Here is a 57,553-nt window from a genome sequence, read left to right on the forward strand (position 1 = left end):
CCGCCGGCCAGCGCGATGCCGAGCGGCAGCACCAGCATGCCAAGGCCGATGAAGAACAGCGAGGCGGCAAACTGCAGCGGGATATCAATGCGCCAGCCGCGCTCGCGCAGGTTGCGGAAGCCCAGCGCCAGCAGCGGACCACAGAACACGATCACCAGCGTGTTGATGTTCTGCACCCACTGCGGTGCCACGCGGATGCCCAGCACGTTGAGGTTGATATTGTGTTCGGTAAACAGCATCAGCCCCATCGGGGCCAGCTGGTACAGCGTCCAGAACACCAGCGCCCCCAGCGCCAGCAGCAGATAGGCACTCATGCGGCGCTGCTCGTCACGCGGCCGATGGCGCAGCGTGGTCAGGCACAGCAGCAGGAACACCGCCGCCCCCACCACCAGCACAAAGCCGCCGGTAAAGCCGGCGTGGGTCAGCAGCAGGCGAATCACCGGCACCAGCAGCAGCAGCACCGCCAGCCCGGTCAGCATGCGCCAGCGATACTGGCGCGGCGTGGCCTGCAGCAGCGGCGTGTCGATATCCGCCAGAATTTTCCAGCACAGCAGCGAGATAACGATCGCCACCACGTTGCCGACGGTGGCAAACAGGAACAGCGCTTCATAGTGCTCGCTGAGCTGAAAATAACCGGCGCCGGTAAAGCCGAGGAAAAAGCCGAGGTTCATGCCGGCGTAGTTCCACAGGAAGGCGCTCTCGCGGCGGTGGTCCTGCGGCGCAAAGCGCTGGGTGAGCATCATATTGATGCAGGTAACGTTGAGGCCGCTGCCGGTAAGGAACATCGCCAGCCCCCAGTAGAGCCCTTCGGCGCTCTGACCGGAGAGCGTCCAGCAGCCGGCCACCTGCAGCACCATCCCCAGCACAAACAGATTGCGGTTGCTGAGAAAACGGCCGCCGAGGTAGCCGCCAAACAGGTGCAGGCCGTAGTTAAAGGCGCCGAACACGCCCATCATGGTGTTGGCCTGCCCTTCGCTGAAGCCGAGGCGTTTGGTGGCGTAGAGCACCAGGCTGGAATAGAGCACCGCAAAGCCGAGCGTTGCAAAGATCTGAATAAAGAACAGCGCGCCGGTTCCGCCCGGCGTCTTAGGTTGGTTAACCGCGTGGGTGCGATCCATCTTTAACCTCGGTATTTTCTGCCACAGTAAACCGGCTATTATGCATCTTTTACCCGCCGGCGCAGGCGGAAATGGCGATTTGCGCACCGTCTCACGTGCAGGTTGCTGGATTAAGCACCAGTGTGGGTTAAAACTGACTAAACGATCGAAATAGCGTGGAAAATCAGTTGACCGGCGCAGTCGTTTTCCCTACATTAGCGCCCGTTGCCACCGCAAGGCGGCAACACTCTGGTGAGGTGTCCGAGAGGCTGAAGGAGCACGCCTGGAAAGTGTGTATACGGCAACGTATCGAGGGTTCGAACCCCTCTCTCACCACCATATTTAAAGAGAAAGTCTGAGCGAAAGCTCAGACTTTTTTTTTGCCTGTCGTTGGGTGATCGTGAACCAGAAACGCCTGTCAGCCGGGCACAGTGGTGACGGATAACCAACGAAAGTCGCCGCAACCGTCGGCGGGATCGAAGTGCCCCCAGGCCACCTGTACACAGCTTAAGCGAACGGAATCACGTGATTAAATAGTGCTTGACCCGTTACGGGCGTATCCCTATAGTAGCGCTCCGTTAGCCGGTGAGGCTGGCGGAAAAACTGTGGTGAGGTGTCCGAGTGGCTGAAGGAGCACGCCTGGAAAGTGTGTATACGGCAACGTATCGAGGGTTCGAACCCCTCTCTCACCACCATCATTCTGAAGAAAAGTCTGAACTGCGGTTCAGACTTTTTTTTTGCCCAAAAAATGTGATCTGCCGCACAAACTGACCAGCGCACCCCGCTCCGCTTCCCTTATCTTACCCGCCACTTCCTTTGACAATCGCCGCTGGCGACGCGAGAACACTATGAACGAAACCACCCAACTGCTTAAAAGCCACCGCAGCGATCGCAGCTACCTGTCTAAGCCGATCGATGACGCGGTGCTGGACGACATTGTCGAATCCGCCTGGCTGGCCCCGACCTCGGTGAACTCCCAGCAGGTCTCCCTGGTGGTGGTGCGCGACCCGGCGACCCGCGCGAAGATCGCTGAACTGGCCGGCGGCCAGGCGTGGATTGCCCAGGCACCGGTGTTTATCACCTTTGTACTGGATATGCATAAAAGCCAGCTGGCGATCGAAGCCGAAGGCAAACAGCAGATTGCCCACCAGAGCCTGGAGAGCCTGATTTCCGGTTCTACCGACGTCGGCATTGCGCTGGCGACGGTAATGGCGGCGGCGCGTTCGCACGGCCTCGGCGTGGTGCCGATCGGCGGCATCCGCCGCGATCCGCAGGCGCTGATTGAACTGCTGGAACTGCCGGAGCTGACCTTCCCGGTGGCGGGCGTGGTGCTCGGCTATATCAATACCCCGGCGCTGCAGAAGCCGCGCATGTCGCTGGCCGGTTTCCGCCATGAAGAGCGCTACGACGCGCAGCATCTGCCGGAGGTGATTAAGGCCTATAACCGGGTGCTGGTGCGTCACTGGCAGGAGAGCGGACGCGCAGATGGCGATAACTGGGGGGTCAATACCGCCAGCTACTATCAGCATATCTACTTCCCGCAGGTGCGCGGCGCGGTGCTGCAGCAGGGCTTTGGCATCGATAAGTAAGCGGCGCCTGGCGCTACGGCATAAAGCAGAAAATAAAAAGCCCGGTGCAGATGCACCGGGCCGGGTAGTTCACAATAGGGATTAACTGTAAGCCAGCAGCGTCCGCTGGCACAGTTCCGAACGCACGCAGTCCTGGGTACCGAAGCGGACGATGCCGATCATCTCGTCTTCTTCAAAGCGCGCCAGCGCATCGCTGAGGCCCGATTTGACGTGCGACGGCAGGTCACACTGGGTGATATCGCCGTTAACGATCACCGTGACGTTCTCGCCAAGGCGGGTCAGGAACATTTTCATCTGTGCGGCGGTGACGTTCTGCGCCTCATCAAGGATCACCACGGCATTTTCAAAAGTGCGCCCGCGCATATAGGCGAATGGCGCAATCTCCACCTTGCCGATTTCCGGCCGCAGGCAGTACTGCATAAAGGAAGAGCCAAGACGTTTAACCAGAACGTCGTAAACCGGACGGAAGTACGGGGCAAATTTCTCGGAGATATCGCCAGGCAGGAAACCGAGGTCTTCATCGGCCTGCAGAACGGGACGGGTGACGATAATCCGCTCAACGTCCTTGTGGATCAGGGCTTCGGCCGCTTTAGCGGCGCTGATCCAGGTCTTACCACAGCCGGCTTCACCGGTGGCGAAGATCAGCTGTTTGTGTTCTATGGCGTGGAGATAGTGCGCCTGAGCTTCATTTCTGGCTTCAATCGGCGAATGGTCGCGGGTGTCGCGTGCCATGCCAATCGAGTCCAGCCCGCCCATCTGCACCAGCGAGGTGACCGACTCTTCTTCGCGCTGACGGTGACTGCGTGAATCACTACGAAGCACACGTTTGGCTTCACGACGCGCTTTGATCACTGCTTTCTGTCTTCCCATAGTGGCACCTTACAGTTGGTTTCATTTCCCGCATCAGCAACGGCGATGCGATTACGTGAACGCTTTAGAGGTCTTGGCTTCCTGTTAAGCCGGTTACTGCCATTAATTGACGAGGACGAGGGGCGATTGCCCGTTGCCTGGTGGAAAGCATTGCATCAGATAAAAATCGGAGTGTAAGTAAGTAAAAGAGCGAAGTGAGAGGGAGGCCAGCACAACTACCGGCGTTGTGTTTCAGAGTGTAACCATTATGTCCGTAGAAGGACGTTACCATTCGCGACTCCTGTGTGGGACTTAAACACATTCAGACTACCGCTGTGAATAAAGTGCAACAAAACTGAGTGCGAATGCAACAATAAATTTACCCGGAGAGAATAAAAAACCGCCTGGCAAATAAGCCACGGCGGTTAGTTTTAACACAACACATATAAATCAAAAGGTTAGTTATTTTAACGGCAATATGAACCTTTTAAGACAACGCCGGAAATAGCGCCTGAACCTGCCGGAGTGGCGCAATAATCGCCTATTCATCACGCTTCAAGCAGCGACTGCCCGAGGTAATGCCGGGCGTCCGCCACCCCCGGTAGCACAAAGAAATAGCCGCCGCCAATCGGCCTGATATATTCTTCCAGCGCCTCACCGTTTAATCTCTTTTGCACCGCGAGGAAGCCTTTCTCCAGGTCGTGCTGATAACAGACAAACAGTAATCCCATATCCAGCTGCCCGCTGTTCGACACCCCCAGCGAATAGCTGTAGCCGCGCCGCAGCATCAGGCTGCTTTGCGTTTCCGCCGTGCGCGGGTTGGCCAGCCGGATATGTGCGTCCAGCGGGATCACGTCGCCGTCCGGGTCAGCAACGTAGTCCGGCACGTCGTGTTCTTTTGTCATCCCTAACGGTGCACCGCTGAGCTTTTCGCGGCCAAAGATGGTCTGCTGCTCGCGCAGCGGCGTGCGGTCCCAGAACTCGACGTGGAACTGAATGATGCGCGCCGCCTGATAGCTGCCGCCCACCGCCCAGGCCGGCTCCCCCTGCCCTGCGGTGACCCACAGGATGTTGTTCATCAGCGCGGCGTCCGCCGAATCCGGGTTAGCCGTGCCGTCTTTAAAGCCCAGCAGGTTGATCGGCGTCTCTTTACCCTGGCTGCGCGCGGCGTGATCGGAGATAAACCCCTCGCGCCGCCAGCGCACGCTGAGCAGGTCCGGCGTGTGCTTGATAATATCGCGCAGCGCGTGGATCACCGTGTCATTGGTATTGGCGCAGATCTGCAACAGCAGGTCGCCGTGGCACAGCGCCGCGTCCAGCGCGTCGTTCGGGAAACGGGTCATGCGCTGCAGTTTCAGCGGCCGCAGCCCCTGCAGGCCAAAGCGTTCATCAAACAGCGACGAGCCGACCGACAGGGTAATGGTCAGGTTATCCGGGAAGATATCCTCGCCCAGAATGCCGGAGTCCAGCGGCGGCAGCTGCGGATTGGTCACCGCCGGTGCTTTACCGCCGGTGGTCAGAAAGGCAATGCGCCGGGTCAGCAGCGCCAGCAGGCGCTGCAGGTCGGCTTTGTCGCTGGCCAGCACGTCAAACGCCACCAGCATCATCGCCGCCTGCTGCGGCGTGACGATGCCGGCCTGGTGCGGGCCGTAAAACGGCTGCCGCTGCTGACGCGCCGCCGGCGATAACGCGCCCGGTGAAAACGAATTTTCAGCCGGTGCGGCATGGACCGGGCAGCCGCCGGCCGCGGCGAGGGCACCGCCAAGGATGCCCATGCCCTTCAGTAAACGACGACGCGTGGCCGAAGCCGGCGCGTCCAGTGGTTTTGCCATAATCGGTTAGTCCAGGCCCAGGGTGCCACGCAGCAGCGCCAGATCCTCAGCCAGGCTGGTAACAGGACCTTTTAAGGCGGTGCGGTCGGCATCGGTCAGTTTTTCGTAAGATTCAAAGCCGTCTTTGGTGCGGTACTTAGCCAGAATGGTATCCACCTTCTTAAAGTTACCGTCCACTTTTGCCAGCAGTTCCGGGTTGGCTTTCAGCAGCAGCGGGCGCAGCAGATCGACGATCTTCTTCGCACCGTCAACGTTGGCCTGGAAGTCCCACAGGTCGGTACGGCTGTAGCGATCTTCTTCACCGGAGATCTTGCTTGAAGCGACCTCCTCAATCAGACCGGCTGCGCCACCCACCACTTTGCCCGGCGCGAAGGCCAGCTCGCTGATGCGGGTCTGCAGTTCGAGGGTATCTTTGTACAGCTGGTCGGCGAACGTATCCGCACCTTTTGTGGTGTTATCACCAAACAGGATTTTTTCCAGACGGTGGAAGCCGGTGAACTTCGGATCTTCTGCTTTCTTCTCGAAGTCATCCTCACGGGCGTCGATGCTGCCATCGAGGTCAGAGAACAGCTCGGCAATCGGCTCAATGCGCTCGTAGTGCTGGCGGGCTGGCGCGTACAGCGACTTCGCCTTCTCCAGATCGCCGGCTTTTACCGCGTCGGTAAAGGCTTTGGTGCCGGCTACCAGCTGAACCACTTCCCCGGTAACGTAGGCTTTGTATTCCGCGATCGGGCCGGCCAGCTGCAGCACGTCCTGCTTGCCGTTGCTGACTTTGGCTCCGGTGTCTTTGACGATCAGCCTGCCTTTCGGGTTGCTTAACAGGCCGCAGGTCATCTCATATTCGCCGGGCTGCAGGTTGGCGGTCAGCTTCTGGGTAAAGCCGGGCGCGATGTTCTCGCGCTCTTCCACCACCAGCACCCCTTTCAGGATCTCCCACTCCAGCCCTTTCGAACTGTTGTTTTTGATGATGAACTGCGTTTTACCGGCGTTAACGGTCAGCGACATCGGCTCACACTGCTTGTCGGTCACGCTGACGTTAACCTGCGGAACCGTCGCGGCCAGCGCAGCACCGGAAGAGGTCAGCGCGGCCAGCAGTGCGGCATTCAGAGCCTGACGGCGGAAAGTTTGAGTCATGAGTAAATCCCTGTCTGTTATGTGAGCCCGGCGCGGCGAGCGCCGGAAGAACTTAGCGCGACGTACGCGCCGGGTTAACCGCAGAGCGCGCTGGCAGCATAAACAGCAGCAGCGCCGGAATCAGATAGGCAAGCCACACCGCCACTTCGCTGACGCTCGGCGCTTCCTGATAGCCGAGCATGCCCTCCAGCAACGTGCCGAACACCGAGTGGGTGGAGAGATGGTTGCTGAAATCAAAGGCCACGTCCTGGAAGTGGTTCCACAGGCCCGCCTCGTGGAAGGCGCGAATAGCACCGGCCGCCAGACCGGCGGCCACGAAGATAATAAACAGGCTGGTCCACTTAAAGAACGCGGCCAGGTTAAGGCGCACGCCGCCCCAGTAGATCAGCATGCCCAGCACGATCGCGGTGGCAAGGCCGAGCATTGCCCCCAGCGGCGGCGCGTAGCCGACATCCTGCTGGAAGGCGGCCAGCAGGAAAAACACCGACTCCAGCCCTTCACGCGCTACGGCCAGGAACACCATCATCACCAGCGCCCAGCCGCTGCTGTTGCCCTTATTAAGAGCGCTGTCTACCGCGTCTTCCAGCTGGGCCTTGACGTTGCGGGAGACTTTACGCATCCAGAACACCATCCAGGTGAGGATCACCACCGCCACCACCGCCACACCGCCCTCAAACAGCTCCTGCTCTTTCTGCGGGAACTCACCGGTGGTTTCATTAATAAACCAGCCCAGCGCCAGGCACAGTACGGCCGCCACCACCACGCCGACCCACATTGCGCCGAACCAGCGGCTGCGCTGGGTGCGCTTCAGGTAGCTGGCAATCAGGCTGACGATCAGCGCGGCTTCCAGCCCTTCACGCAGCATAATCAGAAACGGGACAAACATGCGGGTACCCTCAAACTGTGAAATTAAGTCAGGTGCGGTAAAGAAAAGTAAAATCAGAACGATATCGATTATCATTATCGGCCTGCACAATTACAAGATGGCGGTGGGATATTTCGCAGGTCCGTGACGGCAGAATGATTAAGCAATTGTAACGCGGGGCAACTATGCGCTCAGAAACCAGGCGGGATGCCCAGCGCTATCGCTGAAATTTGAGGGCGACCTCTAAAGATATCAGGGAAGAGTTGAGGGGAATGCGTTACTGAGCGTTGAGCGTTGAGCGTTGAGCGTTGAGTGCTGAGTGCTGAGTGCTGAGTGCTGAGTGCTGAGTGCTGAGTGCTGAGTGCTGAGTGCTGAGTGCTGAGTGCTGAGTGCTGAGTGCTGAGTGCAGGTATTACGAGCGGTATTCGGCTTCGGCAGCGTCAAAGCGCTGCTGCGCGGCAGCTGAAGGGGCTTTGCCCAGCAGACTGAACAGCACAATTGCGATGCTGGCGAACAGGAAGCCCGGAATGATTTCATACAGATCCAGCCAACCGTACTGCTTCCAGATCAGCACGGTGGCCGCGCCGATCACCATGCCGGCCAGCGCGCCGTTGCGGGTCATGCGTTTCCACAGCAGCGAGATCAGCACCACCGGTCCGAAGGCGGCACCGAAGCCGGCCCAGGCGTAGCTGACCAGGCCGAGCACGCGGCTGTCCGGGTTAGCGGCCAGTGCGATAGCGATCACCGCCACCAGCAGCACCATCAGCCGTCCGACCCACACCAGCTCTTTCTGGCTGGCGTTTTTACGCAGGAAGTTCTTGTACAGATCTTCGGTCAGCGCGCTGGAGCAGACCAGCAGCTGGCAGCTCAGCGTCGACATTACCGCCGCCAGAATCGCCGACAGCAGGATACCGGCAATCCACGGGTTGAACAGGATATGCGTCAGCTCGATAAAGATCCGCTCGGCGTTGTCGGTCACGCCCGCCGCCTGTGACGGGTTATTCTGGAAGTAGGCGATACCAAAGAAGCCCACCGCCACCGCGCCACCCAGGCACAGGATCATCCACGCCATGCCGATGCGGCGCGCGGTGCGGATGGAACGGTGGGAATCGGCGGCCATAAAGCGCGCCAGGATGTGCGGCTGACCAAAGTAGCCCAGCCCCCAGCCCAGCAGCGAGATAATCGCCACAAAGTTGAGGTTCTTCAGCATATCGATATTTTCGATGCTCTTCGCCTCAATCACCTGCAGCGAGTCGCTGATGCCGCCGACGGCAAAAATTACCATCACCGGGGTCAGAATCAGCGCGAAGATCATCAGGCTGGCCTGCACGGTATCGGTCCAGCTGACCGCGAGGAAGCCGCCGATAAAGGTGTAGGCGATGGTCGCTGCGGCGCCGGCCCACAGGGCGGTTTCGTAGCTCATGCCGAAGGTGCTTTCAAACAGGCGCGCGCCCGCCACCACGCCGGAGGCGCAGTAGATGGTGAAGAACACCAGAATAATCAGCGCTGAAATGACCCGCAGCAGTTTGCTGCTGTCCTCAAAGCGGCTGGAGAAGTAGTCAGGCAGGGTCAGCGCATTGTCATGGTGCTCGGTCTGCACGCGCAGGCGCCCGGCGACGATTTTCCAGTTCAGGTACGCGCCCAGGGTCAGGCCGATGGCGATCCAGCTCTCCGAAATACCGGAGATAAAGATCGCCCCCGGCAGGCCCATCAGCAGCCAGCCGCTCATATCAGAAGCACCGGCGGAGAGCGCGGTGACCACGCTGCCGAGGCTGCGGCCGCCGAGGATGTAGTCGTCAAAGTTTTTCGTTGAGCGGTAGGCGATAAAGCCGATCAACACCATCCCAAGAATATAAACGCAAAATGTCACCATCATTGGCGTACTTACAGTCATTCAGGTTCTCCACTTATTATCAGTATCCCCAGCCTCTGCGCTGCGCGGGCCGGAACGTAGCGGACGCAGCGGGCCGGTGCTGAGGGGGCGGTATCCTGCCGTAAACGGTTACGACGTACAAACGATTTAACACATCGCCGTCGGGCATTCACCAGGAAGTTGTTACTTTATTGTTACAGGTTGCACCCGATCACACTTCTGCTGGTTGCACCTCACCACAACCCTGCTAAACCCCCGTTTAATGCGGCTTAGCAACTGGCAAGGATTTTGCAGCAATAACCGTGCCGTATTGCTAAAACGGCCTGAAATTCGGTTTTTACACGTTGAGATCCGGGTCACACTTAACGAGGTTGCACAAAGTTGCAACATCAGTGATATTGCTGTCAACGAACGGTTATCTCTTTAATGCAGGAGCAGCAGGCATGGGAACGACAACGATGGGCGTCAAGCTGGATGACGCCACGCGCGAACGGATTAAGCAGGCGGCGGCACAGATCGACCGCACCCCGCACTGGCTGATTAAACAGGCTATTTTCAACTACCTGCAGCAGCTGGAGCAGGGAAACAGCCAGCCGGAGCTGGCGGCGCCGGACGCCCCGGCGGAGGGTGACGAACCGCTGCAGGAGCAGCCGCACCAGCCGTTCCTCGACTTTGCGGAGCATATTCTGCCGCAGTCGGTGGCCCGCGCGGCAATTACCTCAGCCTGGCGCCGCCCGGAGCAGGAAGCGGTACCGATGCTGCTTGAGCAGGCGCGCCTCCCTGCCCCACAGGCCGAAGCCACCCACAAGCTGGCTTATCAGCTGGCCGACCGCCTGCGGCACCAGAAAGGTGCAGGCGGACGCGCCGGCGTGGTGCAAAACCTGCTGCAGGAGTTCTCCCTCTCCTCACAGGAGGGCGTGGCGCTGATGTGTCTGGCCGAAGCGCTGCTGCGTATTCCTGATAAACCAACCCGCGATGCGCTGATCCGCGACAAAATCAGCAACGGCAACTGGCAGTCGCATCTTGGCCGCAGCCCGTCGCTGTTTGTTAACGCCGCCACCTGGGGTCTGCTGTTCACCGGCAGGCTGGTTTCGACCCACAATGAGGCCAGCCTATCCACCTCGCTGAACCGCATTATCGGCAAGAGCGGCGAGCCGCTGATCCGCAAAGGCGTCGATATGGCGATGCGGCTGATGGGTGAACAGTTCGTTACCGGCGAAACCATCGCCGAAGCGCTGGCCAACGCCCGCAAGCTGGAGGAGAAAGGCTTCCGCTACTCCTACGATATGCTCGGGGAAGCGGCGCTGACGGAAAAAGACGCTAAAGCCTACCTGCTCTCTTACCAGCAGGCGATTCACGCCATCGGTAAGGCCTCCAACGGCCGCGGCATCTATGAAGGGCCGGGCATTTCGATCAAGCTGTCGGCGCTGCACCCGCGCTACAGCCGCGCGCAGTACGATCGGGTGATGGACGAGCTCTACCCGGTGCTGAAGTCGCTGACCCTGCTGGCGCGCTCGTACGACATCGGCATCAATATCGATGCCGAAGAGGCCGACCGCCTCGAGCTGTCGCTCGATCTGCTGGAAAAACTGTGCTTTGAACCGGAGCTGGAGGGCTGGAACGGCATCGGCTTCGTGATTCAGGCCTATATGAAACGCTGCCCGATGGTGATCGACTACCTGACCGACCTGGCACAGCGCAGCCGCCGCCGCCTGATGATCCGCCTGGTGAAAGGGGCCTACTGGGACAGCGAAATCAAGCGCGCCCAGGTCGACGGGCTGGAGGGTTACCCGGTCTACACCCGCAAGGTGTACACCGATATCTCCTACCTCGCCTGCGCCCGCAAGCTGCTGGCGGTGCCGAACCTGATCTACCCGCAGTTTGCCACCCACAATGCCCATACGCTGGCGGCCATTTATCAGCTGGCGGGCAACAACTACTACCCCGGTCAGTATGAGTTCCAGTGCCTGCACGGCATGGGCGAACCGCTGTACGAGCAGGTGGTGGGCAAAATCGCCGACGGCAAGCTTAACCGCCCGTGCCGCATCTATGCGCCGGTGGGCACCCATGAAACGCTGCTGGCGTACCTGGTGCGCCGCCTGCTGGAGAACGGTGCCAACACCTCCTTTGTTAACCGCATTGCCGACGCCACCCTGCCGCTGGACGAGCTGGTAGCCGACCCGGTTGTCGCCGTAGAAAAACTGGCGGCGACCGAAGGCGCGCTGGGCCTGCCGCATCCGAAGATCCCGCTGCCGCGTGAGCTGTACGGTGAACAGCGGCAGAACTCCGCCGGGCTGGATCTGGCCAACGAGCACCGCCTGGCGTCGCTGTCCAGTGCGCTGCTGAGCAGCGCCAGCCAGCGCTGGCAGGCCGCGCCGCTGATTGACGCGCCGCTGGCAGAGGGAGAAAGTCAGCCGGTGCTCAACCCGGCGGAACCGGCTGATATTGTGGGCTACGTGCGCCATGCCAGCGAAGAGGAGGTTTCCGCCGCGCTGGATGCCGCCGTCAGCGCCGGCCCGATCTGGTTTGCCACCCCGCCGCAGGAGCGCGCCGCCATTCTGCAGCGCGCGGCGGTGATGATGGAGGGCCAGCTGCAGCAGCTGATCGGGCTGCTGGTGCGTGAAGCCGGTAAAACCTTCAGCAACGCCATTGCCGAAGTGCGCGAGGCGGTGGATTTCCTGCACTACTACGCAGGCCAGGTCCGCGATGACTTCGATAATGAGACCCACCGCCCGCTGGGTCCGGTGGTGTGCATCAGCCCGTGGAACTTCCCGCTCGCCATCTTCAGCGGGCAGATTGCCGCCGCGCTGGCCGCCGGCAACAGCGTGCTGGCGAAACCGGCGGAACAGACCCCGCTGATCGCCGCCCAGGCGGTGGCGATCCTGCACGAGGCCGGCGTGCCGAAAGGCGTGCTGCAGCTGCTGCCGGGCAACGGTGAAACCGTCGGCGCGCAGCTGACCGGCGATGCGCGGGTGCGCGGCGTGATGTTTACCGGCTCGACCGCCGTCGCCACCCTGCTGCAGCGCAGCATTGCCGGCCGCCTCGATCCGCAGGGCCGTCCGACGCCGCTGGTCGCCGAAACCGGCGGGATGAATGCGATGATCGTTGACTCCTCGGCGCTGACCGAACAGGTGGTCACCGACATCGTCGCCTCGGCCTTCGACAGCGCCGGGCAGCGCTGTTCCGCCCTGCGTCTGCTCTGTATTCAGGAAGACGTGGCGGAGCATACCCTGCAGATGCTGCGCGGCGCGATGGCCGAATGCCGCATGGGCAACCCGGAACGCCTGTCGACCGATATCGGCCCGGTGATCGACGCCGAGGCCAAAGCCAGTATCGACCAGCATATCCAGGCGATGCGCAGCAAAGGCTTTACCGTGTTCCAGAGCGCGCAGCAGCGGGCAGAAGACAGCCGCGAGTGGCGCAACGGCACCTTTGTGCTGCCAACGCTGATTGAGCTGGACAACGTGGCCGACCTGACCCGCGAAGTGTTCGGCCCGGTGCTGCACGTGGTGCGCTTCAGCCGCGCGACGCTGCCGCAGGTGGTTGAGCAGATCAACGCCGCCGGCTACGGCCTGACGCTGGGCATCCATACCCGCATCGATGAAACCATTCATCAGGTGACGCAGAAAGCTCAGGTAGGCAACCTCTACGTAAACCGTAATATGGTCGGTGCGGTGGTTGGCGTGCAGCCGTTCGGCGGCGAAGGCCTGTCCGGCACCGGTCCGAAGGCCGGTGGTCCGCTGTACCTCTACCGCCTGCTGGCCTCCAGGCCGGACGGCGCGCTGGCGGTCACGCTGGATCGTCAGGATCGCCAGCAGCCGCTGGATGCGCGGCTGCGGCCGGTGCTGCAGGCAGCGCACCAGGCGCTGAGCGAGTGGGCGGCAGGCCGCCCTGAGCTGGCCGCCTGCTGCAGCCGCTTTGCCGAACTGGCGCAGGGCGGCACCGTGCGGCTGCTGCCGGGCCCGACCGGCGAACGCAACACCTTTACGCTGCTGCCGCGCGAGCGGGTGCTGTGCCTGGCGGACAGCGAGCAGGATGCGCTGGTGCAGCTGGCGGCGGTCACCGCCGTCGGCAGCCGTGCGCTGTGGCCGGACGACGAGCTGCACCGTGGCCTGTGGCAGCAGCTGCCTGCCGCCGTGCAGCAGCGGGTGGACGTTTCTGCTCAGCCTGTCAGCGCGGAGTATGACGCGGTGATCTATCACGGCGATGCCGACCAGCTGCGCACCCTGTGTGAAGCGGTGGCGGCGCGCGAAGGCGCGATTGTTTCGGTGCAGGGCTTTGCCCGCGGCGAGACCAATCTGCTGCTGGAGCGCCTGCTGCTGGAGCGTTCGCTGAGCGTCAACACCGCCGCCGCAGGCGGCAACGCCAGCCTGATGACCATCGGCTAACGTCACGCTGTCGGCCGCATTGCAGGTGCCTGCTCCGGTCGGGCCTGCGTTAGCGTGCTCATGAGTGGTGTGCCTGCTGAGTTGAGAGTGACTGAAACTGCCCCCGAGACGGGGGCAGGTGAGCGACCATCAGGCACGGGCACGCTGATGATATGCGCCGGCCGGCGACCGTGGCGCCCCAGCGGATCTCACCGCTCGTCATGAGTACCCGCCTGCTGGATGAGTCAGCCGATATCCGCCTGCTGGAGAGCATGATTTATCAACTCTGTGCCGAACGGGGGATCTCACGACCGGAAAACACCCCCGCTGAAACAGGTAACAAACTGATAAATCATCAATAAAATCACACCCCACTTCAATTATTCACATTTAATGCGGGATATTCCGCTTATTCAGTTGCCTGCATCACACTTTTCGCGGCATTAACACGATACGCCCCAGAATCCCCGGAAATCGGCCAGGCAGCCCCTTGTTGCGGTATTCATCCTCTCCTAATTTAGGCCCGACGATACCAGCACTCAGGAGGAGCAATGATCAATATCTATCTGCCGTCAGCCGAGGATACCGTGGCTGATATTGTGGAAGGTGCCACGGAGATGATCGGTGGCTTCGGCCCGGCCGGCCGTTTACCCTGGCCGCGCGGCTCAAGGCCGGCTGCGTGCGCAAAATGATCTGTCCGTTCCCACGCCAGAGCGATTCATGGGTGTTTGGTGACCCGTACCGGCGCGGCGCGGTGGCGCTGACCTTTGCCCTGCAGGAGCACGCTTATGAATAACGTCTTCGTCTGTGACGCCGTGCGCACGCCGTTCGGCAGAATTAACGGCAGCCTTGCCGGGGTACGCGCCGATGACCTGGCCGCCGCCCCGCTGAAAGCCCTGCTGCAGCGTTATCCCCGCATTGACTGGGCGCGGCTGGATGATGTGATCTACGGCTGCGCCAATCAGGCCGGAGAGGATAACCGCAACGTGGGGAGGATGGCGCTGCTGCTGGCCGGGCTGCCGACCTCCGTCCCCGGCAGCACGATTAACCGGCTGTGCGGCTCCAGCCTCGACGCGGTGGCGATCGCCGCACGCACCATTAAAAGTGGTGAGAGCGGGCTGATGATCGCCGGCGGCGTCGAGCAGATGACCCGCGCGCCCTACGTCGTCGGCAAGGCCGATAAAGCCTTTAGCCGGCAGATGAAGCTGGAAGATACCACCATGGGCTGGCGGCTGATCAACCCGCTGATGAAAAGCCTGTATGGCGTCGAGTCGATGCCGCAAACCGCCGAGAACCTGGCGCAGCGGCTGACCATCAGCCGCGAGGATCAGGACGCCTATGCCCTGCGCAGCCAGCAGCGAACCGCGCGCGCGCAGCAGAGCGGTTTTTATGGCTCTCAGCTGGTGCCGGTATCGCTGCCGCAAAAGAGCGGCGAGCCGCTGCTGTTTGCAACCGACGAACACCCGCGCGCCACCTCGCCGGAGGCGCTGGCTAAGCTGAAACCGGTGGTCACTCCGCAGGGCACGGTGACGGCGGGCAACGCCTCCGGGCTTAACGACGGTGCCTGCGCCCTGCTGCTGGCCGGCGAGCGCGCGATGGCCGATAACGGCCTGCAGCCCGTGGTGCGAATCGTGGCCAGCGCGGTCGCCGGCGTTGAGCCGACCGTTATGGGGCTGGGCCCGGTGCCGGCGGTGCACAAAGTACTGGCGCTGAGCGGGCTGACGCTGGCACAGATGGACGTCTTCGAGCTCAATGAGGCGTTTGCCGCGCAGGTGCTGGCGGTGACCCGCACCCTCGGGCTGGCGGACGATGCCGCTGAGGTTAACCCCAACGGCGGCGCGATTGCGCTCGGCCACCCGCTGGGTGCCTCCGGCGGCAGGCTGGTGATGAACGCCGCCTGGCAGTTGCAGAATACCGGCGGTCGCTACGGGCTGTGCGCCATGTGCATCGGCGTCGGCCAGGGGATCGCGATGATTATAGAGAGGGTATGAGATGACGATTGACTACCGGCTGGAAGGGGCGCACGACGCCCCGCTGCTGGTGTTGTCCAACTCGCTGGGCACCACCTGGGATCTGTGGCAGCCGCAGATCGCCACCCTGATCACCCATTTCCGCGTGCTGCGTTACAACCCGCGCGGCCACGGCCACAGCCCGCTGCCGGGCCAGGTACTGACCCTGGCGCGGCTGGGCCAGGACGTGGTCGACCTGCTGGACGAGCTGGGGGTGGAACAGGCCAGTTTTTGCGGCATTTCAATGGGCGGCCTGACCGGGCTGTGGCTGGCCCGTTACCATCCGCAGCGCTTCCGGCGCATGGTGGTAGCGAATACCGCCGCGCGCATCGGCAGCGCCGAAGGCTGGCAGCAGCGAGCGCACCAGGTGCTCGACGAGGGGCTGGGTCAGGTGGCGGCCGGTGCCGCCGCCCGCTGGTTCACGCCGGACTTCCTCGCCGCCGCCCCGCCGCAGGCCGGCCGGCTGATCAGACAGCTGGCCAACAGTAATGTGGCCGGCTATGCCGCCTGCTGCGGGGCGCTGGCCACCGCCGATCTGCGCAAAGAGGTCAGGCGGATCCTGCTGCCGCTGCTGGTGATCGCCGGCGAACAGGATCCGGTGACCACCGTTGAAGATGCGCGCTGGCTGCAGAGCCAGATCGCCGGTGCCGAGCTGGCCGTGCTGCCGGCCTCGCACCTCTCCAACGTGGCCTGCCCGCAGACCTTCAGCAACGCGGTCTGCCAGTTTCTTACCCGCTGAACGGGTGGTAGGCAAACAGCGCCGGCGCGCCGCCGGTGTGGACAAACGCCAGCGGCCCCTGACGGCGGAAGCGGTTCTGCGCCACGCCGTCAATCAGCCCGGCCATCGCCTTGCCGGTGTAAACCGGGTCCAGGAAAATCCCTTCCAGCCGCGCCAGCAGCTTAATGGCTTCGATTCCCTCTTCGTTCGGTTCGCCGTAACGCGGGCCATAGTACTCATCCCACAGGGTAATCGGCGCGGTGCTGTTCAGCTCAAGCGACTGTGCCAACTGCTGGCGAATGCTCTCGACCTTCGGCAACTGTTCGGCTACCCGGCGTGAGACGGTCACCCCCACCAGCTCGGTCTGCGGCAACAGCTGCTCCAGACCCACCGCCAGCCCGGCGTGGGTACCGGCGCTGCCGGAGGCGACCACCACCGCGGCAAAGTCCACCACGCCTTCGCTCTGGTGAGCGATCTCCTGCGCGCACTCCACGTAACCCAGCGCGCCCAGCGCGTTAGAGCCGCCGACCGGCACGCAGTAGGGGCGAAAGCCCTGCGCTTCCAGCAGGGTGGCCTGCTCTTCCAGCTGGGCGGTGGGATTGTGCAGCGCGTCGACCAGCACGATTTCGCAGTCCATCAGCTCCAGCAGCAGGCGGTTGCCGTTGCCGAGGTAGTTTTCTGCGGTAGTGGCGATCGGATTTTCCAGCAGCGCCACGCACTTCAGCCCCAGTTTCGCCGCCACCGCCGCCGTCTGGCGCACGTGATTCGACTGGATGGCGCCGGCGGTCAGCAGCACGTCGGCCCCGTTGCGTAACGCATCCGCCGCCAGGAACTCCAGCTTGCGCAGCTTATTGCCGCCCAGCGCCACCGGCGTCAGGTCATCACGCTTGATAAAGATATCGCGGCCAAGGTAGTCGGAAAAACGCGGCAGATGCTCAAGCGGCGTGGGCGCGCCCAGCAGTTCAACGCGGGGGAAATTAACCAGATTATGTAAGGACAACGCGGCCTCCGTGAGAGGGGATCAGATGATAGCGTACAGTGTTGCAGAAGATGCGGCGGCGGTCATTATCGAATTGGCATAACTTAGTGCGGCGTTGTGCCGGGGCAGGCTCCCCGGTCACAACGGTCATCGGCTATCAGGCGCGCTGCCAGCCGAGGAACTGGTCATATTTGCGCAGGGCGATGCGGTAGTTGTTATTCCCGGCATCCGGCAGACTGTTTTCCAGGCATTCGTGGCAGCTGCGGCCGCGCAGTCGTTCGGCAGGGAAACCCTGGGCCGACAGCATATCGTCGAGACGACGCAGGCGAACAACATATTCGCGAATGGTGCTGTGGCTCATTTCGGTCTGCTCAAACAGGTACTGTTTAAACGCCATAATATCGAAGTAGGTCGGATGGGTATTACAGTAAATATCGCTGCAGAAGCGGCACAGCGCCGTCAGCTCACTCTGCAGTTTGCACCAGACCTGATCGTCGATCGGCTGGTCCATGCGGGCAATCGCCTCTTTATTAATTATCTGACCACGAAACACCAGTGCCATGCGATCCAGTACCTTATCGCAGTGCGAGCAGTTGCTCTGGCTGTGCTTATAGTCCTTCAGATAGCGACTTAACGGCCTTGTTCTTAATTTCGTTGCCATTACGTATTCCCGGTTAATATTGAAAGTGCAAAACTGACTCCGTCAGCGCGCTCCCGTTAACCGGGCGCGCAGGCGTTTAATCGCCTGACTGTGCAGCTGGCTGACGCGGGACTCGCCCACTTCCAGCACGGCGCCAATCTCTTTCAGGTTCAGCTCTTCCTGGTAATAGAGCGTCAGCACCATCTTCTCGCGTTCGGGCAGGGCCTCGATCGCTTCGATGACGCGTTCACGCAGGTTCCCTTCCAGCAGCTGGTGCAGCGGGTTAGCCTGTTCATGGCCGTCGGTGACCAGTTCCGCGCTGTCGCCGTGCTCCTCACGATATTCGTCATAGGAGAACAGCTGGCTGTTGTTGGTATCCAGCAGGATCTGCCGGTACTCCCCCAGCGGCACGTCCAACTGGGCAGCGACTTCCTGCTCGCTGGCCGGGCGGCCAAGGACCTGTTCAACCTGATGCATCGCCGCCGCCACTTCGCGGGCGTTGCGTCGCACGCTGCGCGGTGCCCAGTCGCGGCTGCGCAGCTCGTCAAGCATCGCCCCGCGAATGCGCTGTACGGCGTAGGTGGTAAAGGCCGTACCCTGCAGCGCGTCGTAGCGCTCAACCGCATTCAGCAGGCCAATGCCGCCGGCCTGCAGCAGGTCATCCAGCTCCACGCTGGCCGGCAACCGCACCTGCAGGCGCAGCGCTTCATGGCGCACCAGCGGAACGTATCGCTGCCACAGCGAATGCTTGTCCATCACCCCATCGGCGGTATAGAGATCGTTCACTCTGACTACCTTGCGTTATGTAAGTTATCGGCAAGATTATCGGTTTCTGTAGGGGAAATTGATTGGTGGAATAGCGGTGCAAAAGAGGGGTTATTCTGTTAGCTGACGAGGACATGTGGTGAGGGAGCCCGCTGTGGGCTCCCGGTGAGGGCTAACGGCTTATGCCGGGATAAATTTAAATTTCTCCAACAGCTTTTCGAGCTTAACGACATCAATCTGTGGCTTCAGGGTAAATACGCCTGCCGTTTCCGCTTTATCCACCACGTTGAGGAACTCCAGCACCACGTGGTAGTCAGGGCGGTCCCAGAAGTCATGAATAAAGATCTGCGTCACGGCATTATTCCTGCGGGTCGCCAGCGTGTGTTTAATCGCATTCAGGGTACAGGCGACGCGGAAACGCCCGTCAACCAGAATCAGATCAAACCACCGCTGATGTTGCAGAATCGCCTCGCTGTAGAGCGGGAATTGCTGCTGATGGCTGGCATCCACCGGATAGCCCCACTCTTTGGTCGGCCCGATATCGACGTAATCGACCTTACACAGCGGACCGGCCTCTTTTGCCAGCGTGTCGACCCAGAATTTGTCACTCTCCACGCCGTAAACGGTGACGTTATTGCGCGTCGCCAGCTTGGTCGAACCGCCGCTGCCAAACTCATAATAGGCGCTGCTCTGAGTAATGCAGCGCTCAAACAGCGCGGTTTCCGCCGCTGACATGCGTGGCATCTCCGGGATGATGTTTACCGGGGCTGGCACAGCGGCAGGCGACGAGGCCGGCGGCGCGCTATCGTGGAAGTCACCCAGATAGGCCTCGGCACGTGCAGTCGAACTGGCCTGCAGCACCTGATACGCCACGTCACGCAGCTGATAGCCGGCGTGCAGGATAAACGCCAGCTTCTCGCGCTGCTCCACGCTCATGGCCGCAATCCGCTCTGCGGTAGGAACAAACAGCAGGCGCGTCGCCACCATCTGCGAAGAGGCCAGCGTACTGCCGTCGGCCAGCGTCAGCGCAGCGCCCTGCTCTGTCGCGGCAACGCTGTGGAAGCGGAAGCCAAAACCGGCCAACGCCGCCTCCAGCTGGCTGAAGGACATCTGGCCGGCGTGGGTTCGGGTAAACGCGTAATGCACGCTGACAAACAGGCATTGGGTTAACAGCCGCGTGCCGTGCTCGAAGACGGGTTGCAGATTCAACGTATTGCTGATTTCAAACCACTCCAGGCGATCGAGTCCGTTAATCTCGTCCAGCTTGCTCGACGGCACCTTCAGCTCGGTAATCACCTTCTGGCCCGCCCAGGCTTCAGCGCCCTGTTCGCCGCCAATGGCGGGCAGATCGCTGCTGTAACGCGAATCAAGGCACAGGTAGAGCGGAGCCTCCTGGCCGTCACCCAGCAGGTGCAGTTTGACATGCTGCAGGGATTTTTTATTCAGCGGCAGGTGCTGCGGTTCGACCACGCCGGCCGGATCCATAATCACCGCGTGCAGGGCATCGGTCGCCACCAGATCGATAAAAGCGTCGGCGCGGCTGAAGTCGCCGCCGTAGTCCATCATCAACACCTTACCGGAGAGCTGGAACTCAAAGGTTTCCGCCTGGCCCGGCTGAGTCAGCTGCTGTGATGCCGTCACCGGCGGATACTGCAGCGTTACCGGCTGCCCGTCGTCGAGGAAGTAAGGCGCGCCCTCTTCCTGCAGCGTCAGCGCGGCCGGCGCCTTGCCCTCACAGTAGCGCTGCCAGATCGCCCGCATGGCGTCTGAGAAGTGTCGGGCAAAGCGCTGCCCGTCGCACACCGGCGAGGAGAGCAGAATATCGCGCAGATGCTGGCGAATCACCGCCAGGCTGGTGAGATCGCGGGTGATGCCGACGGTAATATCGATGTACTGCTGCCAGCTGTCAGCCACCAGCTCCGGCATGCCGGCATTCACCAGGTGAGAAGCGGAGTGACGCCCGGCGAAGGTCGGCCCCGGCAAGGTCACCACCGGCACGCCCATCGCCATCGCCTCACAGGTGGTCAGGCCGCCGGAGTAAGGCCAGGGATCGAGGGCAATATCCACCCGATTGTAGCTGGCCAGCAGCTCACGGTGCGGCGAGGAGCCTTCCAGCAGCACCCGCTCACGCGCCACCCCGTGGCGTTCCAGCGTGCTCAGCACCCGCTCGCACAGCGTTGGGTTTTTAAAGTTGAAGCTTTTCAGGAACAGACGGGAGTCCGGCACGCTGTTGAGTATGAGCGCCCACTGCGCCAGCAGGGTATCGTTAATCTTGGCGGCGTTATTAAAACAGCCAAAGGTGATATAGCCGTTTTCCGTTACCGGGCCGGTGCTCAGCGGCGGCAGGTAGTGCGGCGGATCGTAGCAGATATAGTCACCGGGCAGTCGAATCAGTTTCTCGCTGTAGAGAGCATCGCTACCCTCAGGCGTTTCAATGCCGTCGCTGAGCAGATAGTCCATTCCGTCCAGTCCGGTACTGCTGATCAGCCCACCGACCCACTTAATCTGCAGCGGAGCCGGCTGCTGCTGAAGGGTCAGCATCCGGCTATTCGAGTTATAGCCACAGAGGTCGAAAAGAATATCGATCTCATCGTCACGGATTAATCCGTCCACCGCATTATCCGACAGCCCATCAATCACCTGCCATTTTTTAGCAATGCGCTGAATACGGTAGGTAATATGGTCTTCGATATGGTTGGTGCTGTAAGCATAAAACTCGATCTGCGAATCCGGAATATGTGATAACCCCAGGGTGATCATATTTCCAACCGGGTGCGAGCGAAAGCCTTCAGAAATCATACCAATACGTAACGGTTTATCGGCCACTCGATTCTTCGCTACCGCGCGTTTAATGGCACGTGACGGACGGAACACCTGCTGCCATTGCCGGCACAGGTCAAGAATAGACTCGGGCGTGGCGGCCGGATTATAGTGTGCGCCGACGATGCGGTTAAACCAGGATGAGGGGTTATCAGAAGAGAGCTGGCAGCTTTGCTGATAGGCGGCATCCATTTTTTCAAACTCGGCCAGATCCTGGTAGATCATGCCCAGATTGCTCCAGTTACGCCAGTTGCTCGGGTCCTCCCGGGTCAGCTGGGTATACTCCTCTATCGACTGTTCATACTTTTTCAGCTTCTGCAGGATCGTCGCCCGCAGCGTACGTAACGGCCGTGCTTCTTCACCGTCAACCCACCCGATCGCCTCTGCAAGGAACTGTTCAGCCTCGTCGAAACGTTCACGTTTATACAACAGGTTAGCCTTGGCATACAGCGCTTCATTGTAATGAGGGGTCAGCGTCAGCGCTTTTTCAACCGCCTCTTCAGCATCAAAATATTTGCCCAGTTTTTCCCAGGTGCGTGAGGCAACCACCCAGACCAGACTGTTATGTGCGTTTTTTTTCAGCAGCGGAGTAACAATGGCTAACGACTCCAGTGGTTTCTCACTAAGTAATTCCATTGCACGCCGAAGTTGCGCAGCGACGGCGGGGTCGGTTGCAGGGGGAGTAGAGAGAGCAGAACCAGAGGTGGACTTCTTCATAGGGCCATTTACCTTGATAAGTTTCGCTGTACGTCAGAGGCCGTGCCCCGCCATACCGCCACGATATTACCAGTGTAAATAACGCAAAAAAAAATAACGGGTATAATACCCGCTATTTTTTATGCTAATTAAAGGGATTGCTAAGCGGCAATTACTGCAGCAGAGACAGCACGCCCTGTGGAACCTGGTTAGCCTTGGTCAGTACTGAGGTACCGGCCTGCTGCAGGATCTGCGCGCGGCTCATGTTAGACACTTCAGTCGCGTAATCCGCGTCTTCGATACGGCTCTTAGCAGCAGTGATGTTGGTGATGGTGCTGCTCAGGTTGTTAACGGTAGATTCGAAACGGTTCTGGCTGGCACCCAGGCTGCTACGCAGTGAGTCAACGTCAGAAATCGCTTTATCGATAGCTCCCAGCAGGCTGGTATCTACGGTTGCGATAGTCGCGGTAGTACCGGTCGCAGCAGTGTAAGTTGCCAGGATGCCCACGCCAGATGCAGCACCGGTAGAACCTTCGGTGATGCCGGTGAAGCCCGCTTTGGTGAACAGGGTAGAAGAATCAATTTTCTTCAGGGAGATGCCGATAGTTTCGCTATCCTGCGCGCCAACCTGGATGTTCAGAGTCTGAGCAGTTGCCAGAACTTTGATACCGTTGAAGCTGGTCTGAGCAGAAACACGGTTGATCTCTTTAACGCGGTCAACGATTTCGTTGTTGATTGACACCAGGTCATCACCAGAGTTAGTACCGTTGTTGGCCTGTACGGTCAGTTCACGGATACGCTGTAAGTTGGTGTTGATCTCGTTCAGTGCGCCTTCAGTAGTCTGTGCGATGGAGATACCGTCGTTGGCGTTACGAGAAGCCTGAGTCAGACCTTTAACCTGAGAAGACATACGGTTAGCAATCGCCTGGCCCGCTGCATCGTCTTTTGCGCTGTTGATACGCAGACCAGATGACAGACGCTCAATCGCTGAGCCCAGGGAAGACTGTGACTTGTTCAGGTTGTTCTGAGTAGTCAGTGACAGAATGTTGGTATTGATAACGGCCATAGTGTTTTCCTTAAATCAGTTAGGTTTTGGGCTGAGCCTTACACGCTCACGGCGTCTCTCACCGTCATGAATGTTATCGGTTGAGTTCGTCCTAACTTTAGAAAAAAAGGAAAAATCACCAAAAGCCACTGATAAATAACATTTTTATACTCAGGAGCTTAACAAAGAGCCGCCACAACTTGCAAAATACCCATCGTTTACGCTTATTGATGTTGCGGATGAGCGACCAATTAAGAGTATTCTTATCATACGATTGGCTATCAGGCTAATTACCCCTATATCCCTGCTTTATTCTTCTCATCAGTTTTTCTCCACATTGATTAAACTTCTGCCCACGATGGCCGATATATCTCTGGTACATCTTATAAACTGAGGATTAACGATGGCGAGTATCAGTAGCCTTGGGGTAGGCACCACCCTTCAGTTGGATACCCTCTATACCAACCTGGAAACTGCCGAAAACAGCAAGCTGACAACGATCACCAAGCAGCAGACCAGCTACAATTCGCAGCTTACCGCTTACAGCAAACTGCAGAGTTCACTGACTTCACTGCAGACCGCGACCGCAGCGCTGGCGAAAACCAGCACCTTTAGCGCCTCCAGCGTCACCAGCACCAATACCGCCTTCGCCGCGACCACCGATGCGAATGCTACCGTCGGTGATTACAGCGTTTACGTTGAGCAGGTGGCCAAGGCGCAGTCGCTGATCTCCGGTACCATCGCCAGTAAAACCAGCCAGCTGGGCGACAGCGCCAGCGGCACGCGTACGCTGACCATCACCCAGCCCGGCACCACCAAGCCGCTGGAAATCACGCTGACCAACAGCCAGACCACGCTGACCGGCATTGCCGATGCGATTAACAAAAGCGCCGGTAACGTCAGTGCCACCATTATTACCGCCAGCAACGGCGACCACCGCCTGATGCTGAGCTCCAAGACCACCGGCACCGACGGCGATATCACCCTGAGCGTTACCGGCGACAGTACCCTGCAGGGGGTGATTGGCTATGACGCCACCGCCACCGGCACGCAGAACATGTCGGTACAGACCGCGTCGCAGAACGCCAAACTCAGCGTTAACGGCGTCGCGATGGAGCGCAGCAGCAACACCATCAGCGATGCGCTGACCGGCATCACCTTCAACCTGAAGGCCGCCAGCAGCAGCACCAACGGTGAAACCCTCAGCGTAACGCGTTCGGTAGACAGCACCACCACCGCGGTCAAAGCCTGGGTTACAGCCTATAACAGCCTGCAGTCCACCATCGCCTCGGTCACCAAGTACACGTCGGTCGACGCCGGGGAAGATCAGTCAAGCAGCAACGGCGTACTGCTCGGTGACAGCACGGTGCGCACCATTCAAACCCGCCTGGCCGGGATGCTGAGCAACCTGCAGAGCGGTTCTTACGCGGTACTCTCGCAGTTGGGGATCACCACCAACCCGGCCAAGCAGGCGGACGGTTCCGTCGGTGCGCTGACCGTTGATGACACCAAGTTAACCGCCGCGCTGACTAACAACCCGCAGGCGGTCAGCGAGTTCTTCGTCGGCGACGGCGAGAAGACCGGCTTTGCCACCCAGATGGGCAGCACGCTGACCGATATGCTCAGCACCAGTTCGGGAAAAGAGGGCATTATTAAAAATGCTCAGAACGGCATCAACGCCACGCTGAAAGATCTCGACAAGCGTTACACCGCGATGGAGGCCAGCATTGAAGTGACCATGGCGCGCTATAAATCCCAGTTTACTAACCTCAGTAAAATAGTGAACTCGCTGACCAACACGTCTAACTATCTGACGCAGCAGTTTGAATCTTCCTCCTCTTCAAGCTAAGGCGAAAAGGCATTGATATGTATAAAAATTCGGGCGCGCAGTTATATCAGAAAGTGGAGCTGGAGAGCAGCGTGATGAGCGCCAGCCAGGCCCAGCTGATCAACCTGCTGTTTGACGGGGCGCTCAGTGCGCTGGTGCGCGCCCGTCTGTTTATGCAGGATGGCAATATTGAGGGCAAAGGTAACGCCCTCTCTAAGGCGATCAATATTATCGAAAACGGCCTGAAGCAGGGCCTGGCCGATAATAGCGGTGATGGCCTGGCGGACAACCTGCTGGCGCTGTACGACTACTGCGTGCGGCGTCTGCTGCACGCCAACATTCGTAATGACGTGGCTGCGGTGGAAGAAGTCGAAGGGCTGGTGCGTAATATTGCCGATGCCTGGAAAGAAGTGGGTCATCTTCCGGCCCCGGTTCAGGATGCCGTATCATGAAATTAGCCCCCTCTTTACAGCAGAACTATCAGCATCTGCTGCAGCTGAGTCAGACCATGCTGCGGCTGGCGAATCAGGGCGACTGGGATACGCTGGTGACCGAAGAGGCCGAATATGCCGCCACGGTCAAACGCATTGAAGCGGTCACTGTTGTGACGCCGCTGACCCCGGTCGCGCTGCAACAGCTGCGCCCGCTGCTGCGCCATCTGCTGGATAACGAGATTGAAATTCGTCGTCTGGTGAAACGCCGTCAGGATGAGCTGGGTCAGTTGATGAACAACAACACGCAGCAGAAAAACGTGCTGAAAGCCTATGGCAATATGGCCGGTAACGTACTGATGCACCCCACCGCCAGCCGCTAACTTTCCCGTTATTCCGGGGTGCACAGACAAAATAATTATCTTTGCGCCCCGCTATCTTTTCCTCCCCCCTCTTCCATACTCAATTTTCCCGTCTGATGAAAATGGAGCATGGATATGCGCAATCCCACGCTGTTGCAGTTTTTTCACTGGTACTATCCCGAAGGCGGCCAACTGTGGCCGGAAGTGGCCGATCGCGCCGCCAGCCTGGCCGAAACCGGTATCAGCCTCGTCTGGCTGCCGCCGGCCTATAAAGGGGAGTCCGGCGGGTACTCGGTCGGCTATGACAGCTACGATCTGTTCGACCTCGGCGAGTTTGAGCAGAAAGGATCGCGTGCCACCAAATACGGTGATAAAGAACAGCTGATTGCGGCCATTGAGGCGCTGAAGGCGCACGGCGTCGGCACCCTGCTCGACGTGGTGGTCAACCATAAGATGGGGGCCGATGAGAAGGAGCGGGTGCTGGTGAACCGCGCCAACCCGGATAACCGCGAGGAGATATCGTCTGAGGTAATTGAGGCGGATATCTGGACGCGCTTTACCTTCCCGGCGCGCGGCGGCCAGCACTCAAAATTTGTCTGGGACTACAAGTGCTTTAACGGCGTCGACCATATCGAAAACCCCGATGAGAACGGCGTGTTCAAGATCGTCAACGACTACACCGGCGACGGCTGGAACGAGCAGGTGGACGACGAGCTGGGCAACTTCGACTACCTGATGGGGGCCAATATCGACTTCCGCAACCACGCGGTGACCGAGGAGCTGAAGTACTGGGCGCGCTGGGTGATGAACGAGGTGCACTGCAGCGGCTTCCGGCTCGACGCGGTAAAACATATTCCGGCGTGGTTCTACAAGGAGTGGATCGAGCACGTGCAGGAGGTGGCCGAGCAGCCGCTGTTTATCGTCGCCGAGTACTGGTCGTTTGAGGTGGATAAGCTGATGCAGTACATCGACCAGGTGGACGGTAAAACCATGCTGTTCGACGCGCCGCTGCATATGAACTTCCACCAGGCCTCGCTGCAGGGCGCGGACTACGACCTCAGCCAGATCTTCAACGACACGCTGGTGGCCCGCGATCCGTGGCACGCGGTGACCATCGTCGCCAACCACGACACCCAGCCGCTACAGTCGCTGGAGGCTCCGGTTGAGGCATGGTTTAAACCGCTGGCCTATGCGCTGATCCTGCTGCGTGAAAACGGCGTGCCGACGGTATTCTACCCGGATCTGTATGGTGCCAGCTACGAGGATGAAGGCGGCGACGGCGGCCAGTACCGGATTGAGATGCCGGTGATCCCCGAACTGGATACGCTGATCCGCGCCCGCCGCGACTACGCCCACGGGGTACAGACCGAGTGGTTCGATCACCCCAACTGCGTGGCCTTCGCACGCAGCGGCACGGAGGAGCTGCCGGGCTGCGTGGTGATTATGTCCAACGGAGACGAAGGCGAAAAAACGCTGGAACTCGGCGAGGGCCTGGCGAACAAGCGGTGGCACGACCTGCTGGGCCATCGCGAAGAGAACGTTGAGAGCGACGAACACGGCAACGCCACCTTCCGCTGCAACGGCGGCAGCGTCAGCGTATGGGTTCTGAGCGAGTAAAGCCTTTACACGGCGTAGAGCATCGCGGCGGGCTCGGATGCCCGGCGTAGCAGTCTGTGTCGCTTACTGAAGTCGCGGCAGAGCACCAGACGGCGCTTTCAGGCTCCTGCTTCGCCTGTCAGCTATTTCTTCTGCGTATAGATCATTCCGCTGTGATGCTTTTTCTTCGGCTCTTCACCTGACACAGCAGGTTTTTTTACCGCCACCGGGGCCGTCTGCAACGTCGCCAGCGCATCACTGCACTCTGCCGTCGGCTGCGACACCTTCTGCAGCTGCAGCTTATCGTAGCGCAGCGTGCTGCCCTCCAGCACCAGCGGCATCACCCGCGACTGGTTATTAACGTTGACCCAGTCACCGTCCAGCAGCGTCACTTTGCCCGGCTTGGCAATCACCCGCTGCCACTGGCGGCAGTCCAGCGTCTCACCGCTGGCGGTGACGATCAGGCTGGCCTGCGCCTGCGGGCTGACCAGCCCCTTTTGCGGGCCAAAGGTCTGCCAGTTGCCGACCAGCGCCGACGGCGGCGGGGTAGTTACCGCGCTGTTATAATCGGTCAGCTGCGCACAGCCGCTCAGGGTGACCACTGCCACGCCTGCCACAATCCACTTTTTCATTTTTTTGTTCCTGGTTAAGCCATTACGCGCTACGTTAAAAGGTTTCCTGCCGCTGAGCAAGCGCCATCCGCCCCGAACTGGCCGCTTTACGCGGGCCGCCCTCTCCTTCCCTTTGCCCCGCCCGCCCGTGTACACTAGCGGCGCAATCAGCCATCCAGGATCGTTATGAAAACCGTAGAAGAGTATTACGCCATTGCCAAAGATCTTTTCCTGGCAGCCCACCCGGAACTGCAGTCCGGCATTGCTAACCTGACCGCAGAACAGGCCGCCGCCGTGGGTATGAGCCTGGAGCAGCTGCAGGCGATGCAGAAAGACCGCGCCTACGCGGCCTACGTGCGCGAAAAGAAGCTGGACGGGGTGCTGTTCGCCATTCAGCTGGCCGAACCGGATAAAGAGGTGATGGTCGAGGCGATCGAAACCTATCTGCGCAGCCATGCAGAGGCGCTGGGAATGAGCTGGGAAGAGTTTTGCATTAAGAACGAGCTGTAATCACGGCGGGCGCGGCGGCGGGCGTACCACAAGCGGCCTGCCGCCGGCGAAAATTCGGGGCGTCCGGGCTGGCCGGTGCGCCCCCTGCAGCACGTCTTAGTCGGTCACGCGCGCCGCAGCAAGCGAAGCGAGATCGTCTTCGCGGAAGGCTTCACGGCGTACGCTGAAGCCGTCATACCAACGACATTCGACCATACCGCTGGCATAACCCGTCACGATCATCGCCGGGCCACCTTCCTTATGTTGCACTTCATCGCTGACTGAAAACATCGTAAAGCACCTCCTTTTCGGTTAAATGACCCGTTAGTTATAGCACCGGCGCTGGCGCAGTGCCGTTAACAGAAGGTAAATCAAATGTTAAATTCAAATAAGCGCTTAATTTTTAAAATATAAAAAAAACGAGTAATTTTTATTACTCGCTTTTAATGTGAAGCCGGTCACGGACGCTTAGATCTTGCAGCCTTCGCAGTCGGCTTCATCGCCCAGCTCGGCCGGCAGCTCGCTGGCCTTCTTCTCGGCGTGGGCTTCGGCCTGTTCCAGCTCGGCGTCGATATCAAAATCAAAAATGTCGTCTTTCATCACATTGCTCCCGTTAAAGTCAATCCGGCCGCGGCGAAGGATTACCGCAGCCGGGCGCACGTTATACCGATTTGCCGCGTAGTTTAGCAAGTCCGTTCACCGCTAACAGCACAATCGACCCCACAATCAGACCGACCACCAGGTTAGCGCCGTTGCTGACCAGCGCGCTGAGCACGCCGTGCATACCGTGGCTGAACTGCTCCAGCGGGTGGTGCAGCTGCGGCAGGCCGTGAACGATAATGCCGCCGCCGACCAGGAACATCGCCAGCGTGCCGACCACGGTGAGGATCTTCATCAGCCGTGGCGCGGTCGCCACCAGCACGTTGCCGGTGGCCTGCGCCAGCGCTGAGCCCTTCTTCTGCAGCCAGAACCCGAGGTCGTCGATTTTCACAATCCCGGCGACGATGCCGTACACGCCGACGGTCACCAGAATGGCGATACCGGAGAGCACCAGCACCTGGTTAAGCAGCGGCGCGTCGGAGACGATGCCGAGGGTGATCGCCACGATCTCGGCGGAAAGGATAAAATCGGTGCGCACCGCCCCTTTCACCTTCTGCTTCTCAAACGCTTTCGGGTCCTGCTGCGCCACCTGCAGCAGCCGCTGTTCGCGGGCCTGCGGGCTCTCCTGCGTCTTATCCTTGTGCAGGCTGTGCAGCACCTTCTCCACCCCTTCATAACAGAGGTAGGCACCGCCGATCATCAGCAGCGGGGTGATCGCCCAGGGGGCGAAGGCGCTGATCAGCAGCGCCAGCGGCACCAGAATCAGCTTATTAATAAACGAGCCTTTCGCCACGCCCCACACTACCGGCAGCTCGCGGTTGGCCTTCACGCCGCTGACCTGCTGCGCGTTCAGCGACAGATCGTCACCCAGTACCCCGGCGGTCTTCTTCGCCGCAATTTTGCCCATCACCGAGATATCGTCCAGCAGCGTGGCGATATCATCCAACAGCGTCAGTAAACTACTTCCTGCCAAAATACCCTTCCTTATTCATCGACATCATGCTGACAACAGGGGCACAGCTCAAGCTCACTTACCGCCATATCGGCGATGCCGTCACAGTCCCACTCAACGCGCACCGGCTGGCCTGCCGCTTCCTGGTGGTGCAGATACTTGCTGACCGGGCTTTCCGTCATCCCGCTAATCTCTTCGGTGGCGATCAGCCTGTCGCCAACGTAGATCCGCGCCGTGGCCCGGCCGTTGACCATACGTTCGCCGCTAAGCTGATACAAACGCCTTACCGTCAGTTTTACACTGGCCATGTTTCATCCTGAAGGAGACAAAGAACAAGAGGGATCGATCTAAACAATTATGCGCGGCAAGTGCAAATTTTGTAAAAAAATTTGCCGCCGCAATGAAAAACAGGTTGCCACCTGCGGCAAAAGGACGAAAATCCCTGCCCTGGACTTCTGATCAACCGGACTGAGACACCATGACCCTACGCCGTTCCCCTGCCCTGCTGTCGCTGGTGGCAGCGCTGTTTTCCCTCTACTTTATCTGGGGCTCCACCTATCTGGTGATCCGCATCGGCGTGGAGAGCTGGCCGCCGCTGCTGCTGGCCGGCCTGCGCTTCAGCCTGGCCGGCGCGGTGCTGCTGGCGTTTCTGCTACTGCGCGGCGAGAAGCTGCCTTCGCTGCGCGCCTCGCTTAACGCGGCGATCGTCGGTGTGCTGCTGCTGGCGATGGGCAACGGCGCGGTGACGGTGGCCGAGCACCAGCACGTGCCCTCCGGGCTGGCGGCGCTGATGGTCGCCACCGTGCCGCTGTTCGCCATGTGCTTCAGCCGGCTGTTTGGCATCCCGACCCGCTGGATTGAGTGGCTGGGGATTGCGGTCGGGCTGGCGGGAATTATTCTGCTCAACAGCAGCGGCCACCTGGCGGGCAACCCGTGGGGGGCGGTGATTATCCTGATCGGTTCGATGACCTGGGCCTTCGGCAGCGTGTGGGGATCGCGCATTGTCCTGCCCAACGGCATGATGGCCGGTGCGGTGGAGATGCTGGCCGCCGGGGCGGTGCTGCTGATTGCCAGTACGATCAGCGGCGAGCAGCTGACGCAGAAACCGGCGCTCTCCGGCTTCCTGTCGCTGGGCTACCTGGCGCTGTTTGGCTCGGTGATCGCCATCAACGCCTATATGTTCCTGATCCGCAACGTCAGCCCGGCGGTGGCCACCAGCTACGCCTACGTCAATCCGGTGGTCGCGGTGCTGCTCGGTATCGCCTTTGCCGGCGAGAGCCTGATCGCCCGCGAGTGGCTGGCGCTGGCGATTATCGTCTTTGCGGTGGTGCTGGTGACGCTGGGGAAATACCTGTTTCCGGGGAAAGGGGTGATCCGTAACAGCGGTGAGTAAACGCCGTCGGCGGATCTGCTGCCCGCCGTGTAGCGGGCAGCCTCAACGTACCAACAGGTTGCTGCATTTCACTGCTCAGCTGCCGGGTAACCTCAGGTAAGGTTTACGCCGCGCTGGCAGATGGCATTCCTGGCCGTATCACCCTATTTTATGCGGCGTGATGTCCTACCCGGCCAGCCGGTGGATCCCCCGCTGGTCGATCTCGCCGTTATGGTCGGCGGCGCAGATCCACTCCTCCAGACGCGCCTGCAGTGCCGCCTCGTCAAGCCGGTGTTTGCCGCGCAGCGCGCACTCCCAGACCAGCAACACCTTCCAGCCCGCGGCGTTCAGATCGGCGATATGCCGCCGATCCCGCGCCACGTTAGCGTCGATTTTTCCCAGCCAGAAGTCGGTGCGGGTGGCGGGCGTTTTAAACAGGTAACAGTGATGGCGGTGCCAGAAGCAGCCGTGGACAAAGATAATCGCCTGATACTCCGCCAGCACAAAATCCGGCCGGCCCGGCAGCGAGCGGTCCTGAGCGGTAAACGCCAGATCCAGCGCCGTCAGCTGCTGCGCCACGCGCTGCTCTGGCGCCGTATCGCGGGTGCGGATGGCGCGCATATTCTTGCTGCGCACGGCGGGGGAATGTACGTCGGCCATCAATCCTCCCAGGTGAAAATATCCCTGCTCACCGGTCGCCCGGCTTATCGCGCAGCGCCACCGCCTGTTCGATCCACGGCTTCAGCAGTTTCGCTACCGCCGCAAAGGCCGGCACCACCACCGAGTTACCAAACTGGCGGTAGGCCTGGGTATCGGACACCGGAATGCGGAACGCATACTTGCCGGGCTGCTCAAAGCCCATCAGCCGCGCACACTCGCGCGGGGTCAGGCGGCGCGGGCGGCGCTGCTGGTTAGCGGCATCGTTGAAGTCCACTTCGCCCAGATCCCGGTCCCAGCCGCGGTCGATCAGGATCTCCGAGCCATCTTTATAGTAGCGGGCGGAGAGCGTGCGCACCACGCCCTGTTCATGCGCCGGGTCGACCAGGCCAAAGCCAAAGCCGTTCCCGCGCGCCTGGTGTTTCTTCGCGTACTGGTAGAGATAGTTCCACAGCGTCGGGGTGAGGATGTACTTCTCGTCCGGCTGCGGCTCCAGCAGCGCCTTCAGCGGCGTGTGCTGCGGCGGATAGAGGCCGGGTAGCGCGCTGAGGCTGAAGGCGGGCAGCTGCAGATCGCGGCGGAAGCCCACCAGCACGATGCGTTCGCGGTGCTGCGGCAGGAAGTGACGGCCATCGACAATTTTTGGATCGCCGGCTCCGGTCACATCGGCATCCGCGACGTCGTAGCCCAGCTCGTCGAGGGTGGCCATAATGATGCGGAAGGTGTTGCCGCCATCGTGGCTTTTCAGGTTTTTAACGTTTTCCAGCACGAAAATCGCCGGGCGTTTAGCGGTAATAATCCGCGCCACGTCGAAAAACAGCGTGCCCTGTGCTTCACACTCAAAGCCGTGCGCGCGGCCAAGGGCGTTTTTCTTCGACACCCCGGCCAGCGAAAACGGCTGGCAGGGAAAACCGGCCAGCAGAACGTCGTGATCCGGCACCTGCTGGCGGATATGCTGATAGGCCTGCTGCTCATCCACCCCGGCCTGGCCGCTCAGCGTAATATCGCGGATATCCTGATTAAAGCGGTGCTGCTGCTCGTCGCAGTACCAGTTGGCCTTGTAGGTGCGCACCGCGTGCTTGTTCCACTCGCTGGTCAATACGCACTGCCCGCCGATCGCCTCGAAGCCGCTGCGGATACCGCCGATACCGGCAAACAGATCGACAAAGCGGAAGGCGTAGTCAGGATGGTGCGCCGGCGGCGCGGGCAGCATCGAGTGCAGCAGGCTGACCTCCGCCTCGCTGAAGGCCTTACGCCCGTTGCCCTTTACCCAGCGGTTGATGGACTCCCGCGTCCACTCCTGCTGGCTGACCTTGCGCAGCGTGGCCGCCACGGTCTTCTGGTCATAGATCTCCAGTACCCGCAGCAGCAGCTGACGATCCTGCTGCTGCTTCTGTTCGGCCTGCTGGCGCGCCTGCTCTGCCAGCTGGCTGGCTACCTGATCGAAATCGCTCATCGTCACTCGATGTATGGGGGTGAATGCGTGCCAGTCTATCACTTAGTTGACCCAGAGAGGACTCAAATCAGCACGTCGAAAAAACGCTAAATTTGCCTTAACAGGCGACAATCCGCCGTTTGCCATCGGCAATCCAGCGCTGTAACACAACCGTCATGATTGCCGCCAATACTGCGGTTTTTTCTTTTCAGGAATGCCTTATGTCCCTGCTTTCGGTTCTGCCACTGCGCCGCCTTCGTTTCTCACCGCTTACCCTGCTGCGCCTGCCCGAGGGGCTGAAGAGCCTGCGCGGCGGCTTTACGCTGTTTCTGCTGCTGTTTGTGCTGTTGCAGTGCCTGAGCGTGCTGGTGCTGACCCGGCTGGTGGCCAGCACCGGCCACGGCGTGGCGACCGCGCAGCAGCTCAGCGCCCGCCAGGCGCTGCTGGATAAGGCCCGTATGGAGCTGTTAACCGCCAGTGATAACAGCCACCGCGCCGGTATCTATCTGATGCAGGACCAGCAGAGCGGATCGGTCGACAGCTGGAAGAGCCTCGCCGACGGCGCGCAGCAGTCGCTGGACGCCGCCCGAGCGCTGTTTGCCCGCTACCCGGCGGAACAGGGCGGCCCCCTGCAGCAGAACTTCAGCCTGCTGGCCGACGGGCTGCAGGAGCAGCTGAAGGGCCTGCACGACAGCAATATCGACGCCTTCTTTATGGTGCCGATGCAGGCCTTTCAGCAGCAGTTTAATGACGCTTATTACGCCGAGCTCAGGGCGGCCGCTCAGCAGTCAGCTGCGCTGAGCCAGTCGACCCTCAGCTCGCTGACCAACAGCCGCAACCTGTCGCTGGCGGTCTCCGCGCTGCTGGCGCTGATGCTGCTGCTGGGCGGCGGGCTGCTGCTGCGCGGGGTGATCCTGCCGCTGAACCGGCTGGCCGGCTGGCTGAACCACATCGCCACCGGCGACCTCTCGCGCCAGTTGCCGCCGTCGCGGCTGCAGGCCGTTGAGATCCGCCAGCTCAGCCACAGCGTAGCGGCGATGCAGGACGGCCTGCGGCAGATGGTCGGGGAGATCAACGCCATCGCCGGTGCCGTACACCGGTCCGCCGACAGCATGGCACAGCACAGCGAGGCGTTTGGCAGCCATAACCGTCAGCAGCGCGCGGCGTTCGACCATATCAGCCAGCGCCTGAATCGGGTGGCGGAAGAGGTCGGCCACAGCGTGGCGTTCACCCGCCACGCCACCCAGCAGAGCCAGGACGCTGACGCCCTCACCCGCCGCTGCGGCGACGTGGTGCAGGCGGTAGAGGCACAGATGCGGCAGATCGTCGTTGCCTCGGGTGAGATCGCCGGTATCGTCACCCTGCTGGACAGCATCTCAATGCAGACCCGCCTGCTGGCGCTGAACGCCGCCATCGAGTCGGCGCACGCCGGTGCCTGGGGGCGCAGCTTCTCGGTGGTGGCAAAAGAGATTGGCCTGCTGTCGCACAAAAGCAGCGCCTCGACGCGCGACATTGACCAACTGATCGGCAACACCCAGCAGCATATCAGCCACGGCTTTAGTCAGGTACAGTCGCTGGAGGGGTTGTATCAGCAGATTGCGCAGGCCGTCTCCGGCGTGGTCAGCCAGCTGGCGGATCTGCAGCAGAACGCCGACGCGCAGAGCCAGCGGGTTACCGCTATCGCCGGCGAAATCGGCCGCTTAAATGAACAGGTGCAGCAGAGCGAGCAGCTCACCCGCCGCAGCGGCGATACCGCCGGCGCGCTGGTCGATCACGCCAGCCGGCTGGCGCACAGCGTCAGCCAGTTTGTACTGGACAGAGGCTGACCCAGGCAATAAAAAAGCGGGCTGGCAGGATAACCGTTAAGATTATCCCGCCAGCCCGCTATCGGCTGTTCAGCGCAACGTCAGTGGATTACTTCTTCTTTTTGCCTTTTTTCAGCAACGTGCGGATCTGCTTCAGTTCAGCCGCGGTAAGCGGAGCGCCCTCTTCGGTGGTCTCAGTGTGATCAACTTCCGGTTCGGCCACGGTGGAGAGCGACTGGATCAGGCGCTGGCTGACTTCGTAGCTGATAGTGGTCTGGTTTTCCAGCGCCAGCGCTTTCAGGGTCTCTTTTAAGGCGGGATCGATCTTTAAAGTTAAGCTAACGGTGTCGGTCATACCTGATTCTCCTAAGAATGTTCTCAGACACCGTAGCCTGTTAGAGGGTGATTCACCATACTGTCATAAAAATTTAATATTTGGCTGAATTCTGCGCAAACTCTGCCAGCACCTCGCGATCGAGCCCGCAGAAGTCGCCTTTAAGCTCGGCGCACAGCTTGGCCATATAGGTGACCAGAAAATCGGCGTTATGCTGCGCCAGCCGCCGCCCTTCTGCGGTCTGCATGGTTTCAGGCAGCTTAAGTAATTTGCGCTGGAAATGGTCCAGCGCCCACTCGGCATCATCCAGCGGCCGTTCGCGCGCCAGCGGGTCGTGGCTGTCAAACAGCGAACGCCCTAATGCCCCGGAGACGTAGAACACCCGCGCCAGGCCAATCGCGCCCAGCGACTCGAGCCGGTCGGCGTCCTGCACGATTTTTGCTTCCAGCGTCTCCGGCGTTACCGCCGCGCTAAAGCTGTGGGCGTGTACCGCGTGCATCACCGCCGCGATTTTATCGCCGGGGAAATCAGGGAACGTCTGCTGCAGAATGCGGCGGGCCTCCTCCGCGGCCTGCGCCGAAGCGAGATGACGCTGCGGGTGATTCTTCGGCAGATTGACGATGTCATGGAAGTAGCAGCTGGTCAGCACGATCAGCGGATCGGCATCGCTGCCCTGCATAATGCGCTGCGCCGTCTGCCAGACGCGCGTCAGGTGCGCCACATCATGCGCCTTATCCTCTTTCTGCCAGGTCGCATGCAGGAAGGTTTCAAAACGGGATTGCCAGTCGGTCAGGCTCATAGACTTCTCCTTGTTATTCAGACTTGTCGAGATGTCAGCGGGATTGTCCACTGCAACAGGCGGTTCGTTTCATCACTTAATGCGATCTGTATCAAATTTATAGCCCTGGAGGAACGGTTTCAGCAACCCCTTTATTGGGCTGCATCACAGATTGTACGTTTTATCGGCGCACGCGAAGATGAGTAAGAACAGATAATGAACAACGGACTTTTTATCGCCGACCGGCTCCGCCTCGCTGGCATCGCAAACTGCGGTAATCATTAACCATCAACGGAATTACCTATCGCTTGCCGAAAAATACGATGCTTAACCGAATTGTAATGCATTAATATTGCAGTTATTTTACGCCCAAACAGCGCGTTTATCGCGTCCTGCCCCGGTGGGCTAATCAATCCTTCTGGCGAATTGTGATCTGCCGCCGCCCTGCTGGTTTTTTATAAGCTATGCTGATGTTTAAAATGGCGCAAAAGTGACTCACTTTTGCAGCATGAGTTTAGAAAATTCTGTATTGTAATTTCAGCTATTTCATACCACTGATTCGATACGGGACTGCAACACAGAGGTACCACTCATGAAAGAACGCCCGATTCTTTTCAGCGAACAGCGCGTCCGCGCTCTGCTGGCCGATCGCCAGCGGCAGACCCGTCGAATTATGAAATCACAGCTGCCTGGCCCCGCCCAGGATAATCATGAAGGCTGCTACGGCATTGACGTGCTGCATAATCAGCAGCAGGGCAATCGGGTCACCGGCATGGAAAACCTCAGCTTTCACTGTCCGTTTGGCCAGCCCGGCGATCGGCTGTGGGTCCGCGAAACCTGGCGCGGCCCGCTGGTCTCCCCCACCGAGGTGGCGCACTATCAGCGGCAGCCGGCCGCCTTTGAAAACAGCGCCTACTGCCAGTACCGCGCCGACAGCGGCGACTGGGACGGCGAACCGGATAACCAGCACTCAGGCTGGCAGGCCGGGATCCATATGCCGCGCTGGGCCAGCCGCATCACCCTGCAGATCACCGGCGTGCGGGTAGAAAAAGTGCAGGCGATCAGCGAGCAGGATATCGAGGCGGAAGGCGTGCAGTACACCAGCCACTTCCTTAACAGCTTCTTCGCTGCGCAAACCCCCGGCGTAGCGCCGCAGGACGCCTGGCGCAGGGCCTGGGCCACGCAGTACGGCGACACCAGCTGGGAGGTCAACCCGTGGGTGTGGGTGATCGACTTTCAGCGCCTGTAAGCGCTGCGGTTTGCCGTCTTTTTCAACGCGTTTTGCGCACCGTCACAGACATTTCTGTCGATAACTGATTGAATACCTCCCGTTTTCATTTCAACGCTGCCATTTTCTCCGGGGTTGCACGCGCGCCCTGGCTGCGGCATGGTATAGCCTCTACCGGACAGGAGCCGCACAGCATGTTTAAATGGCCGTGGAAAGATGACGAGCGCGCCGCAGGCGCGGAGCTGCCGTGGCAGCAGGCGCTGGCTATCCCGCTGCTGGCGGCGCTGGATCAGTCTGAACGCCAGGCGCTGGTCGCGCTGGCCGCCCGCTTTTTGCGCCAGAAACGCCTGGCCGGACTGCAGGGTTTCGTCGCTGACGACCTGCAGCAGTGCCGGCTGGCGCTGCTGTTCTGCCTGCCGGTGCTTAACCTCGGCTACGACTGGCTGGACGGCTTCCACGAGGTGCTGCTCTACCCCGCTCCCTTTATCGTCGAGGACGAGTGGCAGGATGACTTTGGCCTGGTGCACCGCGAACGCATGGTCCAGTCCGGCCAGAGCTGGCAGCAGGGGCCGGTGGTGCTTAACTGGCAGGATATTCAGGACTCGTTCGACTGCTCCGGCTTTAACCTGGTGGTGCATGAGGTAGCGCACAAGCTGGACGCGCGCGGCAGCGGTGAGGCAACCGGCATTCCGGCGATCCCGCTGCGCGAAGTCGCGGGCTGGGAGCGCGACCTGCATGCGGCGATCGATGCGATTCAGGAAGAGGTGGACCTGCTGGGCGAAGAGGCGGCTACCATTGACGCCTACGCCGCCAGCGATCCGGCCGAGTGCTTTGCCGTGCTCTCCGAATATTTCTTTAGCGCCCCCGAGCTGCTGGTGGAACGCTTTCCCTCGCTGTACCAGCGTTTCTGCCAGTTTTATCGCCAGGATCCCGCTTTGCGATTGCAACGCTTTAGCGACAGTTCGGCGACCGCGCCAATCCCTGTTAGCTGACGCCGGCAGGCCGCCTCCATCACAGCCATAGTGGCGGCGGTAAAGCCTTGTTAAGGGTGTTAAGAATGAATACGCCAGCTGGGGGAAATGACCACGTATATGTTCAATTATGCGCCGGGTTGCTGTAAACGCAGCCAGTTGAAAGCAAACATGTTTTTTGCTGTTGACAGCGCGGGAACAGATCGTTAATATTCGCCCCGTTCACACGATTCCTCTGTAGTTCAGTCGGTAGAACGGCGGACTGTTAATCCGTATGTCACTGGTTCGAGTCCAGTCAGAGGAGCCAAATTTAAGAAGCCCGCTCAGGAAACTGTGCGGGCTTTTTGCTTTTCCAGCACAACAAGCCCCTGGAGGCTCCTCCACTAACCCGTTCAGCCCCTTCAATGGCCCCGCTGAAATCAACCCGCACCGGCAGGTGATGAAAAACATCCGGGACGCCACCTTACCGCAGGCCGGAAGCCACATGACCTTTAATATTGGCGTCGGCTGCAGTGATTTATATCCCTGCAATGGCTGGATCAACTCGTCTGTTGATTATCATCAGAGATTGAAGAATCTTATATGATCGCTCAGTGCCGTAAGGCGGGTCTGGGCGCACAACCGCTTTCACGCTACTGCCAGATAAAACCCGTTAAACCGGCGATACTGTTAGGTTTTGCGGCACATTCCCCGGCAGAAATTGTTGCAGGTATAGAGAAACTGGCACAAACACTTAACCCGTGCCGTTCAACGTCTGGCATCATTACGGACAAATAACATTAATAAAATCAAACCTTGACAAGTAAACTCAAACGAGACTACTATGGCGTCATCGGTTTGGAATACAGACCTTATGAACGCAGTTTTAGTAAAGCAGTCCTCATTTCAAGTGATATCGCCAGATACTCTTCTTCATGAGCCTCCTCCTAAGTGCCGCATAAGTCAAAATCTGCAAAACAGGCCATGTTCGCCACGTTAGTGGCTCAAAAAATGAAAGGAAGTATCTATGTCTAACAAAATGACTGGTTTAGTAAAGTGGTTCAACCCTGAGAAAGGTTTCGGTTTCATCTCTCCTGAAGATGGCAGCAAAGACGTGTTCGTACACTTCTCTGCTATCCAGAGCAACGATTTCAAAACCCTGGACGAAGGCCAGAAAGTGGAGTTCTCTATCGAGAACGGCGCTAAAGGTCCATCAGCTGCCAACGTTGTTGCGCTCTGATAACCAGCCACTCACCGACGCTTTTTGTCGCGATGAAGGCTAAAGCCTGAGCCAATAAGCGAAGTGAAGTGATAAAAAAAACCGCCTTGTGCGGTTTTTTTTTGTTCATTTTCCAGCGAACGTTATGACTTCGGCATCTCAATCACCACTTTCCCCTTCGCACGCCCTGCCGCAAGGTAAGCCAACGCCTCCTCAGTTTCAGTAAATGGAAACACCCTGTCTACCACGGGTATGATCTGTTCCGCTTCGATCAGTTTGCTGATTTGGCTGAGCTGCCCGCCATCAGGATCTACAAAGAGAAAGGAATACGTCAGGCCGCGTTGTTTCGCTAAACGCATTATTTTGCGGCTCATCAGCCCGAAGACCAGCCGTAAAACGACGTTTAATCCACGCTCCCGCGCAAACGCGGCGTCTAACGGACCGATAAGGGAAATAATTTTGCCGCCAGGCTTGAGGATCCGCGTGGATTTTTCAAGCACATCCCCCCTGAGCGTGCCAAGCACCACATCATAGCCACTCAGCACGTTTTCAAATGCCTCCTTTTTATAGTCAACCACCTCGTCAGCGCCAAGATGCGTTACCCACCCGACGTTGCCGGTGCTGGTGGTCGTGGCCACCGTTGCGCCAAGGTGCTTCGCCAGTTGTATCGCAAAGCTACCAATCCCCCCCGAACCTGCCGGGATGAAAACCTTCTGACCCGCGCGCAGCCCGGCGCGCTCGTTTAAGGCCTGCCAGGAGGTCAGGGCCACCATCGGCAGCGCAGCCGCCTGCACGAAATCCAGGTTTGCCGCTTTTAACGCAGCGGCACTTTCAGGCACCACGGCAAATCCGGCCAGAGAGCCGGTTCCCGTATTGAAAGTGCTGGCGTAGATTTCGTCGCCGGGCGCAAATCGTGTTACGCGGCGCCCCACGGCCACCACCACACCCGACAGATCGCTTCCCAGTGTGGCAGAGAGTTTAAAATGCAGCACCGGCTTAAATATTCCGGTTGGGATCATGTTATCGATTGGATTCAGGCCTGCCGCATGTACCCTGACCAGAATCTCCCCGGGACCGGGGGCAGGACAGGCGATCTCTTCGAATCCCAACCCGGGGGATTTACCATAGCGTTTGAAGGTAAAGGCTTTCATCGTTTTATTATTCATTTTGTTAAGGTTGTGAGGGTCTCCTCTGCGTGATGAGAAGACCGTCCATACGTTATGATTTAACGGGTTTTATAGCGCTCTGCGACTTCCGCCTGTCTGATCTCTGACAGCAGCCCCTGTCGCGCCGTATCGAGAGCATCCCAGCGTGCGGCATTGTGTAAAGGCGGAATAGTGACGCGTTCACGGCGATCGAAGCCAGCCAGTGCGGCGTCAACCAACTCTCCCACTTCCATCATCTGGGACGCGTTGCTGATATCGATGCCCGCACGCTGCCAGATTTCCGTGTAGGTACCGGCAGGAAGTACCGCCTGAACGTAAATACCGCTGGAGGAGAGCTCCAGATCCAGACCCTGGGAGAGGAAAAGAACATAGGCCTTGGTTGCGCCGTATACCGACATGGCAAATTCCGGGGCGAGCCCGACGACGGAGCTGATATTGACAATCGATCCTTCACCCGCCTGCACAAACCGCGGGGCCACCGCAGCGGCCAGCCGCGTCAGGGCCGTAACGTTCAGCGCGATAAGGCGCTCTGTCGCCTCGGTCGTCTGCGCAATAAAGCTGCCCGACTGCGCGATACCGGCGTTGTTGATCAGAATACCTATGCGTGCATCGTCACGCAGGCGGGCTTCAACGGTCGCGACCTCTGCCGACTGCGTCAGATCGGCAGGCAGTACATCCACAGCAATACCATTCTCCTGTCGCAGACGCCCGGCCAGCGTTACCAGTCTGGCCTGGTCACGCGCGACCAGAACCAGGTCGTGGCCGCGGCGTGCGAAGCGTTCTGCGTAGACGGCACCAATGCCCGTCGACGCGCCGGTGATAAGAACTGAAGGTTTGGTCATAAGTGATCTTCTTGAGTAATAAGTAAACAGGATACGCCCTGTGCACGTCATCGCGCACCGTGGCAGCGCAAAACGACTTGCTGACCTCCCCCTGTCTGCCGGAGAGAAGGGGTGGCACAAGCCTAATGATGATGATCGACATCTAAAAAGTCAACCGGTTTGATTATGGTCATCATCAATGTATAATTATGACCTGCATTGTTTAAGAGGGTCGTAACAGCCATGAAGGTGTCAAAAGAGCAGGTGCGGGAAAACCGTAAGCGTATCGTTGAAACCGCCTCGGCGTTGTTTCGCGAACGGGGCTTTGACGGTGTCGGCGTCGCAGAGCTGATGTCGGCGGCCGGTTTAACGCACGGCGGGTTCTACAAGCACTTTGGCTCTAAGGCCGACCTGGTGTCAGAAGCCATGAGCTGCGGGTTTTCACAATCCGCAGAGAGCACACAGGGTGTGAGCCGGGAGCAATTTGTCGAATTTTACCTCTCCCGGCAGCACCGCGACTGCCGGGGCAACGGCTGTGTGATGTCGGCGCTGGCCGCGGATACCGCCCGCCAGCCCGGACTCATTAAGGCGACGTTTGCCGCCGGGATTGAACGTCAGCTGGCCCTGTTAGCAGCGGAAAATGGCGCGACACGTGCCGACCTGATCGACACCATCGCGCATCTGGTTGGTGCCCTGGTACTGTCCCGCGCCTGTCCGGATGACGATCCTCTGGCAGATGAGATTCTGGACGTGTGCCGGTCGCGTATTCTCAGCTAATAGGGTACTCACACCTCGACTGCGCTATAGCGAACCCAACGCGGACGGCAGGACGTGCGTGAAACAACGAAAGCCTGACGACGACAGAACTCCGCCAGCATCAGGGGTTCGATGCCGCTGGGTAACGCGCTCAGCAAAAGGGATGATGTTGCCCACAACGGCGGCAGATAGCTGACGCGCGACGCCGTTATTTTCCAGTTGTGTTTAAAATTCACGCCCGCTAATCTGTTATGCACATCAAAAAAACAGAGTGACTTCAGTCAATTACTTGCAAGGAAGGATTAATGTCAAACGCGGTCAATAACGTTCAGGTCAGGGAAGCCACCTCCGGCGATATCCCTTCGCTGCTCAGCCTGCTGGCGAAATACCACACCAACACCATCAGTGACCACGAGCGCGATCAGGGTTTTGTCACCACCAACATTAACGCGGAGCAGTTGGCCAGCCTGATAGCGGACGAACGCGGGGTGATCGTCAGCAGCGACGCCGACGGCAGGGTGGTGGGTTTTATTATTGCCGGCTCATGGCAGTTTCTCAGCCGCTGGCCGATGTTTGAATATATGGCAGGCGAGCTGGATAAATACCAGGTTGGCGGGCTGACGCTGAACGTCGATAACTCCTATCAGTACGGCCCGATCTGCGTCGATTCAGCCTGGCGCGGCCGGGGCCTGGCCGAGGCGATGATCGATGCGCACTGTGCGATCTTCAGACAGAAGTACAAGGTGCTGGTGACCTTTGTTAATGAGATCAACCCGCGTTCGATGCACTTTCATCTGAATAAGGTCGGGCTGGCTTCCGCCGGTGGCTTCAGCTTTAACAACAACCAGTACCAGATGCTGGTCAGGATGCTGTAATCGAGGTATTTACTGCAGGCCCTGACAGGCCTTCACTGACGGCCTTCTGACAGGATCATCCTGCCCATTCGGGGTGATTTCAGGTCCGGAAATGGTACACCTACGTCTCTGTTTTCCGGACCGATGTTATCCTTTCTCAGTAAATCATCCGCAGATTAACGTTCCCCTCCCCCGCAGCCTGATGTTACCCGTATTACCCCAGCCGGCTGGCAATCGCCCGCAGCTGTTCGGCAATCTGCTGTAAATCCCGTTCCGCCTGACCGGCCACGCCGCTGGAATTGCGCACCACCAGCCGGGCCGGCAGGATCGATGACGAGCGGCTGACGTCATCATCGCTGGCCTGCAGGATATGCTCCACCGCCTCTTTTCCCTGACGATCGAGATCCAGCGACACGGTACTCAGCGACGGATGGAAGAAGGCGCTCTCATAAGTATCGTCGTAGCCGATCACCGAAATCTGCCCCGGCACCGCCACGCCGCGCTGGTGCAGCGCGCTGAGCACGCCGAGCGCCATCTGATCGTTACCCACCAGCAGCGCGGTGAAGCCCGACGACTCATGCAGCATCTGCAGCACGCCGCTGTAGCCGCTCTGCGCGTCCCAGTTGCCGTGCACCACGCTGACCGGCTGCAGCCGGTAGCTTTCCAGCGTTTCCTGCCAGCTCTTCAGCCGCAGCCGGGCGGACACCGACTCCTGCGGCCCGGCCAGCAGGGCAAACTCGCGGTGCCCCTGCTCATAGAGATATTTCACGCTGGCGCGGGTGCCGTCGGCCGGGTTAAACGAAACGTTGAACACCGAGCTGAACGGGTCGACGTCGAGGAACAGGCAGAGGATATCCTGGTTCTGCTCGACGATGTGCTCTGCGTCCGCCGTCTCCAGCGGGACGTTTACGATCACCTTATCCACCAGCTGCGACTTCAGTTCGTTAATCGCCGACTGCAGGCTTTGACTGACGTTCTCATCGATCATGGCGATCAGCACCTGATAATCGGCGGCGTTGGCGTAGCGTTTCACCGCGGCGGCCACCTGCGACGGCGCGTGCAGCGCCAGTGAGGTGGTCACCAGCCCAAGGGTGGTGCTCTGCTTGCCCACCAGCTGCTGCGCCAGCCGGTTCGGCACGTAGCGCAGCGCCTCGATGGCCTTCTCCACCCGGCTGCGCGTGGTTTCCGAGACGTTGGCGGACTTGTTCAGCACGCGCGAAACGGTCTGATAGGAGACGCCAGCGTGGCGGGCGACGTCCTCTAAAGTGGCACTCTTCGATTTCATGGCTGGCATCCCTGATGGCAGATGGACGAATTGTAACACAGCCGCATCAAGTGACAGGTCAACTCAGTCTCAATGGCAACAGAATAACAAATAAGTACGACGTTCACATATCAAAATCGGTGATCTGCCTCACCGATCGTTACAAATTAAGGGGAAATACTTGCAGTAAATCACACAATTCTGACATTGCAATTGCAGGATGTTTGTCAGCAGGCGTTTACTGTCGCCACTATGTGAACGTATTACAAATAACAAGAGGCTGACATGAACACTAGATTACACGCAACCGCCGTGGCACTTGCCGCCGCACTGGCTACGCCTTCGGTTTTCGCCGCGATCGACAATATCGACTTCCACGGCTACCTGCGCGGCGGCGTCGGCGTCTCGCGTGACGGCGGTATGGAGCAGTTTCAGAAAAACAAGGTCGGCCGACTGGGCAACGAGAACGACACCTACGGTGAGATCGAGCTGGGCAGCGAAGTGTATAAAAAGGATGACGTCAGCTTCTACGTCGACACCATGGTCAGCATGTTCTCTGACGGCTCCAACGATAACGAAACCACCTTCGGCGACGACGCCGAGTTTGGCCTGCGCCAGCTGAACCTGCAGATCAAAGGGCTGATCCCCGGCGATAAGAACGCGGTGATCTGGGGCGGTAAGCGCTACTACCAGCGCCACGACCTGCATATCATCGACACCAAATACTGGAATATCTCCGGCTCCGGTGCCGGTATTGAGAACTATACCCTTGGCCCGGGCGCCGTCTCCGTCGCCTGGATCCGTGGCGATGCCAACGACGTTGACTACCGCGCCGACGGCGATAACGATGTTAACATCAATTACCTTGACGTGCGCTACGCGGGCTGGAAGCCGTGGAACGGTGCCTGGACCGAGTTTGGCGTCGATTACGCCATGCCAAACCCGACCAACAAGCAGAAAGAGTACGGCGGGCTGTACGAGGCCGACAACGGCGTGATGCTCACCGGCGAAATCAGCCAGGACGTGTGGGGCGGCTATCAGAAGCTGGTGCTGCAGTACGCCAATAAAGGGCTGGCACAGAACGTCATCTCGCAGGGCGGCGGCTGGTACGACATGTGGAACGACACCCGCGACGCCACCGGTTACCGGGTGATCAACACCGGCCTGCTGCCGATCACCGATAAGCTGTCACTGAATCAGGTGATCACCTGGGGTGCCGCCAGCGATCTGACCGCGTACACCGACAAGAGCACCCTGCTGTCGCTGGTGGGCCGTGCGCAGTACCAGTTTACCGACTACGTGCGCGGCATCGGCGAGGCGGGCAGCTTCTGGCAGAAAGACCAGAATAAAGACGGCAGCGACTATAAGCAGGCCGGGCAGAAATACACCCTGGCGCTGGGCCTGGCGGCCGGTCCGGAATTTATGTCACGCCCCGAGCTGCGCGTGTTCGCCTCCTACCTGAACGACTCTGAACAGGGCCACAGTTTCCAGGACGGCACCGCCAGCAACACCTGGAACTTCGGCGTGCAGGTTGAGGCGTGGTGGTAATCGCGGCCTGACGCCTCCACCTGTTGCTGCCCGCCACCGTGCGGGCGGCAGAGTACTCAGCATTTCTCAGGCGAACGCCGGCACAGGCTACCGCCGCCGTTCGCCCTGCTCCTCTCCGGTAGTTTTTTCCTGTGACTGCAAGCACCTGGCTGTAAATTGGGATAACCGTTACCGGTTATCCTTTTTTTTAGCGCGGGCTGAAGAAGCGCGCCTCCAGCAGCTGGCGCAGGCTGTCCGAGCGGGTGCCGAAGATGGCGTGCACCTCATGGCCGAGGATCACCACGCCGATCGCCCCCGCCTGCTGCAGGCCGGCGGCATCCACCGCCGCCAGCGACTTCACCGTAACGCGCAGCCGGGTCAGGCAGGCGTCCACCTGCACGATGTTGTCCCGCCCGCCGAAGTCGCGCATTAACCGGTCCAGCAGCACGCCGTCGGCCGGGTCAGTCGCCTCTGCGGCGGCGTCCGTCGGGCTGCTCTCCTGCTCCGCGTCCTTCGCAGCACCGTGACGGCTGAAGTAGTGTTTAAATGCTTTCAGGCTCATGCTTATCCCCTCTTATCACCATAAAAAAAACGGGCCGAAGCCCGCGATTAGCGCGCCCGCAGGGCGGGACGCGTGTACAGATGAGTGCTGTCGGTTCAGCCTGGCCGCGGCCCACGCAGCACGCGGCAGCCCCATGCATCCAGCGTCAGCTGACCGGCCAGCGGCGTACCGTCGGTGAGATCGCTGATCCCGGCTGGCAGGGCCAGCGTCTGCGGCTGGCCGGTGTAGTTCTGCAGGAAGATAAACGCCTGCTCACCGTCGGTGCGCCGCGCGGCCACCACGCCCGCTGGCAGCTCTGCCTCCAGCGCGCGCGGCAGCGCCAGCTGCTGAATCAGCGCACCGCAGAAGTCGCGGTGGAAGGCCAGATCGTTGCGTGAGGCGATATACCAGGCTTTGCCCTGCCCGACGTTGTTCACCGTGACGGCCGGCTGCCCGGCGTAGAAGTCACTCTGATAGCTGGCCAGCGCCGTTGCGCCTTCCAGGTGAATATGCTCGCACAGCTCGCGCGCCTGATACGGGCCTTTCAGCCCCAGCGCATTGCCCTCCACGCCCTGCACGGCGTTGGACTCATCGTCGGTCAGGCTGTCGATCTCCTCCGCCCAGACGCCGAGCAACGGCCGCAGCGGGCCGGGGAAGCCGCCGAGGTGGCAGAGGTCGCTTTCGTTGACGATGCCGCTCCAGTAGCTGGCGACGAAATGACCGCCGCCGCGCAGGTGCCGCTCCACCCGTCCGGCGAAGCCGTCGCGCACCATATACAGCATCGGCGCGATCACCAGCTGGTAAGGGCTGAGGTCGACGTCGGCGTTGATGATATCCACCGCCACGCCCTGCTCCCAGAAGGTGCGGTAGTGTTCGTTAACGGTACGCTCATAGTGCAGGCCGAGATTGCGCGGGCCCTGCGCGTTATCCATCGCCCAGCGGCTCTCCCAGTCGAAGATAATCGCCACCTTCGCCGCAACCCGGCTGCCCTGCACCGGCGACATCGCCGCCAGCATGCGGCCCAGCTCGCTCACTTCGCGGCCGGTGCGGGTATCGAGGTGGCCGACGTGATCGACCACCGCGCCGTGAAACTTCTCGACCGAGCCGCGGCTCTTGCGCCACTGGAAGTACTGCACCGCATCCGCGCCGTGCGCCACCGCCTGCAGTGAGGAGAGAATATGCATCCCCGGCTTCTTCAGCTTGCTGGTAGGCTGCCAGTTGGTGGCGCTGGGGGTCGACTCCATCAGCACGAACGGCTGCCCCTGCTTCAGGGTGCGCATCAGGTCGTGATACATGGCGGTGTAGCAGGCCAGCCCGGTCTCATCCTGCTGGTTGTGCCACATTGGGTAGCTGTCCCAGCTGATAAAGTCGAGCGGCTGCGCCAGCTTCCAGTAGTCGTAGTCGTAGAAGTACTCCATAAAGTTGGTGGTGGCCGGCAGCTGCGGGTTAACCGCCTTCAGCGGCTTGATTTCCTGGGTGCAGAAGTCGGTCACCTGGTCGGTCATAAAGCGCCGCCAGTCAAGGTTCAGGCCGTGGATCGAGGCTTCGCCCTGCGGCGCGGGCGACACCACCTGCGACCAGTCGCCGTAGGTGTGGCTCCAGAAGTCGCTCCACCAGGCGAGGTTCAGCTGCTCCAGCGTCTCATAGCGCCGCTGCAGCCAGCCGCGAAACGCCTGCTGGCAACGATCGCAGTGGCACTCGCCGCCGTATTCGTTAGAGATATGCCAGCCGATTACCGCCGGATGGTGAGCATAGCGCTCCGCCAGCTGACGGTTCATCTGCTGCACCTTATCGCGGTAAACCGGCGAGGTCATGCAGTGGTTGTGGCGGCCGCCGTGCAGCGCGGGCACCCGGTCGCGCCCCACGCGCAGCACTTCAGGGTATTTCTGCGACATCCACGCCGGGCGCGCGCCGCTCGGCGTGGCGAGGAAGGCGGAGATACCGTTTTCGTGCAGCTTGTCGAGCACCTGGTCCAGCCAGGCGAAATCATAGCGCCCCTCTTCCGGCTCCAGCTTGGCCCAGCTGAAGATGCCGACCGACATTACGTTACAGCTGGCCTGGCGCATCATCGCCATATCTTCGTCGATAATGCCCGGCTGGTGCTGCCACTGCTCCGGATTGTAGTCCGCGCCGTGCAGCAGGCCGTTCACCCCTGGCAGCAGCGGTGGAAATTTACGCATGGTGATTCCTTAAATAGAGAAAAGCACCGGCCCGCAGGCCGGCGAATTAATGGAAAACGTTGATCGAGGGCAGCACTTTGCCGCGGCAGTCGAACAGCGCCTGGTTTTCGCGCGCGTTGCCCTGCTTCCACTCGTCGTGGATATACTTCATGCCTTCCGGCGTGGCCCAGGTGTTACCGGCGGCCGGGATCCACGTCGGCTCCCAGTAGACCACCCCTTTACCACGGTGGCCGGGCACCGCCAGCACCGCCTTCATCAGGTCACGCAGGTAGTCGGCCTGCCCGGTGACGCTGGCCGGGTAGCCGCCGTCTTTCTCCTCCTTCGCCTGGAAGCTGTTCTCCGCGCTGTCGCAGTTCTCCAGCGTGTACGCGTAGGCGGCTTCCACCACCATCACGTCCTTGTTATAGCGCTGGCTGATGTCATCCATATTGGCCTTCAGCGCGCTAATCGGGCCGTTCCAGTAGGTGTACATCGACAGGCCGATCACGTCGAACGGCACCTGACGACGGGTGATCTCGTCGAACCACCAGCGGAAGGTGTCATTTTTGGTGCCCTCCGCCAGGTGCAGCATGATTTTTACCTGCGCAGGATCGCTGAGGTTCTCGCGCAGGCCGCCAATCGCCGCCTTCAGCAGCCCGGCCAGCCGGTCAAACTCGCCGCCGTTCTGCCCCCAGCTTTTACCCTCCGGCCACAGCATGCCGCCGTTCAGCTCGTTGCCGATCTGCACCATCTCCGGCAGCACGCCCTCGGCCTTAAAGCGGGCGATGGTGTCGCGGGTATAGTCGTGAATGCGCGTTTCCAGCTGCGGGAAGCTCAGTTTTTCCCACGCCTTTGGCTTAAACTGCTTGCCCGGATCGGTCCAGAAGTCGCTGTAGTGGAAGTCGAGCAGCAGGTGCATGCCCGCCGCTTTGGCGCGTTTGGCCAGCGCCAGGGTGGTGGCCAGATCGTTAGTGCCGCCGCCGTAGCCGTGGCCTGACGCATCATAAGGATCGACCCAAAGACGCAGGCGCACGGTGTTGATACCGTTGGCCTTGAGGATGGCGATCGGGTCCTGTAACTGGTTGCCTTCGTTGTAGAATTTTGCGCCCTGCTTCTCCAGCTCGGCCAGCGTGGAGATATCTGCGCCTTTAACAAAGTCCGCCGGCACCGGGCCGATCGGGGCAATCACCGGCTGGCCGGCGGCGAGCAGCGGCGTCGCCCAGGCCAGCGCCAGGGCGAGAAACAGCGAGGTTGGTTTCATGGTTTATCCCTTTGTACTGCCTGAAGTCAGGCCGGAAACGAAGTATTTTTGCAGTGCCAGGTAAAGAATGGCGACCGGTACGGCAATCAGCACCGCGCCCGCCGCGTAGGTGGTATAGCTGGCCCCCATCTTCTGCGACACCAGGTTATACAGGCCGATCGGCAGGGTGAACTGCTCCGGGCTGCGCAGAATGGTGCTGGAGAGAATAAAATCCCCCAGCGGGCCGGTGAACGAGAACAGCGCCACCACCGCCAGAATCGGCTTCGACAGCGGCATAATGATTTCGATAAAGATGCGGAAGTTGCCCGCGCCATCCATCCGCGCCGACTCGTCGAGATCTTTCGGAATGGCGTCGAGATAGCCCTTCATCAGATAAGTGTTCATCGGGATCATGCCGCCGACGTAGATCAGCACCAGCGCCAGGTGGCTGTTAATCAGCCCCAGCAGCTGCGACAGCACGAAGATGGCGATCAGCGCCGAGAACTGCGGGATCATCTGCAGCAGCAGGAACAGCATCAGCCCGTTCTGCCGCCCCTTAAAGCGAAAGCGCGAAAAGGCGTAGGCGGTACAGCTGACGCTGATAAGCGTCAGCACCATGGTAAAGAAGCTGATTTTCATCGAGTTCCAGTACCAGGTGAGGTACGGCACCTGGCCGTTAAACAGGTTACGGTAGTGCTGTAACGAGGCGTTCTCCGGAATAATCGAGCTGCTGAGCAGGCTGTTACCGGCGTTCAGCGACGCACCGACCGTCCACACCAGCGGGTAGATGATGATGGTCGACACCAGCAACACCACCAGCCAGGTGAGCGACAGGCGCACCCATTTTTCGCGTTTGATACTGACTGACTTAGCCTTCACGATGCCCTTACTCCCTTTCCTGTTTAAACGAACTGGTGGCGCGGAACTGCCACAGCGCCACGCCCACCACGAAGATCGACAGCAGGATGGTGATGGTGGCGGCAATCGCGTACTGCGACGACGACATGGTCAGCTTGTAGATCCACGACACGAGAATATCGGTGCCGCCGGCGTTGGATCCGGCCACCGCTGGGCCGCCGTTGTTAAACAGGTAAATAATGTTGAAGTTGTTAAAGTTGAAGGTGTACTGGGTGATGATGATCGGCGCGATGGCGGTCATCACCAGCGGCAGCGTGATGGTTTTCAGCCGCGTCCAGCCGCTGGCCCCGTCCATCTTCGCCGCCTCGTACAGGTCATCCGGGATCGCCTGCAGCACGCCGGTGGTCATGGCAAACACAAACGGGAAGCCCAGCCAGGTCTGCATCATGATCAGCGCGGTTTTGCTCCAGAACGGGTCGGTCATCCACGGCTTAGGCGCAATGCCAAAGAAGTCGAGGATGGCGTTGTTGATCACGCCAAAGCTGTCGTTAAACATGCCGGCAAACACCAGGATGGTCACAAAGCCCGGCACCGCCCACGGCAGGATAAAGATGGTGCGGATCAGCGCCTTAAACGGCAGATCTTTCTGGTTAACGAGGATCGCCAGCATCACCCCGACCGCGCACTGCAGCGTGGTCGCCAACAGCGTCCACACCACCGTCCACTGCAGCACGTCGAAGAAGGTCGAACGCCAGATCGACAGGGTAAAGATGTTGATAAAGTTCTTCAGCCCCACCCAGTCCACCAGTTTGGCCGGCGGCGTGTGGTAGAGGTTGTAGTTGGTGAAGGCGATGGCGAAACCGAACAGGATTGGGAACACCACCACAAACACCAGCAGGATAAAGCCGGGGGTGATCATCAGGTAGGGAAAGCCCTCGCGCAGCAGGATCTGATACTGCTTACGCACGCTGTGCAGCTGCTGGCCGGCGTCGCGGCGCTGGCCGTTCAGCCAGGCATCGCGCAGCGACAGCCCCCACAGCGCCAGGCCAAAGGCGATCACCAGCACGCTGATGATCCCCTCCGCCAGCAGGAAGATCGAGTTATCGCGCGGCACGGTTTCACCCAGCGTCACCAGCCCCCACAGCCCCTGCTGCAGAAAATCGTGAAACACCCCGGCAAAGCTGACCAGCAGGATCAAAAAGCACAGCCCTTTGGCCCACTGCCGGTGGTAGAACTGGCCGAAGCCGGGCAGCAGCGCCAGCAGTACGCCGGTTATCGCGTGCTGCCGCGAGGGTTTATTAAGCATCAGTGGTTCACTGGGAGACATCGTCACACCTTCATCCTTCCTGGTTAGATCCGCCGCGCGGCGAGATTACTGGTTGCTGGCCTGCATCGCTTCGATCTGCATATGGATCTGCTTCACGGCGTTATCCAGCGCGGCTTTCGGCTCCTGCTTGCCGGAGACGCTCAGCTCCAGCGCGGCGTTGGCCGGGCCCCACACTTCCTGCATTTCCGGCACGCCCGGCATCGCCGACGCGCGCGCTGCCTGCAGGGCGACCGCACTGGCCTTCTCATCGTCTTTGATGATCGGGTCATCCATCAGCGCCACCAGCGGCGGGATCTCCTGGGTCTGCTGATAACGCAGCTTGACGTACTGCGGCTGGTTGATGAAGTTGATGAACTTCTCCGCCAGCGCTTTGTCCTTGCTCCAGGTGGAAACCACGTAGCCCTTCACGCCGAGGAACGAGCTCATCGGCTTACCGTTCGGCAGATCGGGCAGCGGCGCAACGCCGTAGTTGATACCGGCGGCCTGGTAAGGCTGGAACGCCCACGGGCCGTTAATCACCGCCGCCGCTTTCTTCTCGGTGAACAGCGAGTCGATGGCGTTCAGGCCGTTATCGCCGATGATGCCGCCCGGCAGCAGCCCTTCGCTGAAGAAGCGCTTCAGGTAGGTCACCGCCTCTACGCTGCCGGGGGTGTTCAGGCCGATGTCCAGCGTGTTCAGCCCGCCTTTACCGTCTTTGCCGAAGATATAACCGCCCATCGGCGCAATCGCGCCCCAGCTGTAATAAATCTGGTCAAACTTGGCCAGCAGGCCGTACTGCTTCGCTTCGCGCTGCTTCTGCGAGAACAGGCGGTACTCTTCCAGCGTTTTCAGCGGCGACGGCAGCAGGTCTTTGTTATAAATCAGCACCAGCGTCTCAACCGCCTTCGGCACGCCATAAGCCTGGTTATTCAGGCTGAAGGCCGCCATCGCCGACGGCGTATACGCCGCCTGGTGCGCGGCATCCAGCGTCAACGGCGTCAGCAGCCCCTGCACCACCGCGCTGCCCAGCTGATCGTTGGGGATCACCAGCACGTCCGGGCCGATGCCGGCCGGGCCATCCAGCCGCAGTTTCTCAATCTGCTGGGCAAACGGCGTCTCCTGCACCTTTACCTGCACGCCAAACTGCTTCTCAAAGTCGGCCACCGCCGTTTTGATGCCGGCCGACTTCTTAATATCTTCCCAGACGGTCAACTGCTGCGCGGCCAGCGCCGAGTGACTTAATACCAGCGCTGACAGCAGCAGCGAGAGACGGGTCTTCATTTTCATTGCTAACCTCATGTGAAGGTATGACATTTTTAGTTATTTAGCGGCGTAATTTTTGGCGCTTAAGCCTGTAAAGTCGCGATGTAAACTATCTGTATGGCGTCGTACTTCAGGTTATGTCGTGTTACAAACTACCTGCAACCGCGCCCCGGCTCCAGCCCTGCTGCGCTAATATGTGATCGGTATTACAGAAATCGAAATCACCGGTAGGGGGCATAACATCAGGGAGTTATAGTCAACTCAGGCAGTACAAGGCTGGCGGCATCAAACGCCAACTTGTTACACGTAATACATTTTACCGTTATTCTTCCTTCCGATGAGGTCCGCATGTCCGGTATCAGACTGAGAAACGTCAGCAAGCGCTTTGACAAAACCGAAACGCTCAAAAATATTCAACTGGATATCGAGGCGGGTGAGTTTGCCGTCTTCGTCGGCCCTTCCGGCTGCGGTAAATCCACCCTGCTGCGGCTGATTGCCGGGCTGGAGGAGGTCAGCGACGGTGAGATCCTGATCGGCGATGAAGTGGTCAACGACGTGGCCCCTGCCCATCGCGGCGTGGCGATGGTGTTTCAGTCCTACGCGCTCTACCCGCACATGACGGTGGCGGAGAATATGGGCTATGGCCTGAAGGTCAACGGCGTGCCGAAGGATCGCATCCGTCACCAGGTGGAGATGGTGGCGAAAACCCTGCAGCTCTCGCACCTGCTGGACCGCAAGCCTAAACAGCTCTCCGGCGGCCAGCGCCAGCGCGTGGCGATTGGCCGGGCGATCGTACGCAATCCGCGGGTATTTATGTTCGATGAGCCGCTGTCGAACCTCGACGCCGAGCTGCGCGTGGAGATGCGCCTGCATATCGCTAAACTGCATCAGGAGCTGAAGACCACGATGGTGTATGTCACCCACGACCAGGTCGAAGCGATGACGCTGGCCGATAAGATCGTGGTGATGAACTACGGCAAGATAGAACAGGCCGGTTCGCCGATGGCGCTCTACTACAACCCGGTCAACCGTTTTGTCGCCGGTTTTATCGGTTCACCAAAGATGAACTTCCTGCCCGCGCTGGTGGAGGAGTGCAGCGCGGCCGGACTGGTGGTCAGCATCGGCGGCGGCGCACGTACCCTGAACCTGCCCGCTCCGCTGCGCCAGCTGCGGCCTGGCGACGAACTGACCTTAGGCATCCGCCCCGAGCATCTGTGCATCAACAGCGACGCGCCGCTGCAGCTGGAGTTCCACTGCGAAGTGGTTGAGCGGCTGGGGAATAACACTTTCCTGTTTGGTCAGAGCCACGGCCAGGACGGCTTTAAGCTGCTGCTGCCGGGCGACGTGCATTTCCGCCCTTACCAGACGCTGCAGACCGCGTTCCATCCGCACCAGTGCATGGTGTTCGCCGCGGACGGCGAACGCATCAGCGCCGATATCCCGCTGCCGCAGGATCGGGCGGCGGCGTAAAGGGGGACCGGTGCAGAACGGCGGCAAGCCGCCCGCCTGATTAACGCTAAGTAAAGCCTGGTCAGGGCTCGGAATGAACGGGTGGACGATACGCGAGGGCTGAGAGGGATTCCGGCACTGACCAGGATGCACAATCGAGACGGTCAGCGCAGGGAGGGATGGCATTCGAAAGCGCGGGCGGAAGGTGTGACAGAACCGGCCACCCGCTAACCGTAAAGCAACGGGTAAGCGTTGGCATTTATGGCTGGGGCGAGGATAGTGCCGGCGGGGTGGGCAAACAAGTGCCGCAGTGGGCTTTACGGAAAAATCGGTGAAGATGGGATGGCTGGCAGTAATGAGTGCCGGTGCAGCCTTACACTCCACCATCACGTAAAAACCCAGTGAACAGCGGGTGTGGCTTTCAACCGGTTTCAGCCGGCCGTTTCCTGGCTGACTCACTCTCCTGCCGCGGCATTTGAGGAGCGTGAAGAGCCCATCTCATCAGGCTTTAAAACTGATTATTGTCTTCATTCGTTTTTACAATGCAGCTCAATCGTAAAATCACAGTAATTGTTAAGACACCAGGTTCGGGTATGTTCAACCGGCCGGTCGTTATGTGTAAAGCCCGTCCGGGTCACCAGTAACACGGGCTCATTCTCGTCGGTGCCAAGGTAGTATGCCAGTTTAGCGTCCGTCATCGCTGCGCTAAAGTTCTGGGTTGCCCGCAGTACCCGGGCACCTTTCTTTTCCAGGTGCCGGTACAAAGACTCACCCAGCTCCCCGACGTTATCCAGCAAATGCGCCGGAAGAATCGCCAGCTGGAGGGAAACGGCAATACCGTTAACCTTTCTGAGTCGGGTCAGTTCCACTATTTCGTCATTGCCCTCTGCCATTTGCAAGACATGACGCTCATCCGGCGAGCATGGCCGCCGCAGATACCCCATCAGATCACTTTGCGCCGTGCCGCCGCTGGCCGCAGCCATTTCACTGAAGCTCTCCAGAAACGGCAGGGACTGACGCACATGCGGCGCAATAAATGTTCCCACTCCCTGATTGCGTAAGAGAATGCCCTCTTCCAGCAGCTGTAACAGGGCCTTACGAACCGTGCCACGCGCAACCTGCAGCATCTCTACCAGCGTCCGCTCTGACGGCAGGACATCGCCTGCACGTAAGCGACCTTCGCTAATTGCAGTTTTTATGCAATTCACCAGTTGTAAATACAGCGGCAGCCTGCTGGATTCATCAAGGTGGAATTCAGTTGGTGAGGATGTGCTCATAGGTCTTCGTGGATATCCTGACTGGTTCAGAATGAGTGAACCAATTGTTATCCAGTAACGCGGGATTGTCATCATCAGAATGATATTGCAACCCGCTGAGCGTGATCCGCACCACAAATTTTCATCCAGATTCATAAACAAAATCGTTTGCTTATGAAAGGTCTATCAAAGGTGCATTAATGGTACATATCGATTTTTTATAATCTGTACGGGTACTTTTGAGGTGACTTTATGCAGGGAAACGCCTTTCTCATGATGCAACGGCTGGGTAAGGCTCTGATGCTGCCTATTGCCGTTTTACCGATAGCCGGGTTGCTGTTACGCCTGGGGCAACCTGATGTTCTGGATATCAGTTTTATCACCAAAGCCGGACAAACGCTGTTTGACAACCTTCCGCTGCTGTTTTCCATGGGCATCAGCGGTGGGCTGGCAAAAGATAACCACTGCGCTGCCAGCCTGGCGGGCACCATTGGCTATCTGGTTCTGACTTCCGTCATGCAGGCTATCAATCCCGAGCTGAATATGGGGGTGCTGGCCGGTATTCTGACCGGGCTGTTAGCCGGATTTATCTACAACCGCTTATGTAATATCAGGTTGCCGGAATTCCTGGCTTTTTTTGGCGGTAAGCGTTTTGTTCCGATCGCTACGGGATTAAGCTGCCTGGTCATCGGCGTTGCGCTGGGATGGGCATGGGCACCGGTGCAGCACGGCGTGAATGCGGTGGGAAACTGGCTGATCGCATCGGGTCCGGTTGGCCCGTTTGTCTACGGTATGCTGAACGTTATCTTCCGCGTCGTGGGCCTGCACCATATCGTCAATTCGCTGGTCTGGTTTGTGTTTGGTTCATATACCACTGCCGATGGAACTGTTATTACCGGCGATATTCACCGGTTCTTTTCAGGCGACCCGTCAGCGGGGGCATTTATGACGGGGTTTTTCCCGGTATTTATGTTCGCGCTGCCAGCAGCATGTCTGGCCATGTATCACGCCGCGCCGAAAAAAACGCGTTCTGCCGTAGCAGGGCTGTTTCTTTCGCTGGCACTGACAACGTTACTGACGGGCATAACTGAGCCCGTTGAATACACCTTTCTGTTTCTGTCCCCTGTGCTCTACGGTATCCATGCCTTACTGACCGGTGTCGCTATGG

The 57,553-nt window shown here is 59.7% G+C and carries 50 protein-coding genes, 3 tRNA genes and 1 pseudogene (2 of these 54 only partly in view); 24 read left to right on the forward strand and 30 right to left on the reverse strand.

Annotated features, from left to right (window positions below; all coding sequences use genetic code 11):
- Positions 1–1,118: the 5' portion of a peptide MFS transporter gene (locus ASF13_RS07195; protein ID WP_056234133.1), read on the reverse strand. 349 nt of this gene lie to the left of the window's left edge; the window shows 1,118 of its 1,467 coding nt (coding positions 1–1,118); it begins with the start codon at positions 1,116–1,118; the stop codon falls past the left edge of the window.
- Between the two features lie 230 nt (positions 1,119–1,348).
- Here ASF13_RS07195 and ASF13_RS07200 point away from each other — a divergent pair.
- The 3 genes from ASF13_RS07200 (at position 1,349) to ASF13_RS07210 (ending at position 2,686) form a co-directional block, all read left to right on the forward strand.
- Positions 1,349–1,436 (forward strand) — tRNA-Ser (locus ASF13_RS07200).
- Between the two features lie 268 nt (positions 1,437–1,704).
- Positions 1,705–1,792, forward strand: a tRNA-Ser gene (locus tag ASF13_RS07205).
- 153 nt (positions 1,793–1,945) lie between these two features.
- Positions 1,946–2,686, forward strand: a complete 741-nt coding sequence (locus ASF13_RS07210; protein ID WP_056234136.1) for a nitroreductase family protein — start codon at positions 1,946–1,948, stop codon at positions 2,684–2,686.
- 81 nt (positions 2,687–2,767) lie between these two features.
- On the opposite strand, the gene phoH is transcribed toward ASF13_RS07210, so the two are convergent.
- The 5 genes from phoH to putP form a co-directional block, all read right to left on the reverse strand.
- Positions 2,768–3,556 carry a phosphate starvation-inducible protein PhoH gene (phoH, locus tag ASF13_RS07215; RefSeq protein ID WP_056234139.1) on the reverse strand — a complete coding sequence of 263 codons (789 nt, stop codon included), beginning with the start codon at positions 3,554–3,556 and terminating at the stop codon, positions 2,768–2,770.
- A 527-nt stretch (positions 3,557–4,083) separates the two neighbouring features.
- Positions 4,084–5,367: an iron uptake transporter deferrochelatase/peroxidase subunit gene (gene efeB / locus ASF13_RS07220; RefSeq protein ID WP_056234142.1), complete on the reverse strand. Its 1,284-nt coding sequence runs from the start codon at positions 5,365–5,367 to the stop codon at positions 4,084–4,086.
- A 6-nt stretch (positions 5,368–5,373) separates the two neighbouring features.
- Positions 5,374–6,501 carry an iron uptake system protein EfeO gene (gene efeO / locus ASF13_RS07225; RefSeq protein WP_056234144.1) on the reverse strand — a complete coding sequence of 376 codons (1,128 nt, stop codon included), beginning with the start codon at positions 6,499–6,501 and terminating at the stop codon, positions 5,374–5,376.
- A gap of 52 nt (positions 6,502–6,553) precedes the next feature.
- On the reverse strand, positions 6,554–7,387 hold the full coding sequence (gene efeU, locus ASF13_RS07230; protein ID WP_056234300.1) for an iron uptake transporter permease EfeU: 834 nt from the start codon (positions 7,385–7,387) through the stop codon (positions 6,554–6,556).
- A gap of 391 nt (positions 7,388–7,778) precedes the next feature.
- Positions 7,779–9,260, reverse strand: a complete 1,482-nt coding sequence (gene putP / locus ASF13_RS07235) for a sodium/proline symporter PutP (RefSeq protein ID WP_056234147.1) — start codon at positions 9,258–9,260, stop codon at positions 7,779–7,781.
- A 422-nt stretch (positions 9,261–9,682) separates the two neighbouring features.
- On the opposite strand from putP, the gene putA reads away from it, so the two are divergent.
- The 4 genes and pseudogenes from putA to pcaD all read left to right on the forward strand — a co-directional run bounded on the left by putA (position 9,683) and on the right by pcaD (position 16,354).
- The gene (putA, locus tag ASF13_RS07240; RefSeq protein ID WP_056234148.1) at positions 9,683–13,627 is read left to right on the forward strand and encodes a trifunctional transcriptional regulator/proline dehydrogenase/L-glutamate gamma-semialdehyde dehydrogenase; all 3,945 of its coding nucleotides are present in this window, start codon (positions 9,683–9,685) and stop codon (positions 13,625–13,627) included.
- A gap of 530 nt (positions 13,628–14,157) precedes the next feature.
- Positions 14,158–14,384, forward strand: a pseudogene (locus ASF13_RS24260) (3-oxoadipate CoA-transferase); the annotation flags it as partial.
- Between the two features lie 10 nt (positions 14,385–14,394).
- Positions 14,395–15,597, forward strand: a complete 1,203-nt coding sequence (gene pcaF, locus ASF13_RS07250; RefSeq protein WP_056234155.1) for a 3-oxoadipyl-CoA thiolase — start codon at positions 14,395–14,397, stop codon at positions 15,595–15,597.
- Position 15,598: 1 nt separating this feature from the next.
- On the forward strand, positions 15,599–16,354 hold the full coding sequence (gene pcaD / locus ASF13_RS07255) for a 3-oxoadipate enol-lactonase (protein WP_056234157.1): 756 nt from the start codon (positions 15,599–15,601) through the stop codon (positions 16,352–16,354).
- Here the strand turns inward: pcaD and ASF13_RS07260 are convergent.
- From ASF13_RS07260 to ASF13_RS07280, 5 genes are all read right to left on the reverse strand, one after another.
- On the reverse strand, positions 16,344–17,333 hold the full coding sequence (locus tag ASF13_RS07260; protein WP_056234160.1) for a D-cysteine desulfhydrase: 990 nt from the start codon (positions 17,331–17,333) through the stop codon (positions 16,344–16,346). The two genes, pcaD and ASF13_RS07260, sit on opposite strands and share 11 nt — an antisense overlap.
- A 136-nt stretch (positions 17,334–17,469) precedes the next feature.
- On the reverse strand, positions 17,470–17,973 hold the full coding sequence (gene fliZ, locus ASF13_RS07265; protein WP_056234163.1) for a flagella biosynthesis regulatory protein FliZ: 504 nt from the start codon (positions 17,971–17,973) through the stop codon (positions 17,470–17,472).
- A 42-nt stretch (positions 17,974–18,015) separates the two neighbouring features.
- Entirely contained in the window at positions 18,016–18,738 is a 723-nt protein-coding gene (locus tag ASF13_RS07270) for an RNA polymerase sigma factor FliA (RefSeq protein WP_056234166.1), read from the reverse strand.
- Positions 18,739–18,897: 159 nt separating this feature from the next.
- Positions 18,898–22,173 (reverse strand): glycosyltransferase family 41 protein, encoded by a 3,276-nt coding sequence (locus tag ASF13_RS07275; RefSeq protein WP_056234168.1) that lies wholly within the window; start codon positions 22,171–22,173, stop codon positions 18,898–18,900.
- A 232-nt stretch (positions 22,174–22,405) separates the two neighbouring features.
- A complete protein-coding gene (locus tag ASF13_RS07280; protein ID WP_056234171.1) occupies positions 22,406–23,299 on the reverse strand; it encodes a flagellin in 894 nt (297 codons plus the stop codon).
- Positions 23,300–23,681: 382 nt separating this feature from the next.
- Between ASF13_RS07280 and fliD the strand changes: the two genes are divergently transcribed.
- The 4 genes from fliD (at position 23,682) to amyA (ending at position 27,516) form a co-directional block, all read left to right on the forward strand.
- Entirely contained in the window at positions 23,682–25,127 is a 1,446-nt protein-coding gene (gene fliD, locus ASF13_RS07285) for a flagellar filament capping protein FliD (RefSeq protein WP_056234174.1), read from the forward strand.
- 17 nt (positions 25,128–25,144) lie between these two features.
- A complete protein-coding gene (fliS, locus tag ASF13_RS07290) occupies positions 25,145–25,558 on the forward strand; it encodes a flagellar export chaperone FliS (RefSeq protein ID WP_056234177.1) in 414 nt (137 codons plus the stop codon).
- Positions 25,555–25,920: a flagellar protein FliT gene (gene fliT / locus ASF13_RS07295; RefSeq protein ID WP_056234179.1), complete on the forward strand. Its 366-nt coding sequence runs from the start codon at positions 25,555–25,557 to the stop codon at positions 25,918–25,920. Before fliS ends, fliT begins: the two co-directional genes overlap by 4 nt.
- 108 nt (positions 25,921–26,028) lie before the next feature.
- Entirely contained in the window at positions 26,029–27,516 is a 1,488-nt protein-coding gene (gene amyA / locus ASF13_RS07300; protein WP_056234182.1) for an alpha-amylase, read from the forward strand.
- Between the two features lie 122 nt (positions 27,517–27,638).
- Here the strand turns inward: amyA and yedD are convergent, their stop codons facing one another.
- Positions 27,639–28,127, reverse strand: a complete 489-nt coding sequence (gene yedD, locus ASF13_RS07305) for a lipoprotein YedD (RefSeq protein ID WP_056234185.1) — start codon at positions 28,125–28,127, stop codon at positions 27,639–27,641.
- 165 nt (positions 28,128–28,292) lie between these two features.
- Here yedD and ASF13_RS07310 point away from each other — a divergent pair, with 165 nt between their 5' ends.
- Positions 28,293–28,616 carry a DUF6388 family protein gene (locus ASF13_RS07310; protein WP_056234187.1) on the forward strand — a complete coding sequence of 108 codons (324 nt, stop codon included), beginning with the start codon at positions 28,293–28,295 and terminating at the stop codon, positions 28,614–28,616.
- 96 nt (positions 28,617–28,712) lie between these two features.
- Here the strand turns inward: ASF13_RS07310 and ASF13_RS23365 are convergent, their stop codons facing one another.
- The 4 genes from ASF13_RS23365 to ASF13_RS07325 form a co-directional block, all read right to left on the reverse strand.
- Positions 28,713–28,886 carry a YodC family protein gene (locus ASF13_RS23365; RefSeq protein ID WP_072166322.1) on the reverse strand — a complete coding sequence of 58 codons (174 nt, stop codon included), beginning with the start codon at positions 28,884–28,886 and terminating at the stop codon, positions 28,713–28,715.
- Between the two features lie 177 nt (positions 28,887–29,063).
- On the reverse strand, positions 29,064–29,195 hold the full coding sequence (locus ASF13_RS25150) for a hypothetical protein (RefSeq protein ID WP_255354418.1): 132 nt from the start codon (positions 29,193–29,195) through the stop codon (positions 29,064–29,066).
- Positions 29,196–29,256: 61 nt separating this feature from the next.
- Positions 29,257–30,168, reverse strand: coding sequence for a DUF808 domain-containing protein (locus ASF13_RS07320; protein ID WP_056234193.1), 912 nt, complete (start codon positions 30,166–30,168; stop codon positions 29,257–29,259).
- An 11-nt stretch (positions 30,169–30,179) separates the two neighbouring features.
- Positions 30,180–30,455 (reverse strand): hypothetical protein, encoded by a 276-nt coding sequence (locus tag ASF13_RS07325; RefSeq protein WP_056234195.1) that lies wholly within the window; start codon positions 30,453–30,455, stop codon positions 30,180–30,182.
- Positions 30,456–30,625: 170 nt separating this feature from the next.
- Between ASF13_RS07325 and yedA the strand changes: the two genes are divergently transcribed.
- Complete coding sequence (yedA, locus tag ASF13_RS07330; RefSeq protein WP_056234198.1) at positions 30,626–31,540, forward strand: drug/metabolite exporter YedA; 915 nt, start codon at positions 30,626–30,628, stop codon at positions 31,538–31,540.
- Positions 31,541–31,705: 165 nt separating this feature from the next.
- On the opposite strand, the gene ASF13_RS07335 is transcribed toward yedA, so the two are convergent.
- Together ASF13_RS07335 and ASF13_RS07340 are read right to left on the reverse strand one after the other, a co-directional pair.
- Complete coding sequence (locus tag ASF13_RS07335; RefSeq protein ID WP_056234201.1) at positions 31,706–32,179, reverse strand: very short patch repair endonuclease; 474 nt, start codon at positions 32,177–32,179, stop codon at positions 31,706–31,708.
- Between the two features lie 28 nt (positions 32,180–32,207).
- Complete coding sequence (locus ASF13_RS07340; RefSeq protein WP_056234203.1) at positions 32,208–33,632, reverse strand: DNA cytosine methyltransferase; 1,425 nt, start codon at positions 33,630–33,632, stop codon at positions 32,208–32,210.
- A gap of 200 nt (positions 33,633–33,832) precedes the next feature.
- On the opposite strand from ASF13_RS07340, the gene ASF13_RS07345 reads away from it, so the two are divergent.
- Positions 33,833–35,437, forward strand: coding sequence for a methyl-accepting chemotaxis protein (locus tag ASF13_RS07345; protein WP_056234205.1), 1,605 nt, complete (start codon positions 33,833–33,835; stop codon positions 35,435–35,437).
- 88 nt (positions 35,438–35,525) lie between these two features.
- On the opposite strand, the gene ASF13_RS07350 is transcribed toward ASF13_RS07345, so the two are convergent.
- Positions 35,526–35,771: a hypothetical protein gene (locus ASF13_RS07350; RefSeq protein ID WP_056234208.1), complete on the reverse strand. Its 246-nt coding sequence runs from the start codon at positions 35,769–35,771 to the stop codon at positions 35,526–35,528.
- Between the two features lie 73 nt (positions 35,772–35,844).
- Positions 35,845–36,549, reverse strand: a complete 705-nt coding sequence (locus tag ASF13_RS07355; protein ID WP_056234212.1) for a phosphohydrolase — start codon at positions 36,547–36,549, stop codon at positions 35,845–35,847.
- Between the two features lie 571 nt (positions 36,550–37,120).
- Here ASF13_RS07355 and ASF13_RS07360 point away from each other — a divergent pair.
- From ASF13_RS07360 to cspA, 5 genes are all read left to right on the forward strand, one after another.
- Complete coding sequence (locus tag ASF13_RS07360) at positions 37,121–37,777, forward strand: hypothetical protein (RefSeq protein ID WP_056234215.1); 657 nt, start codon at positions 37,121–37,123, stop codon at positions 37,775–37,777.
- 173 nt (positions 37,778–37,950) lie between these two features.
- The gene (mtfA, locus tag ASF13_RS07365; protein WP_056234219.1) at positions 37,951–38,748 is read left to right on the forward strand and encodes a DgsA anti-repressor MtfA; all 798 of its coding nucleotides are present in this window, start codon (positions 37,951–37,953) and stop codon (positions 38,746–38,748) included.
- 210 nt (positions 38,749–38,958) lie between these two features.
- A tRNA-Asn gene (locus ASF13_RS07370) sits at positions 38,959–39,034 on the forward strand.
- Entirely contained in the window at positions 39,002–39,313 is a 312-nt protein-coding gene (locus ASF13_RS24265; RefSeq protein ID WP_156365567.1) for a hypothetical protein, read from the forward strand. Before ASF13_RS07370 ends, ASF13_RS24265 begins: the two co-directional genes overlap by 33 nt.
- A 420-nt stretch (positions 39,314–39,733) precedes the next feature.
- A complete protein-coding gene (gene cspA / locus ASF13_RS07375; RefSeq protein WP_056234222.1) occupies positions 39,734–39,946 on the forward strand; it encodes an RNA chaperone/antiterminator CspA in 213 nt (70 codons plus the stop codon).
- 122 nt (positions 39,947–40,068) lie between these two features.
- Here the strand turns inward: cspA and ASF13_RS07380 are convergent, their stop codons facing one another.
- Both ASF13_RS07380 and ASF13_RS07385 read right to left on the reverse strand, forming a co-directional pair.
- On the reverse strand, positions 40,069–41,091 hold the full coding sequence (locus ASF13_RS07380; protein WP_056234224.1) for an NADP-dependent oxidoreductase: 1,023 nt from the start codon (positions 41,089–41,091) through the stop codon (positions 40,069–40,071).
- A gap of 59 nt (positions 41,092–41,150) precedes the next feature.
- On the reverse strand, positions 41,151–41,933 hold the full coding sequence (locus ASF13_RS07385) for an SDR family oxidoreductase (protein WP_056234227.1): 783 nt from the start codon (positions 41,931–41,933) through the stop codon (positions 41,151–41,153).
- Between the two features lie 222 nt (positions 41,934–42,155).
- On the opposite strand from ASF13_RS07385, the gene ASF13_RS07390 reads away from it, so the two are divergent.
- Both ASF13_RS07390 and ASF13_RS07395 read left to right on the forward strand, forming a co-directional pair.
- The gene (locus tag ASF13_RS07390) at positions 42,156–42,689 is read left to right on the forward strand and encodes a TetR/AcrR family transcriptional regulator (RefSeq protein WP_056234230.1); all 534 of its coding nucleotides are present in this window, start codon (positions 42,156–42,158) and stop codon (positions 42,687–42,689) included.
- A gap of 284 nt (positions 42,690–42,973) precedes the next feature.
- Complete coding sequence (locus ASF13_RS07395) at positions 42,974–43,543, forward strand: GNAT family N-acetyltransferase (RefSeq protein ID WP_056234233.1); 570 nt, start codon at positions 42,974–42,976, stop codon at positions 43,541–43,543.
- A gap of 193 nt (positions 43,544–43,736) precedes the next feature.
- Here the strand turns inward: ASF13_RS07395 and ASF13_RS07400 are convergent, their stop codons facing one another.
- A complete protein-coding gene (locus tag ASF13_RS07400) occupies positions 43,737–44,807 on the reverse strand; it encodes a LacI family DNA-binding transcriptional regulator (RefSeq protein WP_056234236.1) in 1,071 nt (356 codons plus the stop codon).
- Between the two features lie 264 nt (positions 44,808–45,071).
- Between ASF13_RS07400 and ASF13_RS07405 the strand changes: the two genes are divergently transcribed.
- Positions 45,072–46,334 (forward strand): maltoporin, encoded by a 1,263-nt coding sequence (locus ASF13_RS07405; RefSeq protein WP_056234239.1) that lies wholly within the window; start codon positions 45,072–45,074, stop codon positions 46,332–46,334.
- A 187-nt stretch (positions 46,335–46,521) separates the two neighbouring features.
- Here ASF13_RS07405 and ASF13_RS07410 read toward each other — a convergent pair whose 3' ends face one another.
- The 6 genes from ASF13_RS07410 to ASF13_RS07435 all read right to left on the reverse strand — a co-directional run bounded on the left by ASF13_RS07410 (position 46,522) and on the right by ASF13_RS07435 (position 53,704).
- The gene (locus tag ASF13_RS07410) at positions 46,522–46,875 is read right to left on the reverse strand and encodes a glucose PTS transporter subunit EIIB (protein WP_056234241.1); all 354 of its coding nucleotides are present in this window, start codon (positions 46,873–46,875) and stop codon (positions 46,522–46,524) included.
- A gap of 95 nt (positions 46,876–46,970) precedes the next feature.
- Positions 46,971–49,034 carry a beta-galactosidase gene (locus tag ASF13_RS07415; protein ID WP_056234244.1) on the reverse strand — a complete coding sequence of 688 codons (2,064 nt, stop codon included), beginning with the start codon at positions 49,032–49,034 and terminating at the stop codon, positions 46,971–46,973.
- 46 nt (positions 49,035–49,080) lie between these two features.
- Positions 49,081–50,274, reverse strand: coding sequence for an arabinogalactan endo-beta-1,4-galactanase (locus ASF13_RS07420; RefSeq protein ID WP_056234246.1), 1,194 nt, complete (start codon positions 50,272–50,274; stop codon positions 49,081–49,083).
- Between the two features lie 3 nt (positions 50,275–50,277).
- Positions 50,278–51,132, reverse strand: a complete 855-nt coding sequence (locus ASF13_RS07425; protein WP_056234249.1) for a sugar ABC transporter permease — start codon at positions 51,130–51,132, stop codon at positions 50,278–50,280.
- A 7-nt stretch (positions 51,133–51,139) separates the two neighbouring features.
- Entirely contained in the window at positions 51,140–52,444 is a 1,305-nt protein-coding gene (locus ASF13_RS07430; RefSeq protein ID WP_072166324.1) for a carbohydrate ABC transporter permease, read from the reverse strand.
- A 39-nt stretch (positions 52,445–52,483) separates the two neighbouring features.
- Positions 52,484–53,704 (reverse strand): extracellular solute-binding protein, encoded by a 1,221-nt coding sequence (locus tag ASF13_RS07435; RefSeq protein ID WP_056234253.1) that lies wholly within the window; start codon positions 53,702–53,704, stop codon positions 52,484–52,486.
- A gap of 324 nt (positions 53,705–54,028) precedes the next feature.
- Between ASF13_RS07435 and ASF13_RS07440 the strand changes: the two genes are divergently transcribed.
- Positions 54,029–55,150, forward strand: a complete 1,122-nt coding sequence (locus ASF13_RS07440) for an ABC transporter ATP-binding protein (RefSeq protein ID WP_056234256.1) — start codon at positions 54,029–54,031, stop codon at positions 55,148–55,150.
- Positions 55,151–55,656: 506 nt separating this feature from the next.
- On the opposite strand, the gene ASF13_RS07445 is transcribed toward ASF13_RS07440, so the two are convergent.
- The gene (locus tag ASF13_RS07445) at positions 55,657–56,406 is read right to left on the reverse strand and encodes a GntR family transcriptional regulator (protein ID WP_056234259.1); all 750 of its coding nucleotides are present in this window, start codon (positions 56,404–56,406) and stop codon (positions 55,657–55,659) included.
- Positions 56,407–56,637: 231 nt separating this feature from the next.
- Here ASF13_RS07445 and ASF13_RS07450 point away from each other — a divergent pair, with 231 nt between their 5' ends.
- Positions 56,638–57,553, forward strand: the 5' portion of a protein-coding gene (locus tag ASF13_RS07450; protein ID WP_082502311.1) for a PTS transporter subunit EIIC. The gene runs 467 nt beyond the window's last position; the window shows 916 of its 1,383 coding nt (coding positions 1–916); the start codon lies at positions 56,638–56,640; the stop codon falls past the right edge of the window.

The organism is Erwinia sp. Leaf53 (genome assembly GCF_001422605.1).
Lineage (GTDB): Bacteria > Pseudomonadota > Gammaproteobacteria > Enterobacterales > Enterobacteriaceae > Erwinia.

Bases quoted from the DNA above. Each gene is read 5' to 3' on its own strand.
- ASF13_RS07210 (WP_056234136.1), top strand. From the start codon at position 1,946: ATGAACGAAACCACCCAACTGCTTAAAAGCCACCGCAGCGATCGCAGC.
- phoH (WP_056234139.1), bottom strand. From the start codon at position 3,556: ATGGGAAGACAGAAAGCAGTGATCAAAGCGCGTCGTGAAGCCAAACGT.
- efeB (WP_056234142.1), bottom strand. From the start codon at position 5,367: ATGGCAAAACCACTGGACGCGCCGGCTTCGGCCACGCGTCGTCGTTTA.
- efeO (WP_056234144.1), bottom strand. From the start codon at position 6,501: ATGACTCAAACTTTCCGCCGTCAGGCTCTGAATGCCGCACTGCTGGCC.
- efeU (WP_056234300.1), bottom strand. From the start codon at position 7,387: ATGTTTGTCCCGTTTCTGATTATGCTGCGTGAAGGGCTGGAAGCCGCG.
- putP (WP_056234147.1), bottom strand. From the start codon at position 9,260: ATGACTGTAAGTACGCCAATGATGGTGACATTTTGCGTTTATATTCTT.
- putA (WP_056234148.1), top strand. From the start codon at position 9,683: ATGGGAACGACAACGATGGGCGTCAAGCTGGATGACGCCACGCGCGAA.
- pcaF (WP_056234155.1), top strand. From the start codon at position 14,395: ATGAATAACGTCTTCGTCTGTGACGCCGTGCGCACGCCGTTCGGCAGA.
- pcaD (WP_056234157.1), top strand. From the start codon at position 15,599: ATGACGATTGACTACCGGCTGGAAGGGGCGCACGACGCCCCGCTGCTG.
- fliZ (WP_056234163.1), bottom strand. From the start codon at position 17,973: ATGGCAACGAAATTAAGAACAAGGCCGTTAAGTCGCTATCTGAAGGAC.
- ASF13_RS07275 (WP_056234168.1), bottom strand. From the start codon at position 22,173: ATGGAATTACTTAGTGAGAAACCACTGGAGTCGTTAGCCATTGTTACT.
- ASF13_RS07280 (WP_056234171.1), bottom strand. From the start codon at position 23,299: ATGGCCGTTATCAATACCAACATTCTGTCACTGACTACTCAGAACAAC.
- fliD (WP_056234174.1), top strand. From the start codon at position 23,682: ATGGCGAGTATCAGTAGCCTTGGGGTAGGCACCACCCTTCAGTTGGAT.
- fliS (WP_056234177.1), top strand. From the start codon at position 25,145: ATGTATAAAAATTCGGGCGCGCAGTTATATCAGAAAGTGGAGCTGGAG.
- fliT (WP_056234179.1), top strand. From the start codon at position 25,555: ATGAAATTAGCCCCCTCTTTACAGCAGAACTATCAGCATCTGCTGCAG.
- amyA (WP_056234182.1), top strand. From the start codon at position 26,029: ATGGATATGCGCAATCCCACGCTGTTGCAGTTTTTTCACTGGTACTAT.
- yedD (WP_056234185.1), bottom strand. From the start codon at position 28,127: ATGAAAAAGTGGATTGTGGCAGGCGTGGCAGTGGTCACCCTGAGCGGC.
- ASF13_RS07310 (WP_056234187.1), top strand. From the start codon at position 28,293: ATGAAAACCGTAGAAGAGTATTACGCCATTGCCAAAGATCTTTTCCTG.
- ASF13_RS23365 (WP_072166322.1), bottom strand. From the start codon at position 28,886: ATGTTTTCAGTCAGCGATGAAGTGCAACATAAGGAAGGTGGCCCGGCG.
- ASF13_RS25150 (WP_255354418.1), bottom strand. From the start codon at position 29,195: ATGAAAGACGACATTTTTGATTTTGATATCGACGCCGAGCTGGAACAG.
- ASF13_RS07325 (WP_056234195.1), bottom strand. From the start codon at position 30,455: ATGGCCAGTGTAAAACTGACGGTAAGGCGTTTGTATCAGCTTAGCGGC.
- yedA (WP_056234198.1), top strand. From the start codon at position 30,626: ATGACCCTACGCCGTTCCCCTGCCCTGCTGTCGCTGGTGGCAGCGCTG.
- ASF13_RS07335 (WP_056234201.1), bottom strand. From the start codon at position 32,179: ATGGCCGACGTACATTCCCCCGCCGTGCGCAGCAAGAATATGCGCGCC.
- ASF13_RS07340 (WP_056234203.1), bottom strand. From the start codon at position 33,632: ATGAGCGATTTCGATCAGGTAGCCAGCCAGCTGGCAGAGCAGGCGCGC.
- ASF13_RS07345 (WP_056234205.1), top strand. From the start codon at position 33,833: ATGTCCCTGCTTTCGGTTCTGCCACTGCGCCGCCTTCGTTTCTCACCG.
- ASF13_RS07350 (WP_056234208.1), bottom strand. From the start codon at position 35,771: ATGACCGACACCGTTAGCTTAACTTTAAAGATCGATCCCGCCTTAAAA.
- ASF13_RS07355 (WP_056234212.1), bottom strand. From the start codon at position 36,549: ATGAGCCTGACCGACTGGCAATCCCGTTTTGAAACCTTCCTGCATGCG.
- ASF13_RS07360 (WP_056234215.1), top strand. From the start codon at position 37,121: ATGAAAGAACGCCCGATTCTTTTCAGCGAACAGCGCGTCCGCGCTCTG.
- mtfA (WP_056234219.1), top strand. From the start codon at position 37,951: ATGTTTAAATGGCCGTGGAAAGATGACGAGCGCGCCGCAGGCGCGGAG.
- ASF13_RS24265 (WP_156365567.1), top strand. From the start codon at position 39,002: ATGTCACTGGTTCGAGTCCAGTCAGAGGAGCCAAATTTAAGAAGCCCG.
- cspA (WP_056234222.1), top strand. From the start codon at position 39,734: ATGTCTAACAAAATGACTGGTTTAGTAAAGTGGTTCAACCCTGAGAAA.
- ASF13_RS07380 (WP_056234224.1), bottom strand. From the start codon at position 41,091: ATGAATAATAAAACGATGAAAGCCTTTACCTTCAAACGCTATGGTAAA.
- ASF13_RS07385 (WP_056234227.1), bottom strand. From the start codon at position 41,933: ATGACCAAACCTTCAGTTCTTATCACCGGCGCGTCGACGGGCATTGGT.
- ASF13_RS07390 (WP_056234230.1), top strand. From the start codon at position 42,156: ATGAAGGTGTCAAAAGAGCAGGTGCGGGAAAACCGTAAGCGTATCGTT.
- ASF13_RS07395 (WP_056234233.1), top strand. From the start codon at position 42,974: ATGTCAAACGCGGTCAATAACGTTCAGGTCAGGGAAGCCACCTCCGGC.
- ASF13_RS07400 (WP_056234236.1), bottom strand. From the start codon at position 44,807: ATGAAATCGAAGAGTGCCACTTTAGAGGACGTCGCCCGCCACGCTGGC.
- ASF13_RS07405 (WP_056234239.1), top strand. From the start codon at position 45,072: ATGAACACTAGATTACACGCAACCGCCGTGGCACTTGCCGCCGCACTG.
- ASF13_RS07410 (WP_056234241.1), bottom strand. From the start codon at position 46,875: ATGAGCCTGAAAGCATTTAAACACTACTTCAGCCGTCACGGTGCTGCG.
- ASF13_RS07415 (WP_056234244.1), bottom strand. From the start codon at position 49,034: ATGCGTAAATTTCCACCGCTGCTGCCAGGGGTGAACGGCCTGCTGCAC.
- ASF13_RS07420 (WP_056234246.1), bottom strand. From the start codon at position 50,274: ATGAAACCAACCTCGCTGTTTCTCGCCCTGGCGCTGGCCTGGGCGACG.
- ASF13_RS07435 (WP_056234253.1), bottom strand. From the start codon at position 53,704: ATGAAAATGAAGACCCGTCTCTCGCTGCTGCTGTCAGCGCTGGTATTA.
- ASF13_RS07440 (WP_056234256.1), top strand. From the start codon at position 54,029: ATGTCCGGTATCAGACTGAGAAACGTCAGCAAGCGCTTTGACAAAACC.
- ASF13_RS07445 (WP_056234259.1), bottom strand. From the start codon at position 56,406: ATGAGCACATCCTCACCAACTGAATTCCACCTTGATGAATCCAGCAGG.